The organism is Corynebacterium sp. LK2510, assembly GCF_040946405.1.
Taxonomy (GTDB): Bacteria; Actinomycetota; Actinomycetes; order Mycobacteriales; family Mycobacteriaceae; genus Corynebacterium.
Map to the genome: position 1 here is coordinate 1 of NZ_JAYWLR010000014.1, position 57,671 is coordinate 57,671.

Below are 57,671 nucleotides of genomic sequence, written 5' to 3' on the forward strand. Positions count from 1 at the left end.
GTGTGCGGCTTAGTGTGCGGCTTAGTGCCCGGCGCGCTCTGATAGCCTGGCCTGCGACCGACGACCGCTTTCTCACTACAGGCTTAGCCCTAGACAAGGACTCCGCTCATGCGCCGCATCCTCGCCACCGCCCTCGCCGTCAGCCTTTGCGCTTCCACCGCGCCCGCCACCGCTGTTGCCCAAGACATCTTCGATGGCGGCCGCCTCGCCGGCGCATCCTCCCAGCTGATCCCCGCGGGCTCATCCATGCCGGGCGGCGAACTTCGCGAGGACGGCGCAACCGTCGACCTGAACCGCTACGCGGGCACCTGGTACCAGGTGGCGGCCGTGCCGCAGCCGTACACGCTGCAGTGCGTGCGCGACACCACCGCCGAATACGCCGTGGTCGACCCGAGCACCATCTCCGTGGTGAACTCCTGCGGCTCCATCGCGGGCGGGCGCTCCCAGATCGAGGGCACCGCGACCGTGCGCTCCGACGCCTCCCTGCGCGTGAACTTCCCAGGCGTTCCCTTCCAGGACCCGAACGGTCCCGTGAACTACCGCGTGACCTACCTTGCCGAGGACTACTCGCTCGCCATCGTGGGTGACCCCAACCGCCTCTCCGGCTTCGTGCTCTCGCGCACCCCGAACCTGACTGCGGAGCAGTGGAAGCAGGTCCGCGGCGTGGTGGAGAACCGCGGCTGGTGGTCGTGCGCGTTCATCACCCAGCCGATGGCTGGTGGGCGCCAGGACTACGCGCCGCTCTGCACGCTGTAGGGGGCGGGGTCGGCCCCGCACTCATCGCGGCAGACTTGAGCCCCCTGACCGATGGCGCTGTCGTCGTTACCGCGTCCACTATTGTTCCGACGCTGCTGGAAGCAGGCTTGATTCAAGGTGCTCAACTACTTGGCGTTCCTATCACCAAGTTTGTTTTTGGCGACGTAGCGAAAGCTACAGTTCCCGCGCTTGTAGTCACCGCGTTTGTTCACATGTGGTGGCAATGGCGCTGCGATAAGAAGGACGCGCAACGGGCCGAGTCGGATTCCCTCACCGATGCCTCCCTCACTACCAGCTCCGACGCGCGCATCGCGGATGCGATGCAGCGCGCCCACGGCCTTCCCAGCTTTTACGCTCTGCTACCGTGGCCGCCGCCACGACTGTCTCAGTCATCTGTGCCTTCCTTTTCATTTAGAAAGCACACACCCAGCTCAGTTAGAACCCTTATTTCAGGTACGCGCAGGCAGCCGCAACTAGAGCTTTTGCACCCGTCTCCAGGGTCGGCTGCACCACGGGGGCGAACTTCGAGCTGTGGTTCGGAATTTCCTTGCCTTCCGGTGCACCGCTGAACGCCCAGTAGCAGTAGGGCGTGCCGAATGCATCGGGGATGTAGGGAAAGTCCTCGGATCCCGTAGCCGGCCCTGGTGTGTGAACACGGTCTCCGCCGAAAGCATCGATGAAGGCGTCCTTGATCTTCGCCGTGACCTCCGCGTCATTGTCCACTAGCGGGTAGACACCGGAGAACTCAAAGTCAGGTTCGCGCGGGGATCCAGACGCGGCACACTCGCCTTCCACAATGCGCCTGATCGACTCGATAATCTTGTCGCGCACCGCCTCATCGTAAGCGCGCACGTTCAGACCCAAGTGCGCTGTTTCGGGGATGACGTTGGGACGCGAGCCGGCGCGAATGGTTCCCACGGTAACCACTCCGAACTCATGGGGGCTCAACTCGCGGGCAACAATGGTCTGAAGGCGCTGAACCACGCTTGACGCCAGAACGACTGGGTCGATGCTCAGGTGCGGCATGGAGCCGTGTGATCCCTGACCGTACAGCGTGATGGAAACGTTGACCGAGGTAGAGAAGGACTTACCGGGGATAACCGCGACATGTCCGGCTGGCGCTAGGCCACACATCACATGTTGTCCGAAGGCCACGTCGGGGCGGGGAATTGCGTCGACGATTCCGTCGTCAACCATGGCCTTCGCGCCCGCGGCGATCTCTTCGCCGGGTTGGAAGAGCAACTCGAGGGTGCCGGACCAGGAATCCTTGTTCGCCGCCATCATCTCGGCCATGGCGATAAGGGAGGCGACGTGGACGTCATGACCGCAGGCATGCATGACGGGGACCAAATCTCCGTTGGCATCGATAGCCGTGGCGGTGGAGGCGTAGTCCAGTCCGGTTTCCTCTTTGACGGGTAAACCATCGAAGTCGGCACGCAACATCACGGTCGGGCCGTCACCGTTTTCCAAAACGCCCACCACACCACCGCCAATTTCGACGACAGCGTAACCCGCACCAGCTAGCTTCTCGACGATCACCCCGCGAGTACGTTCCTCCTGCATGCTCAGCTCAGGGTGACGATGCAGCTCGTAATACAGCTGTTCTTGCGCATCTTTGACAGACTCGTAGGAGGAAAAGATGTGGTCGCGATTCGGCATTTTCTCGGCTTCCTATGCAACAGTTGAGGTGTACACCGCGCCAGCCTACAGCCGCGCGTGTTGCACGGTATTTCACGGAAAATGCAGATGAAGCACGCGAAAACCCGCTGTGCGTAAACCCTCACAAACTGGGTTCACGCGCAGCGGGCTCGTTGGAGGTCAGGAACTAGCCAACGATCTCCATCTCGACCGGGGCGAAGCTAAGCTTCTGGCGGTTTTCCACGACACCGTTGAACAGGTCGACGGTGACGAGCTCGCGGTTCTCAGCGTCGGTGACGTAGGCGATGCCCTCGTGGACCTTGAGGATCGGACCCGGCTCCTGCCACTCCTCCTTCTCCTCCCACGGCGCGATCACGGGGATGCGGTTGGTGATCTCGCCGGTGTTCTGGTCGATAACAGCCAGGTTGCCGTCGTAGGTCAGGACCAGGGCCTCACCGCGGGGACCGCGGCCCAGGGAGCGGAACCAGTAGGACGAACCGAGCTCGACGAAGCGGGTGGACTCGTTCTCGGTGTCGATGAGGATGACGGTGGTCGGGCGCTCGTGCTCGGCGTCCTCGTCAACCTTGTTGTCACCGAGGACGATCGGGGACTCCTCGTCGCCGACGAGGTTGCCGTTGCGCTGGTAGCCCTCGGAGGGGAGCTTGACGAACTCGCCGTTCTTGAAAATCACCGGGCCGTTGGTGCAGCCGAACACGAGCGCGCCGCCGGCAGCTGCTGCCTCGCCGTGGATGCCGGGGCAGTTGGTGGTCTCGGCCAGGGTCGTGCCCTCGGCGGAGGTGTGGCGGATGGTGTGGCGCTCGTCCTCGGTCCCGACGGTGTGGACCACGGAGCCGTCCTCAAGCGCGACGGCCACGCCGTGGTGCGCCTCGCCGGTGGAGAAGGTGGTGGTCTGTGCGTTCGGGTCGGCGATGTCTTCGGACTTGAGGATGGTCACCTCACCCGTGCCGTCGGAGAACAGCGCGGTCAGGCCATCGTGGGCGACGACGTGGCCTGCCTCGGGTGCCGTGTAGGTGGTGTCGAGCAGAGCCGGAGCCTGCTCGTAGTAGTGGTTGTGGTCGCCATGGCCGTCGGTGATGAGACCGGAGTCGAAGGTGCGGAACGCGTCGCCGTCGACAAGCATGACGTGACGGCCGTCGCCAGCGGAGCTCAGGCGCAGGAAGCCCTTGCGGGCGACCTCGTCGATGACCTCGCCGGTGGCGGGATCGATGGTGGTGAGGCCGCCCTCGCGCGCGAAGACGACGCGCGGGGACAGGCTCGAAACCTGGGTCTTCTCGCCCTCGTGGGCCTCAGCGGCCGTGGTGGTCTCGGTGGCGGAGGCCTGCACGGAGGTCTGGGACGTCTGGCCCGTCTCGGCGGGGGAACAGGCAGCGAGGGTGGCCGCGGCGAGCGGCAGCGCAATCAGGGCGCTTCGGTAACGGAAAGTCATGTTCAACAATATAAGTGGTAATGGTTTTCATGTTCAAAATGGGGGGCGACATGATCGCCGAACACCTGGGCGGTGTGCATCGCAATCCGCCGCGCCCATGTCCCGGCGTATTGCTAGCGTGAGTTCATGATCCGAACAACGGCAGTTGCGGACGTGTTGGCGATGATTCGACTTGCGGACTCCTCACCGGCATGGACAATGCTGCGCGCCCACAATGCTCCGGCTGTGCTATCTGTACTCAGCGCGGTATTCCATGACGATAACCGGCAAGTCCCTGGTACCGAGCTGGTGTTGGCGGTGGAATCGCTCCTGATTGATATTCGGGAGCAAGCGGGCATGGAACTACCCAAATCTGGCGTGGCGTACATCAACGATTGGGTAAAATCCGGTTATCTCATACGGCGCAGCCCGCAGGGCACGCGGGAAGAGTTGTATGAGCTGACCGCCGACGCCCACATCGCCATCGCCTACGTCCAGCAACTGATTAGCCCGCATCGTTCGGTGACGAAATCTCGCCTGGGAACCCTGTTTGCAAGTTTGCACAGCTTAGCCGCAGAAACCGACCCCGATGAGGCGACCGCAATTCGGCGTCTCGAGCAGCAGCGCGACCAGCTCCAGGAGCGTATCGACCGAATCCGGACGAACGGCGTGGGCGTCATTCCAGACGCCGAGGCGGTTGAGAAAGCTCGCGAAATCCTCACCTTAGTAAGCGACTTGCCAACCGACTTTTCCCGTGTTCGCGAGGAAATCGAGGAAGTGGATAGAGGTTTGAGAGGCTCGATCGTGGAAGACCAACTACACGCCGGGGACGTCTTGGATAACGTGTTTCGGGGCGTGGATCTGATCACCGAGTCCGAAGCGGGAAAGGCGTTCAACGGCTTCTACGAGGTGTTCCTCGACCCCGAACGGTCCAAGCAATTTGATGCAGCCGTGGAATCCGTCTTGTCGCGGGATTTCGTGACCGAGCTGGATCCGTTGGAGCGCACACAACTCGCGCAACTGGCGGAAACTTTGGACACCTCGTCGGGCCAGGTTCACGATTCGATGACGGGATTATCGCGTTCGCTGAGAAGATTCGTCCAGTCCCGCGAGGCGGAGTCGCAGCAAGCGTTGACCAAGGCGATCAATACGGCACAGCAATGTGCGCTCCAGCTCGCGCAGCACGGCATCAAGCCTTACGAATCCATCGGCTACGACATGGAATTGACCACCCGCCAACCGACCTCGCTCTCGAGTTGGCAGCTGTACAACCCAATGGAGTACCGGATCGAACCTGACATGGAGGTCCACCAACCAGGGGAGATCGATTACGAGGCCATGCGCCGCAGGATTCGCGAGTCAGAGATTGACTGGGAGGAACTGCGCCAGGCGATCGATGATGTGGTGGAGAAAGAGGGGAGGGCGTCGATAAGCGATGTTCTTTCGGCGCACCCCGCAACCCAGGGTTTGGCCAGCATCGTCGGGCTCATCAAACTCGCGCACGATCACGGTGAGCGAGCCGACGGCACTGAGCTTCTGCAGTGGCAGCGCCCAGGCGGAAAGCGTTTCCAGGCGCGATACCAACGCTTTGAATTCGGCGAAAAGATCGGACGGGCATAGATGGACACCAAACTTCATGAAACAGACACCGGCACCCTGACCGGTATGCAGCGCCGCGCATTAGCGGAGCTCATCCGAGGTCCGTTCGTGTCGAGCACTAAGGCACCGGAGGTATTCCAGACGGTATCCGGCTCGCGTGAGGTGCTGGCGCAACAGTTGGACAACCTCTTTCTCACCCTTGTTGTCGACGACAATGCAGGCGTGGCCTACACCAAGGCATGGGATGCGGATACACCGGATAAGCGTGCGCTGTTGCGCAAACAATCGCTTACGTTCATGGATACCGTCGTGATTCTGCATCTGCGCCGAGAGCTCGTCACCACCAACCCCAATGAGCGCACGATCGTGGACGAGGACGAGGTGTTCGAATCAACTCTGCCGTACCAGGGCCATGCAGGTACGGATAAGACTACTCAGCGCAAACGGTTCACCGCCTCGTGGAACAAGATGAAGAATTACTCCATCATCGACAAGACACCCACCGAAGGCCGGTTCGAAGTCTCCCCCATTCTTCGCATTATCTTCTCCGGCGAGGAGATCGCCGCAGTCACCGAAGCATTCCGTGCACTACTCGAGGACGAGCAATGAGCGTTATCCCCGGCCAGTTCCGGCTTTCCCAGATCCAGGTGTACAACTGGGGCACCTTTGACAACCTGCACAGTGTGGATGTGGCGCGCGAGGGCTTCCTCATTACGGGGCCCTCGGGTTCGGGCAAGTCCACGCTTATCGACGCCCTCTCAACCATCCTCGTGCCGCCGGGCAAAGTGCGATTCAATGCGGCGGCGGACAATCACACCCAATCCGGCCGCAACCTTGTCACGTACTGCCGTGGCGCCTGGCGCCGCGAACACTCCCTCGAAGCAGATGAGCTGACTCAGTCCTACCTCCGCCAAGGGGCTACTTGGTCCGGGGTAGCGCTGCGCTACGACAACGGCATTGGCGGTGTGGTGACCGCCATCCGTCTCATGTTTCTTTCGGCGAAAGCTCATTCGCGGCAGGAGATTACCGATCTCTACATGCTTTTTGCCCGCAAGGCGGATCTGGCTGAATTCGAACCCCTCGCGCTGAAGAGCCTCCCCGTAACGGAAGCAAAGAAGCAATACAGCACTGCACTCCACGTCAGCCGCAGCCACCCCCAGTTCATTGCGGCTCTGCGCCGGACTGTCGGGATTGCCGACGAGGGGGCCCTGGATCTTCTGCACCGCACACAATCTGCAAAGACGTTGGGCGATCTCAACTTCCTCATGCGTTCGTTCATGCTGCCAGAACCGGAGACATTCGCTATCGCGGACCAAGCCGTGGCAAACTTCACCGATCTGCACACCGCGTACGCCTCCGTGGTGGACACCCGCGAGCAGATCGAGCACCTGCTCCCCGTTCGTGTTGCTTCCGAGAAGCGCTCCGACGTTGCCTCCGCCCTTCTCGGGGTGAACGAGGAACGCGAAAACCTGGAATTGTTTGTCAACGTGTGGAGGCAACGCTTCGCGCAAAAACAGCGCGAACAACTATCTTCCGACATTGCCGCGATCGATGACACCATCTCGGCCGAAACCGCCCGGCGGGACAAAGCAGCCGCTGAGCTGGACCACCTGCGCACCCTCATCCACGGTGCACAAGATTCTGGATTGGTTGCAGCAGAATCCCGTCGTGATAGCGCGCGGGAGCAACTCACGCGAGTAGAGCAGGCGGAGCTCGGCTATTCAGAGAGGCTGGCAGTCCTCGGTGCGGCGCTGCCGAGCACCGTCACCGAGTTCACCAACCTCCGGCTGCAGTTGGTAGAAGAGTTGGATGATGTCCGCCGCAGGCTGGAGGACAACGACGCCAAACTAGACAAAGCCCAGGGGCGTGTTTACGCGCTCGTCGGCGCGAAGAAGAAGCGAACCGATGAGCTCCAGGCCCTGCGCGCTTCCGGCTCCACCATGGATAGTCGGTTGATCCATGCGCGCTCGCTCATCGCCGAGGTTGCCGGTGTGAAGGAGAAGGATCTCCCCTTCGTCGCTGACCTGATGAGCATGAAGGAGGGCGAGGAGAGGTGGCAGGGCGCCGCTGAACGTGTCCTCGGCGGTTTCGCCAGAACGCTCATTGTTCCCGAGGAGCTCTACCCTCATGTCTCCTCGGCGATCAACGTGACGCACCTCGGCGCGAAGGTCGCTTACACACGCTTGAGTCCCCAGCTTGAAAGCCAGCGGCCGTCCGCGTTCACGCGCGGCTCGCTGGGGCAGAAGATTGAGGTTGCACCTGGCCGGTTCCGCAACTGGATTGAATCGCAGCTCTGCGCCCGGTACGACCACATGTGCTGCGAGACCATGGAGGAGTTCCATGCCGCTCGGCGAGCCGTCACCGCCCAAGGCCAGGTCAAACGCAACCCGAACGACCACATCAAGGACGACCGCAGCCGAATCGACGACAAATCCCGGTGGGTGCTGTGGGGCAACCTCGACGACAAAATCGACCAGCTCCACGCGGCAATACGCTTGCTCAACGACCAACTCGGGGAGGAATCCCGCACCCGCGATCGGCTCAAGCAAGCACTTGACACGCAACGCCTCCACGTTTCAACTATCCAGCGGCTGCTGGAGATGAAGGATTTCGCGGAAATCGATGTCGCCGCCGCAGCCGTCCGGCTGGCCGAGGCTCAAAAGCTTGTCGACGACCTGACCGACGGCAACACCGAGCTAGCGGAGTTAAAGAAGCAGCTCGCGGCCAGCGAAGCAGCCAGGCGGGCAGCGGAGAATACCCTCGACGACCTCCGGGAAACCCGTGGTGGGCTGAACACCGAGCTCAAACAGGCGGAGGTCGCGTTCGAGTTAGCGCGGCAGCAGGTGGGGGAGCGTGAGGTGCCGGGGGATATCGACAAGCGGCTCGAAGAGCGGTGTCACACAATCGACCGGTCCATCCGCGCCGACAACATCGACCGTCTCGCTCACCGTCTTACCCGCGATGTTGAGGACCGCCTCGCGGAGTTAAGGCAGCGGTCAAGCAGGTACGACAGCCAGCTTCGCGACGCCATGAATCGCTACCTCATGCGCTGGCCGCAGCGCCAGGGCGACCTCACCGCCGACACCGCGTGGGAAAACGATTTTCTCAATGAGCTCGGGCGACTCGAGTCAGATGATCTTCCGCGCTTTGAGCAGCGTTTTCGCGACATGCTCCACGACCAGACCTATAAGCATCTGGGCAGGCTGCGCCGATTCATTCGCGACGCCGCGACAAAGACCCGCAACTCGATCCAGATGATCAATGACTCGCTGGCAGAAGTGGAGTTCTACCCGGGCACACATCTGACCATCGAGGTGCGCGAGGCTCAGCCGGCTGTCGCCCGCGAATTCGTAGAGCTTCTCGACGCCGCCATGGAGGGCATGATCAACGACGCAGACCAGGAACAAAGCGAGCAGCGCTTCCACAAGCTGCGGGCGGTGATCGACGCGGTGACGGTATCCGACACCACCACGCCGCGGCAGCGCCGAATGCGGCTCGACACCCGTGAGCATGTGAAATTCCTCGGCGTGGAATACGGCCAGGACGGCGTGCGCGGAGCGGTGTACGACTCAGCGGAAGGCCTATCCGGTGGCCAAGCTCAGAAGCTATCTTCCTTCTGCCTCGCTGCTGCGCTGCGTTATCGGTTGACCGGGATGGGGGCAACCCCCTCCCAGGCGCGTAACTCTGTCATACAGATCGACGGGGAGATCTACCCACGCTTCGGCACGATCATTCTCGACGAGGCTTTCGACCGCGCCGACACTGATTTCACCCGCGCCGCCATGGAGGCGTTTCGCAGTTTTGGCTTCCATATGATCCTGGCCACCCCGGAAAAGCTTTTGCAGACAGTGCAGGACTACATCGGGGGTGTGCTCATGGTGGAGTGCCCCGACCGAAAACGATCCCGAACGAGTTTGCTGACCATCGAAGAGTCCACCGATGAAGACGCCTAAAGAAGTGCGGGCCCGCGCCGCTACGTATTACAGGCGCAATCACCGCGCCTGGCTTGACGGCGGTTTCACTCCGCTCAACATCAACCTGCAGCCGCCGTCAGGAAAGGAAGCAGAGCGTGACGACGGCCTCACGGTGCGCTCCTGGATCGACGAGTGGAATCGCAGCGCCATACCCGCTGGGCGGGAAGACAAAAGGCTCAGCTACATGGGTACGTACTCGCTGCCCACACGTGTCGTACTGGACACTCCGGACCTAACTGCCCGCGTCGCGGGCACGTCAGAGCATTGGTGCAGGATCAACGCTGTCCTGGGCCGAATCTGCAGTGAGCTTGGTGCGGATGTACGCACCCCTTTGATCAGCTGCCTCGCGACGTGGGAGGAATGGGACGATGCCACTGTGGACCAGTTCATCGATGTGATCCGCTGGTTGCGCACGCACGACACGACCGACTTCTACATCCGTGAGTTGCCGATCTTCGGCGTTGGTTCAAAATGGCTGGAATCGCATCGCGCCGTAGTCGAGACAGTCGCGGGGCCACTGAAATTCCGGGCGAAACCTCAGCTGGTGGAGCTGCGCGTTCTTGGCCGTTCAAGTGGGGTGAGACACTGGGCGTGTCCCGTCACGGACATCGGAGCTCTGCCCTGTTCCACTGTGCTCATGGTGGAGAACCACCAAACCTTCCTTGCCCTTCCCGATCTTGACGGAACGGTGGCAGTGTTCGGCGGCGGCCTGCACGCCCACACTCTTTCTGCTCAGATCCCCGGGCTGGACCAGAAGGACGTTGTGTACTGGGGAGATCTCGACTCCCACGGTTTCTACATTCTCGATATCGTGCGCCGGCGACTCCCGCAGGCCCGGTCGGTTCTCATGGACGTTGACACCGCACGCGCCCACGAGGAGCTTGCGGTGGAGGAGCCCCAGCCCAACCGTTTCACTCCGCAACTGCTCACATCAGCGGAGACCCTTGCCCTCGAGTACCTACGCACACACTCGACTGGCGGGTGTCTGCGGATCGAGCAGGAAAGGATTGTTTTCAACTTCGCAGTGGAACGGTTGCGGGAGGCGGTAGGGCAGTAGTTCAGGGGCTCACGCCAATGGAATCATCGGTGTTTCACGTGAAACACTGTCACAGCGCTTGTCGACGCCCACCCCGAGCAGCAAACTCGTCCAACAGTGCCAAGACCTCGACCGCCCGCCATGCCCGAGTGCGTTTGTCCAGCATCGCGGAGGCTACAATTCCCGCCTCCTCGAGAGCGTCCAACGCGTTGCGCGCACTCACCGGCGACGTGTCGAGCGCCTCCGCAACGATCCTCGAGGTCACCACCGGGCGCTGCAGCAGCAGGGGAATGAGCCGCCACACCAGCGCGCCGCCGCGTGCGGTTACCTCTGCTTCCCACTGCTCCTGCAGGATCTTGAGTTCGGTTGCGAGCCACGTACCGCGCTCCACCGCCTCCATGGCCGCGTGGACGAACAGTTCGATAATCTCACGGGGGTTGCCCATCCGGTAGGCACCGAGTGCAGCGAAGTAGGCATCGAGATCAGACAACAGACCTGCGGATAGTGGCAGCGATGTGTCGCTCGTGAGACCGCGTTGACGCATGAGAACGTGAACCAAAGCGCGTCCAGTCCTACCGTTGCCGTCCGCAAACGGGTGGATCGTCTCAAACTGAGCATGTGCCAGGGCAGCATGAACCAGGACCGGCAGATCCTTACGCGCAGCGAACACCTCAAGGTCCTCCATCAGTGAGGGAAGGTGACTGTGGTGAGGTGGCACAAATAAGGCATCGCGCGGATACATGTCATGGCCGCCGATCCACACCGGCTGCTCGCGCAACTGTCCTGCGATCTGCGGGGCGGACTCCCGCAGCAGAACGTCATGCATCCTCAGCAGCACGTTTGTGGTCACCCCCTCCATCCCCACGGCCTCTTCCATCTGCCGCGTGTTTGCGACGATCAATTTGGCATTTGTTCCGGCAAGCTCAGTTAGCTCCGCCTCCAAGATCCGTCGAGCGGACGAGGTGAGCTGCTCGATTCGGCTGGAGGCAAAGGATTCGCTGCGCAACAAGAGCGGAGTGAATGGGACGATGCGGTGACTATGGCCCAGATCAAACCCTTTGACCGCAAGGGTCGCCTCTTCTATCTGTGAAGCGAAGTCCACATCAAGAACGACCTGTGCATCAGCGATGTGGGGCACAAGAGCGCTCTTGTACGTGGAGGGAGTATTTCGAGCGGCACGACGCGAGAGCCCTTCCGACGACGATTGCCAGGAAAGCTCCTCGTAATCAACTTTCGGCCAGGTCATGCACACATGATAGACGTTTAAGGTTTCGCATTAATTAAAACACGCAACTTTAGATACGTAACTTTTCTTATTCTCCAGAAAGCGAAAGCTAGCGCAAACCGAAAGTGGAATCGACCGCACCTCCCGCGTCCGCGGCCCCAGTTCAGATCTCGCATACCTTGCACGCTGGCATACTGGGGCACATGAAGGAATTTGCCCGGAAAATCATCCTCCCAGGTGGGACCGTAGTAGTGGCAACGATGGCGTCCCTATCCGCGTGCTCCGCCCCAGAGGAATCCGGGCAGACAATAACGGAAACGGTCGTGGTGGACGAGGAGGGCGTCGACAAGCAACCGCCCACGTCCCCAACCACTACCTCGGCTGCATCCCCCTCGGTGCTCACGGTAGATTTCGAGCAGTACCAGCAGGTCAACCTTGACCAGTACACATACAACGGCTCGATCTTCTTCTTCCACACGACCGGTGGCACGATCAGCGACTGCTTCGCCAGCGCTGGTGTGGTCACCTGCTTCGGCACTCCCGACGACTCAGTACCAGACGTGGAGGAACCGTTCCGCGGGCGCCCCGGTGCCGTTCAGGTGGGAGACGGAGGACTTGCGTACACCATCGCCGAGGGTGTTCCACCAGCACAGGCCGAACTCAAGCCTGGGCAGTGGATCGATTTCGGAGCCTCCAAATGCGCCAAGCCCGACGCCGCTTCCTTAATTTGCGCTTCGGATTCCGCGGCATTCGAACTGACGGGGGAGAAGCTCAACATTGCGACTGAAGGACCAGTCGTGACCTCCGCAGAGTTGATGGAACAGGCGGAGGCGCAACCGGTAGCCGACCCCCGAACCGGCGGCGCCCTCGTCCGCGGACCGATCATGTGCGGCGCGATGGAGGGCCCTCGCTTGGCAGAGGTCATGGAGGGAGAAATCACCTGCGCAGAGGCCATAGACGTGTTGAACCGTTACGAGTCCCGCAGGTTCCAAGAAGGCGGCGGAAACAGCCTCGCAATGGGATTCGACGGTTGGAGTTGCGCTTCGCCGACGTACGTACGCGCAATGGAGCTGCAGGCCTCGATCAGATGCATCAACCAGGAACGCGGCATCACCATTCATGATCCGGACATGAGGGGGTTTACGCAGTAGCGCCGAGGGGCTCTTCCGTCTCTTCCATTTGGCGTAGCCGGATCCATGTCGACCCAACCACCAGCCTTGATGGCCTAGAGTTTGCCCTTCTGTGCACCACCGTTGTTGTCGTCTTGACGGGCCCCGCTTGCTTCCATCACCCTGTGGCTCGACTACTCGAAGTAGTCTTCATCAAGCTCCACGATCTTGACCGTTCGCTTCCTCTGAATACCAACGCCGTGCCTGATCATCAACTTGGCCAGGAGTGCTCCATCGATAAGCACCACCCGCGACTGAACTGATTCCGCGTAGTTGATCGCCCCCGTGCTGAAGGAGGCTGTTGTGAAGAAAACGCCTTGCGAAGCCTGCGCTCCGTGGAGTGCCCCAACGAACGCCTGAACGTCCGGGCGGCCAATGGTCTTGGACATCTCGTAGCGCTTGGCCTGCACGTAAATGCGGGAAAGGCCCAGAGCATCTTGGTCGATGACTCCGTCGATGCCCCCATCGTTGGACAGTTGCGTTCGCGTCGCGCCACCGAACGATCCTCCGTACCCCATGGCCATGAGCAGATCGAGAACCGCTTGCTCGAAGAACGCGGGCTCCCGCTGGTGGAGGCGCTTAAGCAGGTCTTCGGCCACCATCGCCTCATTGCGCCGCTGCCCGTCTTCCACTTGCTCGAGAGGGGTCAGCTTGGTTTCGGTCTCTTGGAGTTCCGCGGCCACGGGCTCTCCAAGGGTTTTCGCGCCATGTGGCGAGCGGAAGTTCTGGTACGACTCTCCACCCTCTGCATGCAGCTGGTGTTCCGTCATGCCATCCGGAAACCTCTCAAGCAGACGACGCCCATTGTCAGTGATTCGCCACATGGCTCGCATCGGCGAGGTGATTGCTTCGGCCTTAACCAAATGCGTAATCGCCCAGCTGGCACGGTTCACATAACGAGGTTTACCGGAGGCGATTGTTACTTTGCGCTCCTCTTCGCTGATCCCCAATAAATCAGCGGCTGCTGCAACTACATCCCTCCGGCGACGAGTCTCCCCATCCGCGAGAGCTTTAAGGCACGGGACCAGATAATCGTCCCACGTTGGCGATGACATTAACTCTCCTTGTTCCGTAGCCCATCAACAATCCGGACCGTCTCCATCGCCACGCGGGTCACGCGCCCGATCAGATCCACGATGTAGCGCGGGTTACCAACTTCGTCGGCCCAGTCGTTGGGGTCGTTGACAATGCCCGATGCTTTGTCTTTCTTTACCTGATAACGGTCGATAATCCAGGCTAATGCACTGCGGGAACCAAGCATGTATTCGTCAGCCTCCGCGGGAATGCCGGCAATGGTGACCTTCGGGTTGTAGATCAGCTTGGTCACCTCGTTGACGTTCTTGCCGGTCTCCGGGTCCTTGCGCTTAGCCCACTTCATCTTGACTACGCGCCACGTCTCGCGATCCTTCTCATCACCTTTGACCTGCACGTCCAACGGCCACGATTCCACATCTTCGTACCCCACGTGCAGAGCCATCAACTCCGCTCCTGCAGCAGCGAACCTGTCGAACTCCTCGCGCGACGACGGCGTCTCGATGTGAGGCAGCATCTTCTTCAGATCCGCCGCATACTTCGTGCGGTAATCAGGGTCGTGCAGTTTGCCATAAACGAAGTGGAAAATGTCGTCACCCGTGATCCCCACGCCCAGCGCATCCCGATAGATCCCCTTGATTTCCTCGGTGATGTTGTCCGTGCGCACGTACGCATCGACGACTTCGCCAATCTCGCCGTAGGCACTCGTTTCGGAGCCTTGCTTGACGACGTCCACCCCCCCCCCGTCAAATAATCCTCCATCCTTCGTCTCTACCGGTGTCCAGGTGAAGCGGGGGAAGAATTGGGAAGTAGCAATCAAGTGAAGATCAGGGAGTTGATCCGTAGCAAGAACCGCTGGATCAACCGACTCTCCAGAGCTCACCGCGACGAAACCGATACTGCGGTGCGCCGGGGTCGGGAACATCGACGGGAGCTGGTACTGACGGTCGTTTAACGCTGGCTCGAAATATGCCTTTGCCCTCGTAAACGGCCGATACAAGGAGTTGTAAACTCGCTCATTACTCGCTTCGACAGAAGCACCCTTGGCCGCTAGATTTTTCAAGTTTGTGGTCCACGAAATCTTCGTCGTGTCCGCAAACTGTGGGTTGCGCTGCAAGAAAGCCGTGACGTCTGCTTCGCTCGGCTTCGTGATCTTCTCCTCAGCCAGCCACTGGTGAAGTGCGGCCGTTGCCTCGGTATAAGTATCCGTCAAACGTACGAGCTGTCCAAGAAGCTGGTCTTTCGTCTGTGCATACGCCCATGCATCGCGACCGGTCTTCAAACCAGCCGAGAAACTCTCAAAAAACCTCGTCGTCTTGCGTTTCTTCTCTCCAAGAACGGGCCACGTCTCAAACTCCTCGGAACGTTGATTGACCCAGTCGCCGTCCTTATTCGGGGTGATCACCTGCCAGTCGATGGTCTCAATGGACGAAGACTCGGTCATCTGGAGCTTCTGCTTGGCAGTGAGGTAGTCACCGATATCGCGGTAGTGCAGCTTGAAGCCAGAGCTGTGGGGGTCCTTAACTCCAACGGTTATGGTCACATTTGTCCTCGACCCAGAACCGAAGACATTTCCGCCTTCCAAGCGGCGTTGCTGTCCAGCAGTGCGCGCGTTGCCCCGCAAATTGAACACATAAAGGCCCGTGAAGTCCTCAGCCAGCGACAGCCGGACGCCGTCACCCGTGTTGCCGTCGATCCAACCACCGTTGGAGACGAAGGCGACAACTCCCTGGTCACCGATGCGATCAGTAGCCCACCGGAACGCACGCAGGTAGGAGTCATACAGAGAGTTCTTGTTCGTAGCGGCGGACTTCGCAGCATAGGTCTCTGCAATACGGGCGTCCAGACTCGGGTACTTGAGGTTCGCGTTGAGGTCATTGGCGGACTTCTGGCCCGCGGAGTAGGGCGGATTGCCGATCACCACGTTGATCGGCACATTCTTCTGACGCTCAATGGTGGCGTTGTTGTCCCGGAAGATCTCGAGGTCGGGAATGTCGCCATCCTCGTGGATCTGGAACGTATCGGCAAGGGCGATGTTGTTGAACGGGACGTACTCTGGTTCCGGTTCACCGTTACGCTGCGCCTCCTCGGCGCGCAGCGCGTTGTAGGTCGTCTCGATGTTGACCGCAGAGACATAATAGGCCAGCAGCATGATCTCTGTGGCAAAGATTTCGCTGGCATACTTGCGGGCCAAGTCCTCCGGCTTGATCAGGCCGGACTGTAGGAGGCGCACCGTGAACGTCGAGGTGCCGGCGAAGGGGTCGAGGATGCACACCCCTTCGTCAGTAAGCCCTTTGCCAAAGTGCTTGCGGGAAACGTCGTCGGCGGCGCGGAGGATAAAGTCAACAATCTCCACCGGGGTGTAGACGATGCCGAAAGACTCGGCCTGCTTCTTAAAGGCTTTGCGGAAGAACCGCTCGTACAGCTCCTTAATCACCTGCTGCTTGCCGGAGGCGCTGGAGACTTCCGAGGCCCGAACGCGCACCGAGTCGTAGAACTTCTCCAGCGACTCGGTCTCCGTGTCCAGCTTCGCCTTTTCCAGAGCGGTGGTCATGCGCTCCATCACCTGTGCGACGGGATTGTGCTCGGTGAAGGTGTGGCCTTCGAACAACGCGTCGAACACCGGCGCGGTAATCATGTGCTGCGAGAGCATGCTGATCGCTTCGTCGTCGGTGATCGAGTCGTTCAGGTTGCCGCGTAGGCCGTCGACGAAACGCTCGAATTCTTTCCGGAGGGTGGGGTTCGCGCCGTCGATAAGCGCCTTGATGCGCGTGATCTGCGACTGTGCAATCGTGGCGACGTCGTCCGCCCAATCCTCCCAGTAAGTGCGGGTGCCGACCTTGTCCACGAGCTTGGTGTAGATCGCCTCCTGCCACTGTTCCAGTGAAAACAGCGCCACCTGCTGGGCCATGTTCTGGCTGTCTTCCAGCGCTTCTGTCCGGTGGGAATCGATATCGTCGAGCTTGTCCTTTTCCGCTTTGACGTGGTCAGTCTCAATGGGCAAGTCGCTCACGTTGCCCTCGTTCAGTGCGATCGAGTTCACCTTCGCGTTGAAACGGTCGTCGTGAGCACGCAACGCGTTGAGGATCTGCCACACCACCTTGAAGCGGGCGTTGTCGTTGAGCGCCTGCGACGGGCTCACCCCCGGCGGCACAGCAACCGGCAGAATGATGTAGCCGTAGTCCTTGCCCTCCGCCTTGCGCATCACGCGTCCCACCGACTGGACAACGTCCACCATCGAGTTACGCGGGTTGAAGAAAATCACCGCGTCGAGACCAGGCACGTCCACGCCCTCAGACAGGCAACGGGCGTTAGTGAGCACGCGCGACTCTGTGACGGGGATGTCGGCCTCGAGCCAGGTGATCTTTCCGGAGCGCTCCAGTGCATTCATCGTGCCATCGACGTGCTGGGCAGCGATGGAGACGTCGATGTTGTGGAGGCTGACGTCGTTGAGCGCGGCGTGCTGGCGCAGCATCTCCTGGTGCGCGGCGACGAGGGATGGGAATGATTCCGCGATCTGCTTCGAGTGCTTGATGTCCTTGGCAAAGACGACGGTGCGTTGCATCGGAGTTGCACCGACGTCGAAGCCTTCCTTTTCTCCCTGGAGCTTCCCGGAACGCTTCGCCAATCCGTTCCAGGCACCGATGATCGCGGATGCGGTGGTGAGGTTTACAAGCTCGTTGGGGGAGTGGGCGAGCGCCTCGGCGGCGACGTCCTCGTCGACCGTCATGACCAGAACTTTGTAATCCGTCAACAGCCCGCGCTCCACGGCCTCGCCGAATCCGAGACGGTGGAACTCAGGGCCGTAGATCCCTTCATCGTCCATCGACGCCAGCTCAGCGGAGTGGTCGGCGGCCTTACCTTTGATGGCGTCGTCGAAAAGCCGCGGTGTCGCCGTCATGTACAGGCGTTTCGCGGCCTTGATGTAGTCCGCGTCGTGAATGCGCACAAAGTTGGAGGCGTCCTCACCGGCGAGGGTGACACCAGTCGTGCGGTGCGCCTCATCACAAATGATGAGGTCGAAGTCGTCCAACCCCGCCTGCTGCGCGTCATGAACTGCGGGAAGCGATTGGTAGGTGGAAAACACAACGTGGAGGCCCTTGGCCCGCTTGCCCGTGGCGAATGCCTCAGCGAGCTTGGCGCCGTTTGTCGATACCGGCACTTCAAGGTCATACGGGGCAATGTCCTCCGCCTGCTTGCCGGCCTTCGTATCCGAGCACACCGCAAAACTGCGCATCTCCATCGCGGACTGCGCCGTCCACTCACGCAACGTTTGCGAAAGCAACGCGATCGACGGGACGAGGAAGAGCACTCGCGCCTTGCCACCGTTATTCTTCGCAACCTGCTCTGCCAAGCGCAATGAGGTAAATGTTTTGCCGGTGCCGCAGGCCATGATGAGCTTGCCCCGGTCGCTGGTTTCGAAACCGCCAACGACATTGTCGATTGCCTCAACCTGGTGTTTGTGCGGCTTGTACGCCTCCTTCCGGGTTAGGTTGATCTGCATCTCGGAGCCGGGGAACACCACGTCCCAGTTCACCGGGGCCGAGGCAATATCAGCCATGCCGATTCGGCTGGTTTCAATAACCTGGTTGGCAAGGGCCAACTCCGCGTTCCTCGACCACCTATCTGTCGTCGAGATGATGTAGCGGTGGGAAAAGTGCTCGCGGCCCTTCTCGGTTTCAAACGACTGGCCGGAAGCCTGGAAAAAGGAATCAATGTGCGATTTTTGGATGCTCGTAGTCGGCTTGTAGAACTTCGCCTGGATCGCGACCCAGCTGTCATCGTCCTTGCGGTGAGCGACAAGATCGATACCCGTGTCTGGGAGCCCAGCGTTGTAGCGCCAATCCACCCACCGATAGACCTCATCGAACTGTTCGGCAAGAGAGGGTGCGGTCTTGAAGAAGTTGACCATCAATTTCTCGAACGCGATACCGTACTTTGCCTGCGGCTGGTTCTCGCGGAGCTGATTCAGAGCTTCTTCAAACGATGACATGGAATTGATTATGTCGTAGACACGCGGCAGGAGTGAACGCTCCGCCTCCGTCGGGGTCTGCGTGTCAGCCTCCCGTGAACAGCATCTATTCGCTGCTGAGGATGGCGCGTCAGATTCGCTGATGCGCTGATTCGGAGACCCGAAGCGTGGGAACCCGGCGAAGTTACAACAACCCCGGCCTACAGGCCGGGGTTGTGAAATAGTGTGCGCTGATCTGCATCAACGCCGCTATATGCAGAGTACATTCCGCGTTGTGAAATGTTAAGACGAACTGGGTGTGAGGAAGTCGGCGCGCCTCACATCCAGAGTCCGCGAGTTCACCCCACCGCATCGTGTCCGTTGAGCCGTTTGGGGGAGCAGTCACCCGCCACCCCACACCCAGCCCATGTTTCACGTGAAACATCCCCTAGAATCGCCACGACGGCACCAAAGCCCTAAAACATCCACCGATGGGCACCGAGCACGCCAAACCGACGTGCCCCACACCCCGATCCCCACAATCCGACCGCCCAGCACTACACCTCGCGGATCGCCTCGCCCTTCTCCGCGTTGATCGACACGTTTTCCAAGTCCACGCCGTTACCGCTGAGGTACACGCCGTCGGATCCCGCACCGGCGGCTTCGATCCCGCCGTCGATAGCAATGGCCCCGATGGTGCCGGCGACCTCGAGGGTCGCGACATTGTCGCCGGTGGTGCGCAGCTTTCCGCCGATGTGCAGCGTGTCCACCGCGCCGGTGTCCTTCACGCTGAGCGCGATGGCCTTGAGCGTGGTCTGGACTCCACGCACGAGGCTGGTGCCTTCGCCGCCGGTGGTGGTGACGTCACCAAGCACTTCAAGGTGGGGGAGCGGCTTGGATACTTGGATGCCGAGGGAGCCGTCGCCGGTTGTGGCGATGCTGTGGAAGACGGCTTTGTTGAGGCTGCCGTCGTAAAGGTTAAAGCCGCGGGCGCCTCCGCCGGTGGTGGTGATGGGCGCGGTGACTTCGAGTTCGTCGATGTCGCCGAAGTTGACAAAGCCGATGCCGCTCGCGCCCTTGGATGTGACGTCCGCCGACGCCGTCCAGGTTTTCACTGCGCCCCAGTTGTCCAGCACCATGTCGTTTTGCCCGTAGGTGGTGACCGGACCGGCATTGTCCACGACCTCGACATCCGCGCCCGAGATGACGAACACGCCGCCGGAGATCAGGTCGGCCGCGCCTGCGGAGATGCCTCCGTCGGTGTGGATCTCCCCGGTGCGCAGCCGTGTCACAGCAATGGTGCCACCGTCGCGCTGGCCCTCCCAGTCGCCGTGGCCGCCGACGAACACGCCGGAACCGCGCACGGGTTCGGAGGCACTACCTGCAGAAATGTCGAGCAGGTCAGCGGTCAGGCGCACCGCCGGATCGGTCTGGCGGTTCCACAGGGTAAACGCGCCCTGCAACGCGTCAACGCCGAAGCCGTGGGGACGGTGGTAGCGCCCGCGCGTATCAGCGGCTTCCACGTGGAGGTTGTCCACCCGGATGTGCCCGGCACGAACCTGGTCCTCCGCAATGAGCGCGACCTGGCCGCGCGTCGTCACGTCTTTCAAGGTAATGGTGCCAAGGTCCTCGACGGTGGTGTCGAGCAGGATCGCGGTCTCGGTCTCCGGCACGGTAATGGTGACGCCGTCGAGCGTCGTGTCCTTGCCCAGTCGCACACCGCGGGCGCCGAACTTCAGAGTGCCGCCGCGCAGGGTCGTTCCTTCCGGGAGAGTAATCATCGGGGAACCGGATATCTCACCGTCGATACTGATTACCGCGGCTTTGTCGGCAATGGCCTGTGCAAGTTCTTGGGCTGTGGTGACATGTGTTTCTTTGCTCATGCGCCCATTATTGCCCCGTTTCGCCCCGCCCGTCCGGTGGCGGTCAACCTCCCAGGGAACGACGCACGCTTATCGACGCCCCCGTGCCCCTCACCCCACCGCCAACACCGCTTTGAGCTGGGCGAACGTTTCAGGGCGCACGGTGTGGACCGCGCTGCGACCGTCCTGGTGGCGGGCCAGGAAACCCGCCTCCGTCAATTTCTTCAGGTGGTGCGACACCGTCGGCTGGCTCAGCCCGAGTGCGTCCGTGAGCGCGCCGACTGTCGCCGGGGCGCAGCCGTCGGCAGCGATGAGCGAGATGATGCGCAGCCGCACCGGGTCCGCGAGAGCCTTGAACGCCTCGGCGTAGCGCGCCGCCTCCTCGGTACCGAGGGCTTCGCTGGTCAGGGGGCAGCAGGGGGAGGTGCTGTGCGGCACGTCGGGAGACATGGCGCTATTATATCGACGTTCATCAATATAAGGAGTACCGCCCCATGTCTCTGCTCGACCGCTTCATCCCGGTGTGGCTCTTGCTCGCAATGCTCGCGGGCATCGCGCTCGGCCGCCTCGCCCCGGGGCTCGCACCAATGCTTGATTCCCTCTCGGTTGGCGGGATCTCGCTGCCCATCGCGCTCGGCCTGCTGATCATGATGTATCCGCCACTAGCGAAAGTGCGCTACGACAAGACCCGCGACGTCGCCGCGGACACGCGCCTGATGTCGGTGTCGCTGTTCCTCAACTGGGTGGTCGGCCCTGCGGTCATGTTCGCCCTGGCCTGGCTGTTCTTGCCGGACCAGCCGGAGCTGCGCACGGGCCTGATCATCGTAGGCCTGGCGCGCTGCATCGCCATGGTCCTCGTTTGGACGGACATGGCGTGCGCCGACCGCGAGGTCACCGCGGTGCTGGTGGCGGTCAACTCCGTGTTCCAGGTCCTCATGTTCGGGGTGATGGGTTGGTTCTACCTGCAGGTTCTTCCCACCTGGCTAGGCTTGTCGACGACCGCCGCAGACTTCTCCTTCACCGACATCGTCACCTCCGTCCTCGTGTTCTTGGGCATTCCTCTCCTGGCTGGCGCGCTCTCGCGCGTGGTGGGGGAGCGGGTGCGCGGGCGCGACTGGTACGAGTCCACGTTCCTGCCGGCCATTTCGCCCCTGGCGCTCATCGGACTGCTTTACACAGTGGTGCTGCTGTTCGCCCTCCAAGGCGATCAGATCACGTCCAACCCGCTGTCCGTCGCCAGCGTGGCCCTACCACTCTTGTGCTACTTCGCGGGCATGTTCTTCCTGGCCCTGGCGGTGAGCAAGCTCATCGGCCTGAACTACGAGCAGTCCGCGGCGGTGTCCTTCACGGCCGCCGGCAACAACTTCGAGCTGGCCATCGCCGTGGCCATCGGCACCTTCGGCGCGACCTCGGGCCAGGCCCTCGCCGGCGCCGTCGGCCCGATGGTGGAGATTCCCGTGCTGGTCGGTCTGGTGTACGTGATGCGGAGCTTGCGCCCTCGTTGGAACCCTGGCCGGAACCCCGGCCAGAACCGCTTCAGTCCAAGAACTCAAGGCTAAGAATCCAGCGCACCGACCCCGAAAAGGCGGTTTCTTAGCCTTGTGTTCTTAACCGGAACGCTCACCGACCCCACCGAAAGGACCCACACCCCATGCCTTCTGTGTTGTTCATCTGCGTCGGCAACGGCGGCAAGTCCCAAATGGCCGAAGCCCTGGCGGCGCACTACAGCGACACCCTGGAAATCCACTCCGCGGGCACCTCGCCGGGTACAGCGCTCAACGCCGAGTCCGTTGCCGCCATCGCGGAGGTCGGCGCCGACATGTCACACGGCCGCCCAAAGCCAATCGACCCTGATCTGCTTCGTCGCGTCGACCGCGTCATCATCCTCGGCGCGGATGCCCAAGTGGACATGCCCGCCGACGCCCGCGGAACCCTGGAGCGCTGGATCACGGACGAGCCGTCCGCCCGCGGCGTCGAAGGCATGGAGCGCATGCGGCTAGTGCGCGACGACATCGCGGCGCGCGTTCGCGCACTCGTCAGCGACCTCGAGCAGAAAGAACCCCCAGGCGCCTAGTAGCCGCCGGACCCGCCGGCGCCGGAGAACCCGGAGCTGTAGGACGTGTTCGTGCCGGAGCTGGCCTGCGCCTGCTGCTCGGCTTGCACATTGGAGGAGTGCCAGCTGCTCAGCGCGATAAAGGGGACATAGTTGGGGTAGGTGTAGGTGGCGTCGTAGATGCGCGGGCGTTCCAGTGCGTTGTGTTCCTTCACGTCGCTGAACTGGCGGTCCTTGACGGCCTGCATGATGACCCGGTGGTCGTCGAGAAGCCGGACGAAGTCGTCGAGGAACCCCGGTGCGCCCGGGTTGCGGTCGAGGGTGTCCACGCGGGCCTCGAGGTCGCTCAGACGCGCGCGCAGCTGCGGGTCTTCGACGTCGAGCACGGCGCGTGTGATGTCCCGGCGCAGCTCCGTCAGTTCGGAGCGGCGGGTCGCCGCGTCGCCGTTTTCTACCGCGAACAGGCGGTTGATGTTGTCCTCGGCGTTGCTGACCTGTGTCGTGACGCGCGAGGCGGACTCCAGCATGTCCCGGTGGTCATACAGCTGGGTGTCGTTGCTCGGGTCGATGCTGCCCACTCCGCCCGGGCCGGAGACCGTCTCGTGCAGAGCGAGGAAGCGCCCGCGCACTTCCGCCCAGTCGCGGCGCATCTCGTTATCGGCGAACGCGGAGGTCAGGGAGTTGGCGCGGATGTCGATGCTGTCCAGGCGCCCACTTAACTCGGTGTACTCGCGGGTGATCAGCTCGTACTGGTTGCGGGCTTTCTCGATCGCTGCTTTGCGGCGGTTGCGTGCCGCCACCCACAGCCCACCGCCGGCCAGCACTGCACCACCCGAGCCCGCGCCCGCCCCCAGTGCTGCGGCGAGGCGGTCGCCGCGCGCGCTGTCGAGCAGATAGGTGTCCACAACCTCGGGGTTGGTAGCTTCCCGCAGCCCCGCGATGAGCCCACCGGGGATGTTGTTGTCGCGCATTCCGGGGCGCATTGCCTCGAGGATGGTGTCAACGCGGTCGCGCAGCTTGATCTGCGCATCGACGTCCTCGCCGCCGTAAGCCCCGATCTCGCGCGCGTTGGGGTCCACGGCGAAAATCAGCACACCGTCGGAGTAGACATCGGTGTCGACCTCGTCCGGGTAGTTGTCCTGCAGGTACTCCAGGACCGTGTCGTTGAAGTTGTCGCGGGAGGTGTCGAAGACGAGGAAGTGGAGCGTCTCCACGGTATCCGGGTAGGTGAACTGGGCGGCGTCGCGCTCGAGGCGGTCGCGGTCGGCGGCGGTGAGTTGGTTGCCGGGGTCGTCGATAAGCATGCGCGGCGCCTGGTCGCTGTACTGGATGGCGACCTGCTCGGCACTGGGTACCTCGAGCGTGGCGGCGACGGTTCCCCCCACCCCGAGGGCCACCAACGTTGCCGCGCCTACGACTGCACCAAAACCCTTCATCGCACTCATGGCCCAATACTAGAACGGTTCCGCAATGGCGCGAGCAATGACGACGACCTCCGGACCGAACTGCTCGGCGATACGATCCTCCACCTCGCCCAGGGTGTCCGGGGTAAGCAGCCAGCCGGACCACGCGTCCTTGCCGGGGGAGAAGAAGCCGTCGCCGCGGCCGATGAGGTTCAAGGTGGCGTCGCGCATCCACAGGGGTCCGACGAGGTCGGGGTTGTCCACGGCGTCCACCAGTCCGATCTCCGGCTCGTAGGCGACGGCGTGGCAGTTGAGAACAAGCTGGTCGAACAGCTCCTGGATGCGCTCTTCCGCGCCCTCGGCCCCGAGGTAGACCACGGTGACCAGGGACAACGCGCGGTCATCGGGGACCGGGTCGCGCAGCACGAGCCCGGTTAAGCCGCCGACCTGCGAGGGGAAGCGGGAGGCATCGAATGGGTCGTCGAGAAAGAAGCTATCGATGACCGAGTCGCGGTCCGCGCCCGCCATCTCCACCAGCGCGTTCGCTTCGAACAGGTCCATGGCCTCCGGCGCGGCGAGGTTCGCATACGCCGCCTGCGTGCGCAGGTCCCACAGGTTGTAGGCGTCGCTGACGGGCTGCGGCCGCGGGGAGACCGCATACACCAGGGCGGGGCTCTCGAGCACTCGCCGCCGGTAGAGCTCGTACGCCTCATCCACCTCCCCGGGGTGGGCGAGAAACAAGGTGGTGACGATCTCCGCGCTCATACCCGACAGCATACGGCGTGCTTATCGACGCCCACCCGCCAACGTTTCACGTGAAACATCGCACGCCGCGGGGCCTATGCTGGACGCAACCCTGCACAACGGATCGTTCGGCACGTACCTGCCGATGGAGGAGACAACATGGCAACAGTGACCTTTGACAAGGCGACGCGGGTGTATCCCGGGGCAGATGCGCCGAGCGTCGATAAGCTTGACCTGCGTATCGAGGACGGCGAGTTCCTCGTCCTCGTCGGGCCATCCGGCTCGGGCAAATCGACCGCCCTGCGCATGCTCGCCGGCCTGGAGGAGACGAACGAGGGCCGCATCCTCATTGGCGACCGCGACGTGACCACAGCGGAGCCCAAGGAGCGCGACATCGCCATGGTGTTCCAAAACTACGCGCTCTACCCGCACATGTCCGTGCGCGAAAACATGGGCTTCGCCCTGAAGCTCGCCGGCATGGACAAGGCCGCCATCAACGAGCGCGTGGAAGAGGCGGCGCGCACCCTCGACCTCACCGAGTTCCTCGACCGCAAACCGAAGGCCCTGTCCGGCGGCCAGCGCCAGCGCGTGGCCATGGGCCGCGCCATCGTGCGCGAACCCCAGGTCTTCCTCATGGACGAGCCGCTGAGCAACCTCGACGCGAAGCTGCGCGTGCAGACCCGCACCCAGATCGCCCATCTGCAGCGCCGCATGGGTGTGACCACCCTCTACGTCACCCACGACCAGACCGAAGCGCTGACCATGGGTGACCGCATCGCCGTGCTCAACTACGGCGTCCTCCAGCAGGTAGGCACCCCGCGCGAGCTCTACGACCACCCAGACAACGTCTTCGTCGCCGGCTTCATTGGCTCGCCCGCGATGAACCTGGCCACCTTCAACGTTTTGGGCGGCGTTGCGCGACTCGGTGCCGCCTCAGTGCCGGTCACGCTTCCCGACGGCGACGTCATCCTCGGCTTCCGCCCCGAGGCACTCCAGATCGTCGAGGAGAGCACCGGGATCCCAGTCGAAGTCGAGTTCATCGAGGAGCTTGGCTCGGATGCCTACCTCTACGGCAACCTCGCCGGTGGCGGTTGGGTCTCCGAGGGCGTCGGCTCCGAATCCACAGGCCACATCGTCGTGCGCACCGGACCGCGCTCGGGCATTACGCCTGGCGACGTCATCAATGCCCAGGTCGCCGAGGGCGGACTGCACGCCTTCGACGCGCAGACGGGGCAGCGATTGTAGCTCGGGGTGCACTGCGTGTGGGGCAGCACCACCTCACCCTGCGCCTGGACGACCGCGACGCACCGCGCACACACCCGACCTGGGCATTTGCACGGCCCCACACAACGCGGTCGTCCAGCACCCCGGAACCAAACAAAAAACCGCCCCGCCTCCCTGGCAACAGGGGAGCGGGGCGGCTGCGGTACCGACGTTAGACCGTGTCGGGTCCACGCACGGTGCCGGAGGCTGTACCCGGCGCCGGGGTGGCGTCGGTGGTGGTGCGCACAGCCGGGGTCTCAACCACGGTGCGCTCCTCCACGACAACCTCGCCCTCGGCGTCGTCCTCGAGCTTGTAGCCCTCGATGTTGCCGGCGGCGAAGCGGTTGACGATCATCGCGATCGCACCATCGCCGGTGACGTTGGCGGCGGTGCCGAAGGAGTCGACGACGATGTAGGCCGCGATCATCAGGGAGATCATGGACTCGTCGAAGCCCAGGTTGGCCTGCAGGAGGCCGACGGCCGCCATGATGGCGCCGCCGGGAACGCCCGGAGCAGCGACCATCATGATGCCGAGGAGCAGGATGAAGCCAATCACGTGGCCGGCGGTTATCGGCATGGCTGCCATGTGGACGATGGCCAACGCGTAGAGCGTGATCTTCATCATCGAGCCGGACAGGTGGATCGTCGCGCACAGCGGAATGACAAAGCCGGCGACGTTCTCGTCGACGCGGTTCTTCAGCGTGGAGGCGTAGGTCACCGGAATGGTCGCGGCAGACGAGGAGGTACCCAGCGCGGTGAAGTATGCGGGGAGCATGTTCTTCATTGCCGTGAACGGGTTGTGGCCGGCGATCGCACCAGCGACGATGAACTGCAGGATGATGAGCACGATCGTCATTGCAACGGACAGCAGCAGCACGCGGCCGAAGGCGGACATGGTCGAGCCCAGGCTGTCGTTCATGCCGAGGTTGAGGAAGGTGCCGAAGATGAAGATCGGCAGCAGGGGGATGACGAAGACCTTCACGACCTTCATCACAACGCTCTCGAGCTCGGTAGCTCCCTTGTAAAGGGTGTCCGACTTCACGGCGGTCATGCCGAGGCCCACGACGAACGCGAGCAGCAGGGCAGACATGACCTCGAAAGGCGCGGGCATTTCTACGGCGAAGTAGGGGGCGATGCCGCCTTCATCGGGGTTGGCCACGTTGGTGTTGAGTGTCAGCCCCTCGAGCATGGTCGGGTACAGCATCACGGACAGTGTCCAGGCGATGAGGCCGGAGATGATGGTGGAGCCGTAGGCGAGGCCAGCGGTCATGCCGAGCCACTTGCCGGCGCCGCGGCCGAGGCCTGCGATTGCCGGTGCGATCAGCGCGAAGATGAGCACGGGCACGAAGAAGCCCAGGAAATTGGAGAACAACCCGTTGAAGGTGACAAAGACGCGGGCCAGCCAGACGGGGAAGAACATGCTGCAGAGGACGCCGAGGATAATTGCTACGACAATCCAAAACAGCAATGAGTTCAGTACTTTGGATCTCATATTCAGCCTTTTTTGAACGACCCGCTGTTCGGGTCACTGAGTGTAGGGACAGTGCCCGAAGACACCCTAATAACATATACGGCGCGTCGTGCCAGCAGAAACGTCGCCTCCCCTCGGTTCAGGCGCGTGGGCCTGCGGGATTATGCTGGGCGACATGAGTGCAGTGAATCTTGTCGTCGGTGTCATTTTTTTCGTCCTCGCCGTGGCACTTGTCGTCGCCGGCGCTTTGGCCATCGCGCGCCGTTTCCCGGGCAACTCCGCTTTCGGTCTTCGCGTGCCGGAGGTTCGCGCAGATAAGGCCGTCTGGGAGCAGGCCCACGTGGTTGCTGGCCCGTTTTGGGTGTTCGCCGGAGTCGCTCTCGCGTTTGGTGGTGCCTTTGCGCTGCGCGCGTCGGGGTGGATGTGGGTCTTGCCGGTGATCATGTTCCTTGCCGCGGTCGTGGCCATTTCGGTGGCAGGTAACTTCGGGGCGCGCGCCGCAGCGCTTGTCGACGCCTCCCGCAACGAGCAAGACGAGGACCTCCCCGAAGGCGCCGTATCCCTTCCGCTGGTGGATCTTGACGCTGTTCGCCGGGCAGCGGGCCGCGCGGACGACGCCCGATAGTCACCCCATCGTGAGCGCAATGTTTCACGTGAAGCATTGCCTTCGGCGTAGTTGCGCGGGCGTTGCGGCCGCGCTAATCTTTTCGCTGTGACTTCTCTAGCTCTCACCGCCGCCATGCGGCCGCTCAGCGGCCGTACCCAGTGGTGGTGGCGCGCGTAAACGGCGTGCCACCTAGCTAGTCGCATTTTCGGCCCGCCGGCTTGGATCAACCAAGCACCGCGGGTCTTTTTGTTCCCAGTACCCTCGGTGCCACGACACACGAAGGACGTACGAATGAGGAACCTGCACCCCACCACCGCGCGCAGAGAGGTGGTGTATCACGCCGACGCTTCCGCGCTGTTTGACTTTGTGGGTGGAGCTACTGCCCGCGACGCGGTTCTGCTCGAATCCGCAGACATCACCACGCGCTCGGGCCTGCAGTCGGTCGCTGTGCTCGACGCCTCGCTGCGCGTCACGTGCAACGGACAGCGCGTCACCGTTGAGCCCCTCACACCGTCGGGGGAGGTCTTGGCCGAGCGCCTGGCCGAACAGCTCGTCGACTTCGCCGCAGCCGACGGTGTCTACGAGTTTGCCGCGCCGGACGCGGCCACTGCTACCGACGAACGCGAACGCCTCACCGCGCCCTCGAGCGCCGAGGTTCTGCGCGCTCTGACCACTGGCGCGGGCTACCACGAGGGTGACTTCCCGTTCCTCGCTGGCGGAATCGCCTTTGATTACCTGGCTACCTTCGAGACACTCCCCGAGGTCCGCGAGGGAGCGAACACATACCCCGATTACCAGTTCGTCCTCGCCGAGACGCTGCTGCACATCGATCACAAAAACCAGACCGCTCACGTCGCCGGCATCCGCTTCGATGGAACCGAGCCGGAGCTCGACGAGCTCGTCAGCACCATTAACTCCGCCGACCCCACCGAACGCCCCGTGGCAACTGGGGATGGCACGCTCACCGTGGATGCCTCGATTGGGGACGAGGCGTTCCGGGTGGACGTCGATAAGCTCAAGGCCAACATCTACAACGGCGACATCTACCAGGTCGTGCCCGCACGGAGCTTCACCACTTCGTGCCCGGACGCGTTCGCCGCCTACCAGCAGTTGCGTGCGTCCAACCCCTCGCCGTACATGTTCTACCTGCGCGGCGTCGACCGCGCGGGCCAGCCCTACGAGCTGTTCGGAGCCTCGCCGGAGTCGAACCTGAAGTTCAACGCGGAGACGCGCCAGGTGGAGCTCTACCCGATCGCGGGCACGCGGCCGCGCGGACTTAACCCCGATGGCAGCGTCAACCACGAGCTCGATACCCGCATGGAGCTGCAGCTGCGCACCGATGCCAAGGAAGTTGCCGAGCACACGATGCTCGTCGATCTCGCCCGCAACGACATGGCGCGAGTGGCCGAGCCCGGTACGCGACGGGTCGCCGAGCTGCTGCAGGTTGACCACTATTCGCGCGTTATGCACCTGGTTTCCCGCGTCACCGCCCGTCTTGCCGAGGACCTTGATGCCCTCGACGCCTACCGCGCCTGCATGAACATGGGCACCCTCACCGGAGCGCCGAAGCTTCGGGCCACCGAGCTCATTCGTGAGCTTGAAGGACAGCGCCGCGGGTCCTATGGCGGTGCCGTCGGATACCTGACCGGCACCGGCGACATGGACACCTGCATTGTTATTCGCTCCGCTTTCGTCACCGCCGGCACAGCGGCGGTGCAGGCCGGTGCGGGAGTTGTGCGTGACTCCGACCCCCAGGCCGAGGCAGACGAGACGTTCCACAAGGCACACGCCGTTTTGGCCGCCATCGCCGCAGCCGCCGGCGCAACCTTGGAGGTGAACAAGTGATTGTCTTGCTCGATAACCAAGATTCCTTTGTCTACAACCTTGTCGACGCCTTCAGCGGGCACGAAACGGTGGTCTACCGCAACACGGTGCCCGCCCGCGAGATCATGGCGCTTGAACCCGACCTCATTGTGCTCTCCCCGGGGCCGGGCTACCCGCGCGATGCCGGCAGCATGATGGAACTTATCGACGAAGCCCAGGGGAAGGTGCCGATGCTCGGCATCTGCCTCGGGTTCCAAGCGCTCATCGAGCACCACGGGGGCCGAGTTGCGCCGTGTGGTCCGGTCCATGGGGCGTCGATAAGCATGCGTCTTGAGGGCCCCGGCCTGGATTCGCCGCTGTTCGCCGGGCTCGGCCCCGACGTACCGGTTGCGCGCTACCACTCGCTCGGCGCGCTCGATGTGCCCGCGGGCATGCATTCTTTGGCGCGCACGCCGACGCAGATCGGCGAGGTCATCATGGCCGCCGCTACTGACGACGCCATGTCGATCGGACTGCAGTTCCACCCCGAGTCCATTTTGTCGCCGGCCGGGCCGCTCATCCTTGAGCGCGCAGTCGAGCTTCTCACCACCCCGAACACCACCCCAAGCACCACCCCGAACACAGCAGAAAGGCGTATCAACGATGGCAAGTGACCAGGCCCTGGATATCCTCCGCCCCTTCCTGGACAATCCCGCACCGACCCTCGAGGAGGCCCTCGAGGCGTTTACCCCGCTGACGGTGGGCGACTACGACGACGTGCACATCGCCGCCCTGCTTGCCACGGTGCGCACCCGCGGCGAGACCTTCGCCGACATCGCTGGCGCTGCCCAGGCCTTCCTGCGCGCTGGCCGGCCGTTCCCGGTGACGGGGGAGGGGATCATGGACTCCGCTGGTACGGGTGGCGATGGCGCGAACACCATCAACATCACCACGGCGTCCTCCTTGACTGCAGCCGCCGGTGGGGTGAAAATGGTCAAATGCGGTAACCGCTCGGTGTCCTCGAAGTCCGGATCCGCGGACGTGCTCGAGGCTCTAAACATCCCGCTGGACCTCGACCCAGAGCGGGCCGTGCGCCAGTTCGAGTCGTCGAACTTCACGTTCCTCTTCGCGCCGGCTTACAACCCGGCCGTGGCCCACGTTCAGCCGGTGCGGCGTTCGCTTGGCGTTCCGACCCTGTTCAATACGCTCGGCCCACTGTTGAGTCCGGGACGACCGGAGTACCAAATCATGGGCATTGCAAATCCTGGGCTAGGCCAATTAATTGCTGAAACCATGCGCGAGCTGGGACGAGGCCGCGCTCTCGTGGTCCATGGTGCCGGTACCGACGAGATCGCTCTCCACGGCGAGACGCAGATCTGGGAGCTGCAGCGCGACGGCACGATCGAGCACTACACCATTACCCCGGAGGACCTGGGCCTGCCGCGCTACGACCTGTCCGAGCTCACCGGAGGAGATGCGGCAGAAAACGCGGCCGCAATCCGCGCCATCTTCGCGGGGAAGGCCCCGGACGCGCACCGCGACGCTGTCGCCGCCACCGCCGGTGTCATGTTCTACCTGTACGGCAAGGCCGCCTCGATGCGCGAGGGAGTGGAGCAGGCGCTGGAACTGCTCGCGGACGGGAGCGTCGAAAAGTGGCTCCGAACCCACGAGGAGGCGAACTATGGCGGGTAATTTGCCGACAGTTCTTGAGGGTATTGTCCAGTCTCGTTTTCGTCACATTGACGAAATAAAGGCGCGTATCTCCCACGTCGATCCGTCGGAGTTGCCGCGCTCCGAGCGCTCTCTCTATGACAACTTGGCCCGCCCCGGCGCCCAGTTCATCATGGAGTGCAAGTCCTCCTCGCCCTCGCTCGGTCTGATCCGCGCGCATTACGAACCGGGGGAGATCGCGAGTGTCTACTCGCGCTACGCCGCTGGCATCTCCGTTCTGTGCGAGCCGGAAAGGTTCGGCGGGGACTACGACCACCTCGCTACCGTCGCCGCCATCACGCACCTTCCCGTGCTGTGTAAAGACTTCATCGTCGACGAGGCGCAGATTCACGCCGCGCGCTATTTCGGCGCCGACGCAGTGCTGCTTATGCTGAGCGTGCTTGACGACGCCACCTATACCCACCTCTCCGCCGAAGCTGAACGTTTGGGTATGGACGTGCTCACGGAGGTTATCGACGAAGAGGAAGCCCAGCGCGCTGGTCGCCTCGGCGCGCGCATCTTTGGCGTAAACCACCGCAATCTCCACGACCTATCCATCGACCTGAGCCGCTCGAAGCACCTCGCGCCACTTGCGCCCGAAGGGGCAGTAGTCGTCTCCGAGTCGGGGATTCGCGACGCTGAGACCGTGCGCCGCCTCGGCGGGCACTCGGATGGTTTCCTCGTGGGGTCCCAGCTCACCGGGCAGCCGGACATTGACGCCGCAGCCCGTGAGCTCGTCTACGGGCCGAACAAGGTGTGCGGTCTGACCTCGTGGAGCACGGCTCAGGCGGCGCGGGCCGCGGGAGCGGTGTACGGCGGTCTCATCTTCGAGGAGGCCTCGCCGCGCAATGTTTCACGTGAAACATCGGCGGACATCATCTCCCACGAGCCGCACCTACGCTACGTCGCAGTGTCACGCCGCACCGAGGGCTACGCCGAGCTTCTCCAGCCCGGAATCGTCGCCGTCCAGGTCCACACCTCCTACCAGGGCTCCATCGAGGAAGAGATCTCGCTCGTCGAACGAGTCCGCAACCAGGTCGGCCCCGACATCGAAGTGTGGCGCGCAGTCGCCATGACCCTGCCCGAGGGCCCTCAGGTGGCCACGGCGTTGATGGGGAGCGTCGATAAGCTTGTGCTCGATGCCCATGACGGCGGCTCCGGAGCGACCTTCGACTGGGCCGAGGTGCCCGAAGAGATCAAAGCAATGTCGCTGCTCGCCGGCGGGATCGGACCCGATAACGTCGCCGCCGCGCTGGCGGTCGGGTGTTCGGGCGTGGACCTCAACTCCGGCGTCGAGTACCCACGCGACGCCGCGCAGTGGGCAGGCCACAAAGACGCCGGAGCACTCCAACGCACCTTCCGGACCATCAAGAGCTTCCACTACTAAGCGTCGAACCAGCTAACCAAAGGAACAAATATGACTGACTATTCGCACGGCGGACACACCCTCCTGCCGGCTTACTACGGGGACTTCGGTGGGCAGTTCGTTCCGGAATCTCTCCTGCCCGCACTCGACCAGCTGGAAAAGGCATTCGTTGAGGCCTGGGAGAACGAGGAATTCATGACCGAGTATCGCGCTCTGTTGCGCGATTACCTCGGCCGGCCGACGCCCGTGACCGAGTGCCGCAACCTCCCGCTAGGAGATTCGAAAGCGCGGATCTTCCTCAAGCGCGAGGACCTCGTCCACGGCGGTGCGCACAAGACCAACCAGGTGATCGGCCAGGCGCTTTTGGCCAAGCAGATGGGCAAGACCCGCATCATTGCGGAAACCGGCGCCGGCCAGCATGGCACCGCCACCGCGCTCGCATGTGCGCTGCTGGATCTCGACTGCGTCATCTACATGGGTGTGGAGGACATGGAGCGCCAGGAACCCAACGTCTACCGCATGCGCCTCATGGGCGCGAAGGTCGTCGGGGTCGATTCCGGTTCTGGCACCCTGAAGGACGCTGTCAACGAGGCTCTGCGGGATTGGACCGCCACGTTCCACGAGTCGCACTACCTGCTCGGTACCGCGGCGGGCCCGCACCCGTTCCCGAAAATTGTCAAGGAGTTTCACCGCGTCATCTCCACCGAGGCGCGCGCCCAGATGCTCGAGCGCACCGGGGCGCTGCCGGACGCCGTGGTCGCCTGCGTTGGCGGCGGCTCCAACGCAATCGGCATGTTCGCTGACTTCATCGACGACGAGGGCGTGGAACTCATCGGTGCCGAGCCCGGGGGAGAGGGCTTCGGTGTGGGCAAGCACGGCGCGGCCATTGCCGCAGGCACCATCGGCATCCTCCACGGCACCCGCACCTTCCTGATGCGCGATGCAGACGGCCAGGTCGAGGAGTCCTACTCCATCTCCGCCGGCCTGGACTACCCGGCCGTCGGTCCCGAGCACGCACACCTAGCGCAGACCGGTCGCGCCCAATACGTTCCCGTCTCAGACGAGGAGGCCCTGCGCGCCTTCCAGCTGCTGTCGAAGTACGAGGGCATCATCCCGGCGCTCGAATCCTCGCACGCGCTGGCGTACGCACTCAAGCGCGCCGCCGAGGCCACCGAGCCGGAGAACATTCTCGTTGCGCTGTCTGGCCGCGGCGACAAGGACGTCGCCCACGTGCGCGCGACGCTGGACAAGCACCCCGAGTGGGTCATCGACAAAACTCACGCGAACGACCGCACAAAGGAGAACTAACCATGTCGCGCTACGAAAAGACCTTCGCCGACCTCAAGGCTAAGGGCGAGGCCGCATTCGTCCCCTTCGTCATGCTGGGTGACCCGAACCCGAACGATGCGCTCGAGATCATCCGCACCATTGTCAACGCCGGCGCCGACGCCCTCGAACTCGGCGTGCCCTTCTCCGACCCGGTTGCCGACGGCCCCACCATCCAAAAGGCGCACATCCGCGCCCTCGATAGTGGCGCCACCGTCGATAAGGCCCTCGAGCAGCTCCGCACGATCCGCTCCGAGTTTCCCGACCTGCCGATTGGCATGCTCATCTACGCCAACGTCGGCTTCGTGCGCGGCATCGAGCGCTTCTACCGCGAGTTCGCCGAGGCGGGCGCCGACAGCATTTTGCTTCCCGACGTCCCCGTGCGCGAGGGCGAGCCGTTCAGCGCCGCAGCTATCGACGCCGGCATCGACCCCATCTACATCGCACCCGCCAAGGCCTCACCCCAGACCCTCGAGGGAGTGGCGGCCCAGTCGAAGGGCTACATTTACGCCATCTCCCGCGACGGCGTGACCGGCACCGAACGCGAGTCCTCCGTCGAGGGCCTGCGCGACGTGGTGGACAACGTGACCAGCTACGGCGGCGCCCCGGTGCTGCTCGGCTTCGGCATCTCCCAGCCGGACCACGTGCGCGCCGCGGTGGAGGCCGGCGCAGCCGGCGCGATCACCGGCTCTGCGATCACCTCGATCATCGAGCGCTACACCGACGGCGAGCACCCGAGCCCGGGACGCGTCACCGATATGGCGGCGCTGAAAGAGGCGCTCACCACATTCGTCTCTGACATGAAGGCGGCCACGCGCACAGGGTCTACACTCTAGCCATGACTTGCTCACGCCGCCTTTTCCTACTCGGTTCCGCAACCACGCTCGCCGGTGCGTTCCTCGTCGCCTGCGGCAAGCCTGCCCCGGAGGAGGTCGCCGCCACGGAGGTTCCCGTCGGCAGCGCCGTCATCCTGGACAAGGTCATCATTGCCCAGCCTGAGCCCGGCAAGTTCGTGGCCTACTCGGCAACGTGCCCTCATGAGTTCCAGAAGATCTCTGAGGTACACGACGAGGTCGTGCGCTGCCCGGCGCACGGTGCCACCTTCGCCGTCGCTGACGGTTCCGTCGTCAGTGGTCCGGTCGTGCGCGGCCTGCGCGAGATCGGGCTGACGCAGGAGGGCGATCGCCTCATCGCCACAGATACACAGGCTTAACGGCCTCGGCGCGCATCGCGGCTTCGTACACTAGCCGCATGCGCGTTCCTTCTTTTCTTAGAGATCCCCTCATTCAGGGCATCCTCGTCGCGACTGTTCTCGCGTTCGTCCTGCCCGCCCGCGGCGAATTCGCCGACGTGGTGGGCGTGGCCACGAAGATCGGCATCGCCCTGCTTTTCTTCCTCTATGGCGCTCGCTTATCCACGCGCGAGGCGCTCCGCGGCCTCACCCACTGGAGACTCCATCTGGTGATCCTCGGGTTCACCTTTGTCATCTACCCGCTCGTCGGCCTCGCGTTGCGCCCAGCGACACCCTTCATCTCCGAGCCGATGTACCAGGGCATCCTCTACGCCATGCTCGTGCCCTCGACGGTGCAGTCCTCCGTGGCGCTGACCGGCATCGCCCGCGGCAACATCTCCGGTTCGGTGGTAGCGGCGAGCCTGTCCAGCCTCGTCGGAGTGATCGCCACCCCGCTCCTGGTCATGCTGCTGATGGGCGCCGGCGGAGGAATCCACATCGACGGGGCAGTGTTTGGAAACGTCGCGCTGCAGCTACTCTTGCCGTTCCTGCTCGGCCAGATCGCCCACAACGCCGTCCCGCCTCTGCGCCGTGTCGCGGGTGCATCGGCGACCAAACACGTCGACCGCGGATCCATCTGGCTGGTCGTCTATTCCGCCTTCTCCCAGGGGATCGTCTCCGGAGTGTGGGCGCACGTGAGCCTGTGGGAGATCGTCTTCCTCGTCGTGTTGTCGGTCCTCCTCGTCTACGCCATGCTGTGGGTCACCAAGGCCATCTCACGGACCCTGCGGTTCTCCTACAAGGACCGGGTGGCCATCCAGATGTGTGGCACGCAGAAGTCGCTCGCTGCGGGCCTGCCCATGGCCAGTGTCATCTTCGGCGGGGCGGCCCTGGGCATCCTCATCGTGCCGTTGATGATTTACCACCTTATCCAGCTGATGATCTGCTCTGCAGTGGCGGCGCGCTACGCTCGTGAAGCAGAAAATACGAGTGAGTAAGGGGACGTTTCACGTGAAACATTTCGTTCAGATCCACTACGAAGTGCCCGACCTCGGGGGACAGCTGCTCAACATCGCAGAGCTGAAGGAGATCTCACCGACCCAGTGCACGATGGTTCGCATGATTGAGCTCGATCCGGCGGGCACCATCACGGGCGCCTACGCCAACGGCCGTGTCGTGGGCCAAGCGAACGAACCGACCGAGGTTGTCCCGCACCCCGACCAGTACGCGCAGTTCGAGGGCATCACCGCCACCATCCTCAGCGCCGAGGAGTTCAATGGTCTGTGGAGCGAGGCCCGCGTCAAGTTCCCCGAGCTCTAAAAGCACCTCACGCACAGGTACCGCCCCGCTCCACGTAGGAGACGGGGCGATTGCTGTATGCAAGCCGTAGCGCAGGCCTAGAAGGGGAGCTGAACCAGGCCCTGGTGCACAGCGATTCCGCCGCCGAGAATGGCGATGGCGAAAGCGGCGAGGACCATGTCGAGCGTGGCACCCACCTTGTACCCCTTCTGGGCGTCATTGCAGAACGAAGACAAGGCTGTCATGGCCGACATTTCCGCGAAGGTCTCAGTGATTTCGGAATCCGTGGGAATGCGATTCAGCACTTTAAAGGAGGAGGTGACCGAATCCTCGCCGGCCTGGTCGCGATCGCGTGCCTGTTCGATGTAGTCGGGTAGAAACGGGTCGGACAGAGAGTAGCAATTGCCACCCTTGGCTTCGCCCTCCTGCTGAATGGACGAATCGGTGGTCGAGCTTTGTGCCATGGCTGGCGCAGCGACGAGGGAGATGGCGGTGGTGGCTGCAACAGCAGCGGTGGCGAAGTGGCGCATGGAAACTCCTTGGGAAATCGAACTACGTAAGCAAAACTACAGCTAGGTTCAATAGACCGGCTCCGGGCCCGAACCAGGGCTAACGGGGTCGCGAATGACATTTGGGCAAACTCGACCCGTCGGAAAGCGCCCCGCGCCCCGAGGGGAGACGAGGCGCTGAAGGCGTTTGTGCCGAAGCTCTACCTTAGAACGTTAGAACGGAAGCTGGATCAGGCCCTGGTACACAGCGAAGCCGCCGCCGCCGAGAATAGCGAGAGCGATCGCAGCGAGGATCATGTCGAAGGTGGTGCCGCGCTTATATCCCTCGTTCGCATCGTTACGGTAGGAGGACTTCAATGCCTCATTCAGATCGGCGCTGTCCTTAGCGGTCCCCGAGCTGAGCTCGCCGGATGAGGTCATCGTGTCTTCGCCCCCGACCGCTTTAAATATGCGGGTAGTCAGAATGTAGTCGTCAAACTCAGCATCGGTCACATCGGAAGAGTTGTCGTGCTCATAACCATCCCAGATTTTGACAGAGCTTTGCGCCGTGGCAGGTACAGCGGCGAGGGACAGGGCGGTGGTGGCTGCAATAGCAGCGGTTGCGATACGACGCATGGAAACTCCTAAGAAAGATGGAAGATATAGACAAAAGTGGATCTAGCCTTAGTAAACCACTTTCAATCCTGCGAAACTGGGCTTTTGAAGTCCACTTTTTCCTAGGGAAGCGCCCCAGACAGCACAAAGCGCCCCACTCCACGAAGGAGACGGGGCGCTGAAGGCGTTAGTGCCGAAGCTCTACCTTAGAAGGGGAGCTGGACCAGGCCCTGCTGCACGGCGATGCCGCCGCCGATGACGGCGAGGGCGATGGTGGCGAGGATGATGTCGAGGGTGGTGCCCATTGCGTAGCCCTTCTCAGCGTCGTTCATGAAGGAGCTCAGCGCAGCGGCGGAAAGCTTGGCCTGGTCCGCCTCAGAAGAGTACTTGCTGGAGAGCTCGGTAGCGATCTTCACAGAGGAGGTCGGCTCCTTCGTCTCGGTCTGCGCCATAGCCGGTGCAGCGACGAGGGACAGGGCGGTGGTGGCTGCAACAGCAGCGGTAGCGATACGACGCATGAATACTCCTTGAGTAGATGAAAGATATGCACCAAACGTGTGGTGATGATCTAATTAAAACAGTTTGATACGTGAAATACCAGAAATGGGGTTCGCCTTTACCCAATCTTTATGCAGCGGGTGCACCGTCTTTACTCAGTTCGTTCTAAGCCGTAGTTCACTGCCTGTTAAAACGCGAGGTTGACCAACACCATGTAAAAGGCGGTGCCAGCAAGGATGGACAGGCCGGCGGAGCGTCGCCAAGCGTGCAATGCGAGCGTGAACGCGGCCGCAATAGCGCCCGCGGCGAGGCCCCCTGGTGCGCCCTGCGAATTCAATAAGGCGTAGACGACGAGCACCGTCATCACACCAACGGGCATGTGCCAGCCGAGGAACTCGATAAAGGGGCTGCCCTTAAGCACGCGGACAAAGGAGAAGGGCAGTGCGCGCAGGAGAACCGTCACCACACCGATCGGCAACAGCACCGCGGCGACGTGGGCGAGCTCCACTCCCTCCGGCAGGCACACCTACTTCACCTCCCAGCGCAGCGCGGCGTCGAGGCGCGGGCGGTGGTAGCGGGCGAGCATCACCCCGAAGTAGGCAAGTAGGGCAACCATGAGCATGTTGCCCGGGACGATGATGGTGGCCACGACGGCGAGCACCGCCGCCAGAATGACAGCAGAGGCGTCACGGGCGGACGCCAGCGCCTCGTAGGCCAGCACGATGAACAGGGCGGTGAGCGCGAACTCGACCCCCTGGATCGAATCCGGTACGGCGTGGCCGAGCAGCGCCCCCGCGATGCCCGGCAGCACCCACAGCGCCTGGCAGGCGGCCAAGATGGTCAGCACGCGGGCCCCGGAGCGTGGCCGGGTGGTCGAGGCGATGGCATAGCCTTCGTCGGTAAGCGAGTACGTCGCGTAGGCGCGGCCCAGCTTCGAGGAAATGAGGTCCCGGGGAAAGGTCAGGCCGTAGAAAATGTGCCGGAAGTTAACCATCAACCCGGTCACCGCCGCGGACAGCGGCCCCGTTGCGGAGAGCACCAAGCCAATGGCGAGGAACTCCATCGAGCCGGCGTAGATGATGAAGGAAAAGATCGGCGTCCACCACCACGCGAACCCGGCCTGCGTCATCAGCAGTCCAAACGCCATACCTAAGGGGATAAGGCCGAGGCCAACCACCCAGGTATCGCGCACACCGGCACGGATCTCCTCACGCGTGGAGCTCGCCATCAGTTGGCCTCGACATCGCGGGGAAAGGTGGCGAATAGTGGCAACGGCATGGGTTGGCGGCGCATGACATCACCCCACAGGTCGGCCGCGGCGGGGGCGACGACGTCGGAAGGCAGGGCGGGGGCGACAAACCAATCGCCGCGCGAGATTTCGTCGTCAAGCTGGCCCGCGTCCCACTGAGAGGTGCCCACGAAGATGCGCACGCCCTCGAGATGCTCGGCGATCTCGCTGGGGTTGGCGTTGAGGTCGAGGTGGACGAGGCGGTTGGCCAGGCGCGTGAACTGCGGGTGTTCGTCAATAACGACGCCGTTGGCGGTAACGCCAACAGCGACGCCGGCCTCGGGGCGAACAGGACCGCCCAGGTAAAACGCCTGCGGCGCGGCGACAAGCGGCGCCCACTCCGGCAACACGTTCTGCACAGCAGCCTCACTGCGGCGGTTGAGCACAATGCCGAAGGTGCCCTCGGAGGAGTGCTCGAGGACCAGCACGACCGTGCGGGCGAACTCCTCAGAAAGCATTCCCGGGGCGGCAACGAGCAGCGAGCCGGCCTCGGGCTCGGCACGCTCGAGGGCGTTGAACAGCCGGTCGGCGTAGAAATACTCAGGCATTTTCTTCCTCCCACCACTTCTTCAGCTCGGAGATAGCCTCCTCACGATCCAGCTCGCCGCGCTCTAAGCGCAACTCCTTCATGTACGACCACGCCTTGCCCACCTCGGGGCCGGGCGACAGGCCAAGGATCTGCATGATCTCGTTGCCGTCGAGATCCGGGCGCACGCGCGCCAAGTCTTCCTTTGCGGCGAGCTCCGCGATGCGCTCCTCCAAGTGGTCGTAGGTGCGCTGCAGGCGGCGGGCCTTCTTGGGGTTTCGGGTGGTGCAGTCGGCGCGCACCAACTTGTTCAGGCGCGGCAAAAGCTCGCCGGCATCGTTGACGTAGCGGCGCACCGCCGAGTCCGTCCACTGGCCCTCGCCGAAGCCGTGGAAGCGCATGTGCAGGTAGACGAGCTGGCCTACGTCCTCGATGACGTGCTTCGGGTACTTCAGCTTGCGCAGGCGCTTGCGAGTTAGTTTCGCGCCCACAACCTCGTGGTGGTGGAAGCTCACACCGCCGCCGTCTTTCACCGCGCGGGTGTCGGGCTTGCCGATGTCGTGCATCAGCGCCGCCCACCGCAGCTTCAGGTCGGGCCCGTCATCTTCTAACTCCGTGGCCTGGCGCAGCACCGTCAGGGAGTGACGGTAGACGTCCTTGTGCTGCATGTGTTCATCGGTTTCCAGCTGCAGGGCGGGCACCTCCGGCAGCACCACGGCGGCCAGGCCAGTGTTGACGAGGACAGCCATGCCCTCCCACGGGCGGGCGCCAAGCATGAGCTTGTCCAGTTCCGCCTGGACGCGCTCGACCGTAATGCGCTCGAGCTCGCCGGCCATGTCGCACATGGCGTCGAAGACACGATCCGCAAGCGAAAAGCCCAACTGGGAAACGAATCGCGCGGCGCGCAGCATGCGCAGCGGGTCGTCGCGGAAGGACACCTCCGGTGCCTGCGGGGTATCCAGGCGGCGGTTAAGGATGTCGTCCAGGCCGCCGACGGGGTCGTGGAAGCGGGGGGCGAGGGTGTCGTCGACAAGCGAAAGCTCAATAGCCATCGCATTGCAGGCAAAGTCGCGGCGCACGAGGTCGCCCTCGAGGGTGTCGCCGAACGTGACCTCGGGGTTGCGGGTCACGCCGTCGTAGATGTCAGAGCGGAAAGTGGTGATCTCAACCTGCTGGCCCTGGCGCACCGCAGAGACCGTGCCGAACTCGATGCCGGTGTCCCACGTCTTCTCGCCCCACTGGCCAAGGAGCTCCTGAATCACAGCCGGACGCGCCGACGTGGTGAAGTCGAGATCGTGGCCCAACTTACCCAGCATCGCGTCACGTACCGGGCCACCCACCAAGTACAGGGACTCACCCCTCTCCGCGAACAGCCGCGCGAGCGGAGTAAGAAGGCCAGAAAGCTTATCGACGCCTCCTTGCGCGCGCGCCAACAGCGCCTCCCGCGCGAGCGGGTCGGAGGGGTCCGGCACATCGAACAGCGGCTCGTAAATCTCAGGAGTTGTCACCCGACCCACGATACCCGCCGCGACATGGCGCTCCGGACGGTGCCGATAAGTACCACAATGCCGCGGCTGGAAGATACGATGATGCGGATGACTGACAACACTCGGCCCAGCTCGGGCGACTCCCAGGGGGCGCAGCACGACGGCCGCAGCCGGCGCCGCCGGCGCCGCCGTGGGTCACGCGCGAGCGGGAAGCCTGGTGCAACCCAGCCGAAGGCCGAGAACGGCAGCTCCTCCGACTCCGCAAGTGGTGCGGAGGGATCCGGAAAAAGCGCTGGTAAAGGTTCTGGTAAAGGCGCTGGAAAAGGCTCGCCCCGCGGGCGCCGTCGCGGCCGGGGCAGGGAGGGACGCGACGGACGGGATAACCGCGACAATCGCGACGCGCGCGACAGTAGAGATAATAAGGACAAGCCGAAGGGCTCTAGCGGCCGAGGACGTGGCCGGCCAGGGCGCGGGCGCCCCAACGCAAAGGGCGGTAACCGCCAGGCCACGCGCCACCGCCAGAACCCGCGCAACCCGCGGCACTCCGCGTACGCGGATTCGACGATGGAGACGCGCGACGAGACGTCGGCAGGCGGGCTCGTCGTCTCCGGCATGGCGGAAGCCGTCAACGACAACGGGCGCGTGGACCTGTCCCAGATCTACGTCGCGCTGATCGGTCGCCTCGATCGCCGCGGCCGACTGCTGTGGTCGATGCCGAAGGGCCACGTCGAGCCCGGTGAGCACCAGTGGCGCACCGCGGAGCGCGAGGTGTGGGAGGAAACCGGCATCCACGGCGAGGCCTTCGACACCCTCGGCGTGATCGACTACTGGTTCGTCTCCGACGGCGTGCGCATCCACAAGACCGTGCACCACAACCTGCTTCGCTTTGTCGACGGCATCCTCAACGACGACGACCCCGAAGTCACTGAGGTGACCTGGGTGCCCATGAGCGAGCTCATCGAGCGACTCGCCTACGCGGACGAGCGCAAACTGGCGCGCATCGCGTTTGACCGCATGCCCGAGCTGGCCAGAAAGGAAGCCGCCGCCGGAAGGTTCACACCGCGATGACCCGCGCCGTCGACAGGCTGCGGCGGGTAGGCAGGCGTGCCCTTTCCGCGGCCGCCGCTGTCGGTGTTGTCGGCACCGTAGGGGCCGTTGCGGGCGTTGGGGCTCCGGCTGCTCGGGCCCTGCCGATTCCGGTCAGCCCGACTGATCCTTCCGTCGCCCAACAATGGGCCAACCCCGCCATCCGTCAGGGGGAGGGCCAGCGCGCCCTGATCGAGCTGGTCAACGCGCCGTCCACCATCGCCGCACACGAACCGTTCACGGCCACGGTGCGCATCACCAACCGCTCCGACGAGCCACTCGAGGGTTTGAGCGTGACACCAAGGCGCGGGCCCGCGACTGGCTCGACATGGGACCAGCGCGCCGCCACGGTTGCCGATATCAGCGAATACGCAACACTCGGGCGCAACCGCGACGTAGAGCAACGCCTCGATCCCGGCGAGTCCGTCGAGGTCATGCTCCAGATCTCCGAAGACGAGATCCCCCTGCCCGGGTTGGCGACCTACCCGCTGATGTTCGTGCTCAGCGGCGACGGCACCGTGTACGACACCGAGCGCTTCCACCTCAGCATCCGCGGGGTCAGCGGCGGCCCGCGCCCCGGCCTCAGCGCGCTGTACCCGGTTACCGCGCCGATCGACATCGTGCCCGGAGAGACCGGCGCCGCGCCGCATACAGCGCCGCTGATCCTGACCTCGGAAAATCTCGCCGACCAGCTCGCCCCCGGCGGGCGGCTTGAATCCCTGGCGCGCATCTACGCCGAGGCCACCGCCGCCGACCCCAGTGTGGCCGCGGCGACCTGCCTCGCGCTCGATCCCGCGCTCGTGGACACCGTCGAGCGGATGGCCGGCGGATACACCGTCTCCTCCACACAGCCCGCGGTCGTGGAGGAGCCCAAACGTCTGCGCGACAGTTGGGGCTCGGCTAACGACGTCCACCTGGGCACCCCGGGGCGCGGCAGCGCCGACGCGCGCGCCTGGCTTGAGACCATCTCCCAGATCGCGGCCACCCAGTGCATCGTCGCGCTGCCCTGGGCAAACAGCGACGTCAACGCGGTAGCGCGCACGGGTGACCCGTGGCTGATGCGCGAAGCCGTCGAGCGCGGCCCCTTCACTCTCGAGCGGGTCCTGGGCACGACCGGCGTGCTCAACACAGTCATTCCCAGCACCGGATACATCGAGCCTGGCACGGCCCCGGCGCTGGGCTGGGCGGATCACAGCCGCTCCACCGTGAGGGAGCGGGGTATGCAAACCGCCTGGGACGAGGCGCACTCCGCCGTTCCCGCAGCAGGCGGGGGCCGCGTCGCGGGCACCGAGACCGCCACGCTGGACACGGCAATCGTCCCCGACAGCGCCACGGCGGCTGCGCCGGCGCCCGCCGTGCCGGTGCGCGCGCTAGTCGCCTCTTCCACGGTGCAGCACGACCCTGCAACCGGGCGCTTCTCCTGGATCGCCCCCGGCGTGATGGCCGTGCAGTACCAGGACTCGCTGACGTCCACGCTCGCCGCTGTCGGCCCGCACCCAGAGACGACCGGGCATTCGGCCGAGGCACAGCGCTACGTCGCGACCCGCGACTCCGCGCGGGCGCGCGCGATCAACGCCGCCTCCGCGATTCACCTCGCCGTGGGAACCGCGCGCGACGATGCGGTGGCAGACAATCCTGTGGCGAACGATGGGTTGTGGGACGATGCGGGGGAGGGGACCGGCATTCCGGCCGTCGAGCCGCAACCCGTGCTCGTCACCCCGCCCGCCTCATGGGACGCCGACTCCGCGGCCACGATCATGGAGGCGGTGCGCACCGAACTGCGCGACACCGCCCGACCGATGCCGCTTGAGGAGTACCTCACCGTCCCGGCAGCGGGGGAGGAGCCGGATGTTTCACGTGAAACATTGCCCGCCGCCCAGTCCACCGGGACGCTCGAGAACGACCCTTCCCGCTTCACCGACTCCGAGATCCTCACCGCATCGCAGCAGGCGCGCTTTGCCAACGACCTCACGGCGCTTCTGACGCCGGACCCCGCCATTGCACTGTCTCCCTACGGCTTCACCCTGCCCCTGCGCCGCGACCTCCTCATTGCGCTGAGCGCTACCCAGCGCCGCGCCATCGACTCCTACGACAACGCCGTCGGTGCGACCCGCGCGCGCCTCGCTGGAAGCCGCGACACCATGAACGACCTACGCGCCTCAATCGCGCTCATTCCGCCGGGCAACGTCTACACCCGCGCCTCGTCATCGTCGCCGCTGCTCATCGTGGCCAAGAATGGACTGCCGCTGCCCGTGGTGGCAAACATTCTCTACACCGGTCCCGATGGTGCGACCCTTCACTTGCCAACGAACCTGCGCATCCCCGCGCACGGCTCCGTCACCGCGCAGATGACTGCTGACCTGCCAGAGGACCGCCCTGCCGACCTCAAGCTTTTCCTCGCCTCCCGCCAGGGAGTCCCGATCTCGGAGCCGGTGGACATCTCCGTGCGCACCGTGGGAATGGCCACGCAGGGGCGCGTGATCCTGTCCTCCCTCGCCGCGGGGCTCGTTTTGCTGCTGTTATTCACCGCAGGCCGGCACCGCCGCGCGCGCTCGAAACCACCAGCTACAGCACCGCCGCCGGTACAGCCACCGACAAACCCACCGACAACCAAAGGTAGATGGAGACCCCACCGCAGTGACCTCTGACGAACAGCAACGCAGCTCCGCCGGACTCCGGCGGCGCATCGTCGAGCCCGCCCCGCCGGCCCCCGTGCCCGCACCGAGGGAAAAGAAGCCGACGCCGGAGGAGGCGGTTGGCCAGGACCGTTCCGCGCTAACGATCAGCCCCTCGGGTGAGGCACTAGCCACCGCGGCCGAGGCCGACTCCGCCGCCGTCGCAACGAGCAACGCGTCCGTCGTGCGCTCGACCGGGTCGATGGCGGTGGCGACGCTCATTTCACGCATCACCGGCTTCGTGCGCACGGTGCTCATCGGTGCCGCGCTCGGTGGCCCGGTGGCGTCTGCCTTCAACACTGCGAACACCCTGCCGAACCTGATTACCGAAATCGTGCTCGGCTCCGTGCTCACCGCCCTGGTGGTGCCGGTACTCGTCCGCGCAGAGAAGGAAGACGCCGACCACGGCGCGGCTTTCATCCGCCGCCTGTTCACTCTGACGCTGACGCTCATGACGGTGGTCACGCTTGTCGCCGTCGCCACCGCGCCGTGGTTGACGCGCCTCATGCTTGACGACGAAGGCCAGGTCAACCTCTTCCAATCAACCGCATTCGCCTACCTCCTGCTGCCACAGATCTTCTTCTACGGCATGTTCTCGCTGTTCATGGCGATTTTGAACACGAAGGAGCACTTCCGTCCGGGTGCGTGGGCGCCCGTGGCCAACAACATTGTCTCCATCGCGGTGCTTTTGGCCTACATGCTGGTTCCGGGCTCCCTCGACCCGGCAGCCCCAGAATCTGTAAACAACCCCCACGTCCTGCTGCTCGGACTGGGCACCACCCTCGGCGTGGTGGTGCAGTGCGCGATTATGATGCCGGCGCTGCGCAAGCTCGGCATTGACCTGCGCCCCCTGTGGGGCATCGACGACCGCCTCAAAGCCTTCGGCGGGATGGCGCTGGCGATCATCACCTACGTCGCGGTCAGCCAGCTCGGCTACATCGTCACCACCCGCATCGCCTCTTTGGCCGACAGCTCCGCGCCATTTATCTACCAGCAGCACTGGATGTTGCTGCAGGTGCCCTACGGCATCATCGGCGTGACCTTGTTGACGGCGATCATGCCGCGGCTGTCGCGCAATGCCGCCGACGGCGACCACCAAGCGGTCGTCCGTGACCTCACCATGGGCACCAAGCTGACGTTCATCGCCTTGATTCCGATGATCGTGTTCATGACTGCGCTCGGCCCCGACATCGGCCACGCGCTGTTCGCTTACGGCAACTTCGACCCCGAACTCGCCCGCACCCTCGGGTTGACGGTGAGCTTCTCGGCGTTCACGCTCATCCCGTACGCGCTTGTCATGCTCCACCTGCGCGTGTTCTATGCCCGCGAGGAAGCCTGGACCCCGACGTTCATCATCGCCGGCATCACCGCCACCAAGGTCGTCTTAAGCTACCTCGCTCCCTTCGTGGCAGACTCCACTCGTTCCGTGGTGGTTTTGCTGGGTGCCGCCAACGGCTTCGGTTTCATCGCCGGCGCGATAATCGGCATCTTCCTGCTCAAGCGCAAGCTGGGCACCCTCGAGGCGCGCTCAGTGCTGCGCACCTCCGCGTGGGCTCTCGCTGCCTCGTTCGTCGGCGTGGCCGTGACCTTCGCGCTGCGATGGTTGTTGCGCGACCTCCTCGGTATTGACCTCGCGGTCGGCGCCGGCCGGCTTTTGGGGCTGCCCTCTGTCGGATTCCTCATCGAGATCGCTGCGCTCGCTGTCCTCTTTCTCGCCGTCACCGGCCTCGTGCTGGGCCGCTCGCGCCTGCCGGAAGTCCAAAACCTCGGTCGTGCGCTGGCCCGTATCCCCGGCATGGGCAGGCTCATCCGCTACGACGAGGACAAGGCCATCGAGGTTGGCGAGGTCGACCCACGCGACCTGTCCCAGCAATTCCTTGCTGGTGACACGTTCAACGCCTCTCCCGTGCCGCCGCCGATGTCCGCCGGCGTGGTGCGCGGCCCGCGCCTCGTCCCGGGCGCCTCCGTCTCCGACGGCCGCTTCCGCCTCATCCGCGACCACGGAGCGAGCTCCGCCGCGCGCTTCTGGCAGGCCCGCGAGGTCTCCACCGGCCGCATGGTTGCTCTAACGTTCGTCGACACCACCGGCTCCGCCCCCATGGCGCCGGCCACCCCGCGCGAAGCCGCAATCAAGGCCGCAGGCATCACCCGCCGCACCCGCAAGCTCGCCGACCTGAACCACCCGGCCGTCGCCGACAACATCCAGGTCCTGTCGTACCGCTCCGGCGCGCTCGTCGTGGCCGACTGGATCCCCGGCACCACGCTGAAAAACGTTGCCGAGTCCGGCCAGACCCTCCACGCCGAGGCCGTCGCGCACGCGCTCGCACCGCTTGCCGACGCCATCGGGGCCGCCCACAGCGCCAACCTCCAACTCGGCCTGGACAACCGCAACCGCCTGCGCGTCTCCACCGACGGCATCGTCCGCGTCGCCTTCCCCGCGGTGCTTCCGGACGCATCCGCCGCCGAGGACGCCGGCGCGCTGTCGTCCGCGCTGTCGCTGTTGACCACCGACGTCAGCTCGGACGCGCTCAGCAGCGTGGCCGAGCGCACCCGCAAACTCGCCGAGAACGACGACACCGCGGACCCTGAGGACTTCCGTGCCGTCTCCCGCAGCCTCGAGGCCATCGGGCGCGGGGGAGAGGAAGCTGTCGCGGACCAAGGTGATGGCGCTGCGGATGAGGGGGGCGTCGATAAGCGTGGTACCGACGAGGCCGAGGAAGCCATTCGCCGCGACCTCAGCGCCGCCGTCGCCGCGGGCCGACGCTCCCCGGAGCCCGACCCGGAGGAGCTGCGCGGTGGATTCGGGCGGCGGGAGTACCGCGCAACCTCCGTGCTGCTCATCCTCTCGCTTGTCATCGGCGCCGTCGTCCTCATCGCCGCGCTGACCGCCTACCTCATCGGAGTGCTCAGCGGCGACGAAAAGGGCGCACCCGTCACCACGGACTCCGTGGAGCAGGGTGCCGAAGCCATCGAGACGTCCGTCGCGACGGGACCCGCCGTCATCCTCAAACCGCTGACCGCCACCCAGTTCCGCGCCACCACCGATGGGGCGCAACGCGCAGCCGACGGCGACCGCGCCACCACATGGTCCACTGGCGGGCTCGCGGAGATGAACCTCAAGCGCGCGGGGGAGGAGCCGTTCGTCCTCGAGCAGGTGCGCATCGACACCGCGAGCGGCGAAGCCCCGTTTGTGCTCTACGGCATCCCCGCCGGGACCGCCCCCACCGAGGAACTGGTGGGCCTGCCCCAGTACGGCTCCGGCACGCTCACCGAGGGACGGCAGCGCATCGACATCCCAGCAGACGAGGAGCTCGCGGGAGTCGTCGTCCGGATCAACGGCCCTGCCGAGGTCCGCGAGGTCACCCTCATCGGCCACCCGGTGTCTTAACCCGTGCGCTAGCCAGGTTCCCTGGAAGGGGGTGCACCAAAGTGTGCACGTATGCGCTGCGCCGAGGCGCTGGGTGACGGCACACTACGAGGTGTCAGTTGTTCGGGGGAGCCTACTGGGAACGAAAACGGGGTAAGCACAATGTCGGGGGGACACTCATCACACGCGGCCGTGGCAACGCGGACCGCGGCTCAGCGGCCGGGGGAGTACGGCCGAACAGACACACGCGAGGACGACGCGGACCGCGCGCTCGTCGCGGCGTACATGAGCGGAGACCCGCGGGCCTTCGCGACGATCGTGCAGCGCCACAAGACGCGCCTGACGTTTGTCGCCCGGCGGTACTCGCGCAACGAAAACGACGTGGAGGACATTCTTCAGGAGGCCTTGTTTAAGGCGTCGCGAAGCATGCACACCTACCGCAGCGAGTCCACGCTGTCGACGTGGCTGCACCGGTTGGTCATGAACACCGGTTTCGACCACGCGAAGGCGGCGCGCAAACGCAGCCGCGACGTCAGCATCGACGACACCGAGCGCATCTCCGCGGACGCCAACCCGGCGCTCGCGCACGATCCCACAACCCACCTCGACAGGTCGATTGTCATGCGCCAAGCCATCGACGCCCTGCCCGAGGCGCAGCGCCGGGCGCTATTGCTTATCGACGTCGCCGGGATGAGCGTCGAGCACGCCGCCGCCGAAATGGGGGTGCAGCCCGGCACCATCAAATCGCGTCGCGCCCGCGCTCGCGTGGCACTCGCTCAGGTGATGTCGTCACGCGACGCAGCCGGCGAAGAAGCCTAGCCGTACACCGCGTCACCAGCGGAGACGGCGCAGGCAGGGGGTGCAACGTACACTAACGGGGACATTGCACGCTTGCTTCGCCTTTTGGAGAGATGTACTCAGCATGACCAATCCCGGCTTCAACTTCGTCGTGCCCAAGCAGGAGACCGACCAGGCTCCCGCCGCCGCAGCCACCACCGACTCCGGCGAGGTGCACGACCTCATCATTGTCGGATCCGGACCCTCCGGCTACACCGCGGCGCTCTACGCCGCCCGCGCCGAGCTGCGCCCCATCGTTTTCGAGGGCTACGAGTTCGGCGGCGAGCTGATGAACACCACCGAGGTGGAGAACTACCCCGGTTTCCAGAACGGCATCATGGGCCCAGAGCTCATGATGGAGATGCGCGCCCAGGCCGAGAAGTTCGGCGCCGACCTGCGCCCCGAGCTCGTCGACAGCGTCGACTTCAGCGGAAAGACCAAAAAGGTCATCGTCGGCGACACCGTCTACTCTGCGCGCGCGGTCATCCTCGCCACCGGCGCCGCCCCGCGCCACCTCGGCGTGCCCGGAGAGACGGAGCTAACCGGACGCGGTGTGTCCACCTGCGCGACCTGCGACGGTTTCTTCTTCAAGGACCACCACATCGCCGTCGTCGGCGGCGGCGACTCCGCCATGGAGGAGGCCATCTTCCTCACCAAGTTCGGCTCCAAGGTCTCGCTCATTCACCGCTCCGATAACTTCCGGGCGTCGAAAGTCATGCTCGAGCGCGCCCGCGCGAACGAGAAGATCGAATTCCTCACCCACACCATCGTCGAGGAAGTGCTTTCCGACGAAGCGAAGGTCTCCGGCCTGAAAATCCGCAACGTCGAGACCAACACCGAGTCCGTCCTCGACGCCACCGCAATGTTCGTCGCCATCGGCCACGACCCGCGCTCCGGCTTCCTCGCCGACCAGGTCGCCACCGACGAGGAGGGCTACGTCACCGTCGCCGACCCGTCCACCCGCACCTCCGTCGAGGGCGTCTTCGCCTGCGGCGACCTGGTGGACAAGACCTACCGCCAGGCGATTACCGCAGCCGGTTCCGGCTGCCGCGCCGCCCTCGACGCCACCCACTACCTCGAAGCCCTCGGCCGCTAACCGGCCGCAACCAGGAGAAGACACCCCATGAGTGCACCTATCGATGTCACCCAGGCGACCTTCAAGTCCGAGGTCATCGACTCCGCCACCCCCGTGATCGTTGACTTCTGGGCGCAGTGGTGCGGTCCCTGCACAAAACTCTCGCCGATCCTCGACGAGGTCAGCGCGGAGTTGGGCGAGCGCGTGAAGGTGGTGAAAGTCGACGTTGACGCCGAGCGCACCCTCGCCGCCATGTTCCAGATCATGTCGATTCCCACGGTCTTGATCTTCAAAGACGGCCAGATGGTGGACCAGTTTGCGGGCCTCCAGCCGAAGCAGGACATCATCGCTCGCGTGGAGAATCTCCTCTAACGATGTCGCGCGGGTACGATTAAGTGCCGTAACAGCCGAACATAATTCACGACTCCCCGTCCAGGAAGGTACCCAGTGACAGAGATTTTCCGCGTGGGTGACTCGAGCGCCCGCGTCGCCGAAGTGCGGTCGACGCTTGCCCGTTTGGGCCGCCTCGACGGGTTCCAGGGAGACCTCAGCGACTGGAAGGGCCGCCAGTTTTCCCAGGAAGACACGTTCTTCGACGAGGAACTGGCCGAGGCGCTCAAGGCGTTCCAGCAGTCCCGCGGCATCCTGCCGTCCGGGGAGATCAACACCAGCACGCTGCGCGAGCTGCGCGAGGCGTCCTACGAGCTCGGCGCACGCGTCCTGTCGTACGAACCCAACCAGCTGATGGTGGGAGACGACATCCGCCAGCTGCAGAGCCAGCTGCAAGAGCTCGGCTTCTACCCGCACCGCGTCGACGGCGTGTTCGGCCCGCGCAGCCACGAGGCACTCGCGGCCTACCAGCTCAACTACGGCCTCCAGGACGACGGCGTGTGCGGGCCCGATACCCTGCACGCTCTTAGCCTGCTCGGGCGTCGCATCACCGGCGGTTCCGCCCAGGCGATCCGCGAGCGCGAGGAGGTCCGCGAGGCCGGCCCGCAGCTGGCAGGCAAGCGCGTGGTCATTGACCCCAGCCTGGGCGACGGCGAGACCGGCATGACCGTTCAGGGCCCCTACGGCGCCGTGACGGAAGAGGAGCTCCTCTGGGACCTCGCCCAGCGCATCGAGGGCCGCATGATCGCAGCCGGCGTGGAGACCATCCTGTCGCGCCCCCGCGGGGACAACCCCGACAATCAGACACGTGCGGAACTCGCCAACAGCTTCGACGCGGACCTGCTGATCTCGCTGCACCTCGACCACTACGCCAACGAGAAGGCCAACGGCGTGGCCACCTTCTACTTCGGCTCGGAGTCAGGCGCGTCCTCCATGACGGGCGAGACGCTTTCCGGCTTCATCCAGCGCGAGATTGTCGCCCGCACCAACCTGCGCAACTGTTTCAGCCACGGCCGCACCTGGGAGCTGCTGCGCATGACCAAGATGCCCTCCGTCGAGGTCGTCGCCGGTTACTTGACCAACGCGGGCGACGTGGAGATCATCACGGATCCGCACCAGCGCGACGCCATCGCCGAGGCCATCGTCGTGGCTGTCAAGCGCCTCTACCTGCTGGAACAGGACGACAAGCCGACTGGCACGTACACGTTCAGTGAGCTGCTGCGCCAGGAGGGCGCGCGGTAGTTCTCGTGCGCGGCGGTTGCTGTGCCCGCGTCAGGCCAGCGGTACCCCGGCGAGCAGTGATTCGACTTCCCGCGCGCTGAGCAGCTCGTGTGCCGGTGGCAGCTCTAAGCGCAAGCGCGGAATGACGTCGTGGTCGCGTACCACCATAAATCCCGCGGATTCGAGCAAGCTCACCTCGACCAACCCAATCTGCGGCGCGCTGCGCCGCAACGACGCGGCCGAATCGGAAGAGGCCGTGCCGTCGGGGCGCACCCCGAAGACCTCCAAAGCGTCGGCATCAGCACCGGTGGCGGCCATGATGGCCGAGTCCAGCAGGACGGACTCCCAACCGCGGTTGCGCGCGACGGTGTCGATGTGCAGGCTCGTGACCAGCCATGCGCCCACAGACACGGGGGCGGTGGGCATCCGCACGGCGCCCGGGGCGTGCTTGGCGGGGCAATAAAGCACCGTGGCGAGCGCGCCCCGCGTTGAGGCTGCCTCGGCGATACTGAAACCGACGGTATCCTGCTCCTCGGCGCGGGCCGCCAGCCACGCGCCCTTGTCCATCTCCGAGACGGTGTCCTGGAACGACGCGTTGAGGGGATCGACCTCCCAGAACACGCTCTTGGCGGTCAGGGGGTGCAGTCGGGCGAGGGTGCGCGCGTGCAGCGGGACAACCTGCGCCTGAGGTCCTGGCCCCGCCATTGTCGCTTGCTACTCCTCGCCTTGAATGAGCGACATGATGCGCTCGAAGTCGTCGCGGTCGCCGAACTCCACGACGATCTTGCCCTTACGCTTGCCCATCGTGACCGAGACGCGGGTGTCGAAGGCGTCGGCGAGGCGCTCAGCCGCGCGGTTGAGGAACTCCGGCTGGGGCTGGGGCTCGCGCTTGGGGCGCTCAGCCTCGCCGCCGCTGCGGTTGAGCAGAGTGACGGCTTCCTCCGTGGCGCGCACGCTCATGCCTTCGGCGACGACGCGGTCGGCGAGGGTGGTCTGGGCGTTGGCGGTGGCGTCGCCAAGCTTGATGCCCAAGATGGCACGCGCATGGCCCGCGGAGAGCACACCGGCGGCGACGCGGCGCTGAACAGCAACCGGCAGGGCCAGCAGGCGGATCGCGTTGGTGATCACCGGGCGGGAGCGGCCCAGCTTGTCGGCCAGCTGCTCCTGGGTCACGCCAAACTCGTTGAGCAGCTGCTGGTACGCGGCCGCCTCCTCGAGCGGATTGAGCTGGACGCGGTGGATGTTCTCCAAGAGCGCGTCCCGAAGCATGTCTTCGTCGCTGGTCTCGCGGACGATCGCCGGGATCTGCTTCAGGCCCGCCTTCGAGGCCGCGCGCCAGCGGCGCTCGCCCATGATGAGCTCAAAGCCATCGGAGATCTCGCGTACGACGATCGGCTGGAGTAGACCGAACTCGCGCACGGAGTGGACGAGTTCCTGCAGGTCATCCTCGTCGAAGACCTGGCGCGGCTGCTTCAGGTTCGGCTGGATTTGGCCGATCGGCAGCTCCTGGTAGCGCGCACCCATCGGCACCGGCTGGACGACCTTATCGGTCGAGGGCACAACCGTGGGGGCGCCGGGGATGGAGGGGGCACCGGGCACGCGCTTCGGCGCCCCGGCGGGCTTCTTCTTCCCGCCGTTGTCCTTCGCCGGTGCGGCATCCGCCTGTGCGTCGCGCGCGCCCTTTGAGCCGCCGATAATCATGTCCGCGGCGCCCTCGCCGAGCCGACCGGTCTTGCCGGTGGTGTCGGTGGCCTCCGGGTTGGAGGGGATCAGCGCCGCGAGCCCGCGGCCGAGGCCGCCTCTACGTTCCTGTGCCATAACTACTTCGTCTCCTCCTGCTGGGCGATGTCGGGCGCGTCTGCCGCGTCCGCAATGTCGCTGCCGTCGAGCTGGCGGGCGACCTCGGGGCTGACACCAATCGGGCCGGTCGTCTCATGCGGCTGGTAATCGCCGCGGGTGGCCAACTCCCGCGCGGCGTCGACGTAGGCAAGCGCACCGCGCGAGCCCGGGTCGTAGTCGATCACCGTCTGGCCGTAGCCCGGGGCTTCAGAGACCTTCACCGAACGCGGAATGACGTTGCGCAGCACGACCTGGCCGAACTGGTTGCGCACCTCGGAGGCGACCTCCTCGGACAACCGCGTGCGGGCATCGAACATGGTCAGCAGGATCGCCGAGATGTGCAGGTTGTGGTTCAGGTGCTCGCGGATCATGCCGATGTTGCCCAGCAGCTGCCCCACGCCCTCCAGCGCGTAGTACTCGCACTGGATGGGGATGAGGACCTCGTCCACAGCCGTCATCGCATTGATGGTCAACAGGCCCAGCGAGGGCGGGCAGTCGATGAAAACGTAGTCGAAACCGTGGCGCTCGAGGAAACCGCGGCGCAGCGCGTCGTGCAGGCGGTACTCGCGGCGCACCAGGCTGACCAGCTCGATCTCGGCGCCGGCCAGGTCGATTGTGGCCGGGATGCAGAACAGGTTCTCGTTGCCCGCGGCGGGCTGCATGGCGTCGATAGCCTCGGCCTCGCCGATGAGCACCTCGTAGCTCGAAATCGTGCCCGCGCGGTGCTCCGCGCCGAGCGCCGTGGAGGCGTTGCCCTGCGGGTCGAGGTCGACCACGAGGACCTTCATGCCCAGGCGCGACAAGGCGGCAGCCATGTTGACCGACGTGGTGGTCTTGCCCACCCCGCCCTTCTGGTTGGCGACGGTAATAACGCGCGCCACGTCCGGTTTCGGCAGTGGTTTCGCGCCGGCGCTCCACCGCGCGGCACGGTGCGCCGCCGCGGCGATCGGGGTCTCATTCCACTCGGAATTGTCGGCCACAAAGCCCTCCGTCATCTCGTTCATTGTCCGCATCACCCTGCCTTGTGCGGGACCTCACCAACTCTAGTGCCGGTCAGCGCTTGCGGGGAATCCTGATCACGGTCGTGGGCTCGGGAAGCAGCGCCGACCCGACCGTCAGGATCTCCGCCTTTCCGCCGCGGGCTTTCTTGATCTCGGCGGCGTCGCGCTCGAGCTCTTCACCCACGCTCGCCCCCTTCATGGCCACCATCGCGCCGCCGACCTTGACCAAAGGCAGCGACCAGCGGGCCAGCTTGCCCAACGGGGCGACGGCGCGGGAGGTCACGGCGTCGAACTGACCCTTCTTCTGCTCCTCGGCGCGCCCGCGCACAACCGTGACGTTGTCCAGCCCGAGCTCGGCGGTGACCTCGCCCAAGTACGTGGAGCGCTTCAGCAAAGGCTCAATCAGGGTGATCTCTAGGTCCGGGCGCGCAATCGCGAGCGGGATGCCCGGCAACCCGGCACCCGAGCCGATGTCCGCCAGGCGCAGGCCCTCGTCGAAGACCTCGGCGAGCACCGCGCAGTTAAGGATGTGGCGCGACCACAGCCGGTCGACCTCCTTCGGGCCGATGAACCCGCGAGTGAACGCGACCTCGGCCAGGGAGCTTTGGTAGGACTGAGCAAGCTCGAGGCGCTCGCCGAAAATCTCGGCGGCGGCCGCCGGGACCGGCTCGCGGGCCTCACCTGAGTCCTGTGGCAGGCCCTGTTTGATGTCCTGGGGTTCGTTAGACACGGCTGTGTGCTCCTTCGGAAACTTCTCGGTGCAGTTCGCGGTGCGGGCCGCACCTAGCGCCGCCCGTTCCATGTTTCCTCCGACTCTAGTAAACCCCTCGGACACGGCCCGAATGCCGGGACTTTGCGCAGCTAACCGGCCGTGAAACGCGAAAAACCGCGGCGGGGAATCGTTGTGATTCCCGGCCGCGGCCGTCGACAAGCAAGCTCTAAAAAGCCCTAGTTACCCTGCTTGCGCTGCTTCTTCGTGCGCTTGTCTACGCGACGGGCAGCGACCTGGGGTGCGCTCGCACGCTTAGCCTCGCGCTTGAGCTCCTCTTCGCGCTCCTCTTCCTCGTCCATTTTGTCGAAGACGATGCGGGTCTGGAAGAACGTCCACACGTTGTTGGCCAACATGTAGAACAGCAGGCCGACGTGCCACAGGGCGCCGGACGCCAAGATCATGACCGGGAAGACCCAGAGCATCATCTTGTTCATCATGGCCATCTGGGATTCCATCATCTGCGCGTTGTCACCCACCGGCGCGGAGACCTTGCCGGCGGCGCGGCGCGCGTTCTGGCGGTCGATGGACAGGCGCGCATTCAGGTGCGTGAACACGGCAGACACGACGACCAGCGGCAGACACACCGCGATGATGTTGGCGCGGGTGAAGTCGAGGCCCGTAAACGCGTTGAACGCATCTTCCGGCATGGACATGTACGCAGAAAGGGGAACGCCGAAGAAGTGGGCGTCCAGGAACGAGCGGACATCCTCCGGAGAGAAGATGTAGTTCGCGGTATTACGGTTTTCCTCCACCGTCATGCCGAGCTGGCCCGGGCCGGTGCCCGTGCGGTTGAAGGAGCGCAGCACGTGGAACAGGCCGAGGAACACCGGCATCTGCACAAGCGGAACGATGCACGAGGCCAGCGGGTTGGTGCCCGCCTCCTTGTACAACTTCTGGGTCTCCGCAGCCATCTTCTGCTGGTCGTTTTTGTACTTGGCGCGCAGCTCCTGAATCTTCGGCTGCATTTCCTGCATCCGGCGCATCGAGCGCATCTGGTTGACCATCGGCTTGACCAGCAGGACACGGATAGTAAACGTCAGGAAGACGATCGCGAGGATCCACGACAAACCGGAATCCGGCGAGAGGATATAACCGAAGACTTTGTGCCAGAACCACAGCACCGCCGAGATCGGCCAATAAACAAAATTCAGCACTTGGGGATCGTTGCTCCTAGTTGGTTACGGTTGGGCCGTTTCACAGCCACCGGCTTCGCCGCTTGTCGACGACGCCACACTTCCCGGGACAGGATCAAACCCACCCGGATGCCACGGCCCGCACTTACAGACCCGGGCAGTAGCGAGAAGACTGCCTTTCACCGCCCCGTGGCGCGCCACTGATTCGAGCGCATAGGCGCTGCACACAGGCATGAAACGGCACGTGCCTGCCATCTTAAAGGGTGAAAGATATTTTTGGTAAAGGCGCACCAGCCCGACCAGCGCTTTCGCCGCCGGCCCGCGGGCGGGCGGGATTTCCGCGCCGAGGACGTTGTAGTACGCCATTACTGCTCGCCGCGTGCGGCAGGCCGTGACTTCTTCTCTGCTTTCTCCCGCGCCTTATCCAGG

At 64.2% G+C, this 57,671-nt stretch carries 50 protein-coding genes and 1 pseudogene (1 of these 51 running past the window's edge); 27 read left to right on the plus strand and 24 right to left on the minus strand.

All coding sequences use genetic code 11. From position 1 onward, the window contains the following. Positions 1 to 108 precede the first annotated feature (108 nt). Positions 109 to 756, plus strand: a complete 648-nt coding sequence (locus tag VVR41_RS08045; RefSeq protein WP_368524319.1) for a lipocalin family protein — start codon at positions 109 to 111, stop codon at positions 754 to 756. Between the two features lie 14 nt (positions 757 to 770). Next, positions 771 to 1,005 (plus strand): annotated as a pseudogene (locus VVR41_RS10755) (transporter); the annotation flags it as partial. A 195-nt stretch (positions 1,006 to 1,200) separates the two neighbouring features. On the opposite strand, the gene VVR41_RS08050 reads toward VVR41_RS10755, so the two are convergent. Together VVR41_RS08050 and VVR41_RS08055 are read right to left on the minus strand one after the other, a co-directional pair. Beyond that, the gene (locus tag VVR41_RS08050) at positions 1,201 to 2,415 is read right to left on the minus strand and encodes an amidohydrolase (RefSeq protein WP_368524320.1); all 1,215 of its coding nucleotides are present in this window, start codon (positions 2,413 to 2,415) and stop codon (positions 1,201 to 1,203) included. Positions 2,416 to 2,581: 166 nt separating this feature from the next. Then, positions 2,582 to 3,841: a hypothetical protein gene (locus VVR41_RS08055; protein WP_368524321.1), complete on the minus strand. Its 1,260-nt coding sequence runs from the start codon at positions 3,839 to 3,841 to the stop codon at positions 2,582 to 2,584. 126 nt (positions 3,842 to 3,967) lie between these two features. On the opposite strand from VVR41_RS08055, the gene VVR41_RS08060 reads away from it, so the two are divergent. The 4 genes from VVR41_RS08060 to VVR41_RS08075 are packed head-to-tail and all read left to right on the plus strand — an operon-like array spanning position 3,968 to position 10,450. Then, a complete protein-coding gene (locus tag VVR41_RS08060; protein ID WP_368524322.1) occupies positions 3,968 to 5,440 on the plus strand; it encodes a DUF3375 domain-containing protein in 1,473 nt (490 codons plus the stop codon). Next, the gene (locus tag VVR41_RS08065) at positions 5,441 to 6,028 is read left to right on the plus strand and encodes a DUF4194 domain-containing protein (RefSeq protein ID WP_321101990.1); all 588 of its coding nucleotides are present in this window, start codon (positions 5,441 to 5,443) and stop codon (positions 6,026 to 6,028) included. It begins immediately after the preceding gene. Beyond that, positions 6,025 to 9,372 (plus strand): ATP-binding protein, encoded by a 3,348-nt coding sequence (locus tag VVR41_RS08070; RefSeq protein ID WP_368524323.1) that lies wholly within the window; start codon positions 6,025 to 6,027, stop codon positions 9,370 to 9,372. The genes VVR41_RS08065 and VVR41_RS08070 overlap by 4 nt, the downstream gene beginning before the upstream one ends. Further along, a complete protein-coding gene (locus VVR41_RS08075) occupies positions 9,359 to 10,450 on the plus strand; it encodes a Wadjet anti-phage system protein JetD domain-containing protein (protein ID WP_368524324.1) in 1,092 nt (363 codons plus the stop codon). Before VVR41_RS08070 ends, VVR41_RS08075 begins: the two co-directional genes overlap by 14 nt. Before the next feature lie 49 nt (positions 10,451 to 10,499). Here the strand turns inward: VVR41_RS08075 and VVR41_RS08080 are convergent, their stop codons facing one another. Next, positions 10,500 to 11,675 (minus strand): Fic family protein, encoded by a 1,176-nt coding sequence (locus VVR41_RS08080; protein ID WP_368524325.1) that lies wholly within the window; start codon positions 11,673 to 11,675, stop codon positions 10,500 to 10,502. Between the two features lie 182 nt (positions 11,676 to 11,857). Between VVR41_RS08080 and VVR41_RS08085 the strand changes: the two genes are divergently transcribed. Continuing rightward, positions 11,858 to 12,805: a hypothetical protein gene (locus VVR41_RS08085; RefSeq protein WP_368524326.1), complete on the plus strand. Its 948-nt coding sequence runs from the start codon at positions 11,858 to 11,860 to the stop codon at positions 12,803 to 12,805. 152 nt (positions 12,806 to 12,957) lie between these two features. Here VVR41_RS08085 and VVR41_RS08090 read toward each other — a convergent pair whose 3' ends face one another. The 4 genes from VVR41_RS08090 to VVR41_RS08105 all read right to left on the minus strand — a co-directional run bounded on the left by VVR41_RS08090 (position 12,958) and on the right by VVR41_RS08105 (position 21,118). Next, positions 12,958 to 13,878 carry a restriction endonuclease gene (locus VVR41_RS08090; protein ID WP_368524327.1) on the minus strand — a complete coding sequence of 307 codons (921 nt, stop codon included), beginning with the start codon at positions 13,876 to 13,878 and terminating at the stop codon, positions 12,958 to 12,960. Continuing rightward, positions 13,878 to 18,848 (minus strand): DEAD/DEAH box helicase, encoded by a 4,971-nt coding sequence (locus VVR41_RS08095; RefSeq protein WP_368524328.1) that lies wholly within the window; start codon positions 18,846 to 18,848, stop codon positions 13,878 to 13,880. The genes VVR41_RS08090 and VVR41_RS08095 overlap by 1 nt, the downstream gene beginning before the upstream one ends. Positions 18,849 to 19,363: 515 nt before the next feature. Continuing rightward, the gene (locus VVR41_RS08100) at positions 19,364 to 20,689 is read right to left on the minus strand and encodes a hypothetical protein (RefSeq protein WP_368524329.1); all 1,326 of its coding nucleotides are present in this window, start codon (positions 20,687 to 20,689) and stop codon (positions 19,364 to 19,366) included. A gap of 90 nt (positions 20,690 to 20,779) precedes the next feature. Next, positions 20,780 to 21,118, minus strand: a complete 339-nt coding sequence (locus VVR41_RS08105; protein ID WP_368524330.1) for an ArsR/SmtB family transcription factor — start codon at positions 21,116 to 21,118, stop codon at positions 20,780 to 20,782. 44 nt (positions 21,119 to 21,162) lie between these two features. On the opposite strand from VVR41_RS08105, the gene arsB reads away from it, so the two are divergent. Both arsB and VVR41_RS08115 read left to right on the plus strand, forming a co-directional pair. Next, complete coding sequence (gene arsB / locus VVR41_RS08110; RefSeq protein WP_368524331.1) at positions 21,163 to 22,227, plus strand: ACR3 family arsenite efflux transporter; 1,065 nt, start codon at positions 21,163 to 21,165, stop codon at positions 22,225 to 22,227. A gap of 92 nt (positions 22,228 to 22,319) precedes the next feature. Next, entirely contained in the window at positions 22,320 to 22,742 is a 423-nt protein-coding gene (locus tag VVR41_RS08115; protein WP_368524332.1) for a low molecular weight phosphatase family protein, read from the plus strand. Here VVR41_RS08115 and VVR41_RS08120 read toward each other — a convergent pair. Together VVR41_RS08120 and VVR41_RS08125 are read right to left on the minus strand one after the other, a co-directional pair. Continuing rightward, on the minus strand, positions 22,739 to 24,166 hold the full coding sequence (locus VVR41_RS08120; protein WP_368524333.1) for a DUF5129 domain-containing protein: 1,428 nt from the start codon (positions 24,164 to 24,166) through the stop codon (positions 22,739 to 22,741). The genes VVR41_RS08115 and VVR41_RS08120 overlap by 4 nt on opposite strands. Before the next feature lie 9 nt (positions 24,167 to 24,175). After that, positions 24,176 to 24,889, minus strand: a complete 714-nt coding sequence (locus VVR41_RS08125; RefSeq protein WP_368524334.1) for a hypothetical protein — start codon at positions 24,887 to 24,889, stop codon at positions 24,176 to 24,178. Positions 24,890 to 25,027: 138 nt separating this feature from the next. On the opposite strand from VVR41_RS08125, the gene VVR41_RS08130 reads away from it, so the two are divergent. After that, on the plus strand, positions 25,028 to 26,113 hold the full coding sequence (locus tag VVR41_RS08130; protein WP_368524335.1) for an ABC transporter ATP-binding protein: 1,086 nt from the start codon (positions 25,028 to 25,030) through the stop codon (positions 26,111 to 26,113). 190 nt (positions 26,114 to 26,303) lie between these two features. Here VVR41_RS08130 and VVR41_RS08135 read toward each other — a convergent pair whose 3' ends face one another. Continuing rightward, positions 26,304 to 27,623: a dicarboxylate/amino acid:cation symporter gene (locus VVR41_RS08135; protein WP_368524336.1), complete on the minus strand. Its 1,320-nt coding sequence runs from the start codon at positions 27,621 to 27,623 to the stop codon at positions 26,304 to 26,306. 154 nt (positions 27,624 to 27,777) lie between these two features. Here VVR41_RS08135 and VVR41_RS08140 point away from each other — a divergent pair, with 154 nt between their 5' ends. The 10 genes from VVR41_RS08140 to VVR41_RS08185 all read left to right on the plus strand — a co-directional run bounded on the left by VVR41_RS08140 (position 27,778) and on the right by VVR41_RS08185 (position 36,965). After that, entirely contained in the window at positions 27,778 to 28,227 is a 450-nt protein-coding gene (locus tag VVR41_RS08140) for an SdpI family protein (RefSeq protein ID WP_321102735.1), read from the plus strand. 273 nt (positions 28,228 to 28,500) lie between these two features. Further along, positions 28,501 to 30,054, plus strand: coding sequence for an anthranilate synthase component 1 (locus VVR41_RS08145; protein WP_368524337.1), 1,554 nt, complete (start codon positions 28,501 to 28,503; stop codon positions 30,052 to 30,054). Continuing rightward, positions 30,051 to 30,686 carry a glutamine amidotransferase-related protein gene (locus VVR41_RS08150; protein WP_368524338.1) on the plus strand — a complete coding sequence of 212 codons (636 nt, stop codon included), beginning with the start codon at positions 30,051 to 30,053 and terminating at the stop codon, positions 30,684 to 30,686. The genes VVR41_RS08145 and VVR41_RS08150 overlap by 4 nt, the downstream gene beginning before the upstream one ends. Then, a complete protein-coding gene (trpD, locus tag VVR41_RS08155; protein ID WP_368524339.1) occupies positions 30,676 to 31,704 on the plus strand; it encodes an anthranilate phosphoribosyltransferase in 1,029 nt (342 codons plus the stop codon). Before VVR41_RS08150 ends, trpD begins: the two co-directional genes overlap by 11 nt. Next, the gene (trpCF, locus tag VVR41_RS08160) at positions 31,694 to 33,109 is read left to right on the plus strand and encodes a bifunctional indole-3-glycerol-phosphate synthase TrpC/phosphoribosylanthranilate isomerase TrpF (protein ID WP_368524340.1); all 1,416 of its coding nucleotides are present in this window, start codon (positions 31,694 to 31,696) and stop codon (positions 33,107 to 33,109) included. Before trpD ends, trpCF begins: the two co-directional genes overlap by 11 nt. Before the next feature lie 30 nt (positions 33,110 to 33,139). Beyond that, positions 33,140 to 34,396: a tryptophan synthase subunit beta gene (gene trpB / locus VVR41_RS08165; RefSeq protein ID WP_368524341.1), complete on the plus strand. Its 1,257-nt coding sequence runs from the start codon at positions 33,140 to 33,142 to the stop codon at positions 34,394 to 34,396. Positions 34,397 to 34,398: 2 nt separating this feature from the next. Next, positions 34,399 to 35,250 (plus strand): tryptophan synthase subunit alpha, encoded by an 852-nt coding sequence (gene trpA / locus VVR41_RS08170; RefSeq protein WP_368524342.1) that lies wholly within the window; start codon positions 34,399 to 34,401, stop codon positions 35,248 to 35,250. Between the two features lie 2 nt (positions 35,251 to 35,252). Beyond that, the gene (locus VVR41_RS08175; RefSeq protein WP_321102722.1) at positions 35,253 to 35,627 is read left to right on the plus strand and encodes a Rieske (2Fe-2S) protein; all 375 of its coding nucleotides are present in this window, start codon (positions 35,253 to 35,255) and stop codon (positions 35,625 to 35,627) included. Between the two features lie 38 nt (positions 35,628 to 35,665). After that, positions 35,666 to 36,643: a bile acid:sodium symporter family protein gene (locus VVR41_RS08180; protein WP_368524343.1), complete on the plus strand. Its 978-nt coding sequence runs from the start codon at positions 35,666 to 35,668 to the stop codon at positions 36,641 to 36,643. Positions 36,644 to 36,656: 13 nt separating this feature from the next. Then, the gene (locus VVR41_RS08185) at positions 36,657 to 36,965 is read left to right on the plus strand and encodes a hypothetical protein (RefSeq protein WP_321102719.1); all 309 of its coding nucleotides are present in this window, start codon (positions 36,657 to 36,659) and stop codon (positions 36,963 to 36,965) included. 77 nt (positions 36,966 to 37,042) lie between these two features. Here the strand turns inward: VVR41_RS08185 and VVR41_RS08190 are convergent, their stop codons facing one another. From VVR41_RS08190 to VVR41_RS08220, 7 genes are all read right to left on the minus strand, one after another. Beyond that, on the minus strand, positions 37,043 to 37,474 hold the full coding sequence (locus tag VVR41_RS08190) for a hypothetical protein (protein ID WP_368524344.1): 432 nt from the start codon (positions 37,472 to 37,474) through the stop codon (positions 37,043 to 37,045). A gap of 192 nt (positions 37,475 to 37,666) precedes the next feature. Beyond that, on the minus strand, positions 37,667 to 38,068 hold the full coding sequence (locus tag VVR41_RS08195) for a hypothetical protein (RefSeq protein ID WP_368524345.1): 402 nt from the start codon (positions 38,066 to 38,068) through the stop codon (positions 37,667 to 37,669). Positions 38,069 to 38,253: 185 nt separating this feature from the next. Further along, on the minus strand, positions 38,254 to 38,565 hold the full coding sequence (locus VVR41_RS08200; protein WP_368524346.1) for a hypothetical protein: 312 nt from the start codon (positions 38,563 to 38,565) through the stop codon (positions 38,254 to 38,256). Positions 38,566 to 38,732: 167 nt separating this feature from the next. Continuing rightward, positions 38,733 to 39,071 carry a branched-chain amino acid transporter permease gene (locus VVR41_RS08205; protein ID WP_368524347.1) on the minus strand — a complete coding sequence of 113 codons (339 nt, stop codon included), beginning with the start codon at positions 39,069 to 39,071 and terminating at the stop codon, positions 38,733 to 38,735. Then, a complete protein-coding gene (locus tag VVR41_RS08210; protein WP_368524348.1) occupies positions 39,072 to 39,773 on the minus strand; it encodes an AzlC family ABC transporter permease in 702 nt (233 codons plus the stop codon). After that, a complete protein-coding gene (locus tag VVR41_RS08215) occupies positions 39,773 to 40,381 on the minus strand; it encodes a YqgE/AlgH family protein (protein WP_321102714.1) in 609 nt (202 codons plus the stop codon). The genes VVR41_RS08210 and VVR41_RS08215 overlap by 1 nt, the downstream gene beginning before the upstream one ends. After that, complete coding sequence (locus VVR41_RS08220; RefSeq protein WP_409338297.1) at positions 40,374 to 41,795, minus strand: CCA tRNA nucleotidyltransferase; 1,422 nt, start codon at positions 41,793 to 41,795, stop codon at positions 40,374 to 40,376. The genes VVR41_RS08215 and VVR41_RS08220 overlap by 8 nt, the downstream gene beginning before the upstream one ends. Positions 41,796 to 41,948: 153 nt before the next feature. Here VVR41_RS08220 and VVR41_RS08225 point away from each other — a divergent pair, with 153 nt between their 5' ends. The 7 genes from VVR41_RS08225 (at position 41,949) to VVR41_RS08255 (ending at position 52,518) form a co-directional block, all read left to right on the plus strand. After that, positions 41,949 to 42,914, plus strand: coding sequence for an NUDIX hydrolase (locus VVR41_RS08225; RefSeq protein WP_409338298.1), 966 nt, complete (start codon positions 41,949 to 41,951; stop codon positions 42,912 to 42,914). Then, a complete protein-coding gene (locus tag VVR41_RS08230) occupies positions 42,911 to 45,580 on the plus strand; it encodes a hypothetical protein (RefSeq protein WP_368524350.1) in 2,670 nt (889 codons plus the stop codon). The genes VVR41_RS08225 and VVR41_RS08230 overlap by 4 nt, the downstream gene beginning before the upstream one ends. Beyond that, a complete protein-coding gene (gene murJ / locus VVR41_RS08235; protein ID WP_368524351.1) occupies positions 45,570 to 48,995 on the plus strand; it encodes a murein biosynthesis integral membrane protein MurJ in 3,426 nt (1,141 codons plus the stop codon). Before VVR41_RS08230 ends, murJ begins: the two co-directional genes overlap by 11 nt. A gap of 171 nt (positions 48,996 to 49,166) precedes the next feature. Beyond that, on the plus strand, positions 49,167 to 49,793 hold the full coding sequence (locus VVR41_RS08240; protein WP_368524352.1) for a sigma-70 family RNA polymerase sigma factor: 627 nt from the start codon (positions 49,167 to 49,169) through the stop codon (positions 49,791 to 49,793). Between the two features lie 103 nt (positions 49,794 to 49,896). After that, entirely contained in the window at positions 49,897 to 50,907 is a 1,011-nt protein-coding gene (trxB, locus tag VVR41_RS08245; protein WP_368524353.1) for a thioredoxin-disulfide reductase, read from the plus strand. 27 nt (positions 50,908 to 50,934) lie between these two features. Further along, a complete protein-coding gene (trxA, locus tag VVR41_RS08250; protein WP_368524354.1) occupies positions 50,935 to 51,258 on the plus strand; it encodes a thioredoxin in 324 nt (107 codons plus the stop codon). Positions 51,259 to 51,333: 75 nt separating this feature from the next. Then, positions 51,334 to 52,518, plus strand: a complete 1,185-nt coding sequence (locus tag VVR41_RS08255) for an N-acetylmuramoyl-L-alanine amidase (protein WP_368524355.1) — start codon at positions 51,334 to 51,336, stop codon at positions 52,516 to 52,518. 30 nt (positions 52,519 to 52,548) lie between these two features. Here the strand turns inward: VVR41_RS08255 and VVR41_RS08260 are convergent, their stop codons facing one another. The 7 genes from VVR41_RS08260 to rnpA all read right to left on the minus strand — a co-directional run. Continuing rightward, entirely contained in the window at positions 52,549 to 53,202 is a 654-nt protein-coding gene (locus VVR41_RS08260) for a hypothetical protein (RefSeq protein WP_368524356.1), read from the minus strand. Between the two features lie 9 nt (positions 53,203 to 53,211). After that, the gene (locus tag VVR41_RS08265) at positions 53,212 to 54,315 is read right to left on the minus strand and encodes a ParB/RepB/Spo0J family partition protein (RefSeq protein ID WP_368524357.1); all 1,104 of its coding nucleotides are present in this window, start codon (positions 54,313 to 54,315) and stop codon (positions 53,212 to 53,214) included. 2 nt (positions 54,316 to 54,317) lie between these two features. Further along, on the minus strand, positions 54,318 to 55,331 hold the full coding sequence (locus tag VVR41_RS08270; protein ID WP_368524367.1) for a ParA family protein: 1,014 nt from the start codon (positions 55,329 to 55,331) through the stop codon (positions 54,318 to 54,320). A gap of 58 nt (positions 55,332 to 55,389) precedes the next feature. After that, positions 55,390 to 56,046 carry a 16S rRNA (guanine(527)-N(7))-methyltransferase RsmG gene (gene rsmG / locus VVR41_RS08275; protein WP_368524368.1) on the minus strand — a complete coding sequence of 219 codons (657 nt, stop codon included), beginning with the start codon at positions 56,044 to 56,046 and terminating at the stop codon, positions 55,390 to 55,392. A gap of 239 nt (positions 56,047 to 56,285) precedes the next feature. Next, entirely contained in the window at positions 56,286 to 57,263 is a 978-nt protein-coding gene (gene yidC, locus VVR41_RS08280) for a membrane protein insertase YidC (protein ID WP_368524358.1), read from the minus strand. A gap of 24 nt (positions 57,264 to 57,287) precedes the next feature. Then, positions 57,288 to 57,608: a membrane protein insertion efficiency factor YidD gene (gene yidD, locus VVR41_RS08285; protein WP_368524359.1), complete on the minus strand. Its 321-nt coding sequence runs from the start codon at positions 57,606 to 57,608 to the stop codon at positions 57,288 to 57,290. Continuing rightward, a protein-coding gene (gene rnpA, locus VVR41_RS08290) for a ribonuclease P protein component (RefSeq protein WP_321102693.1) crosses the window boundary here: on the minus strand, positions 57,608 to 57,671 show its end. Its footprint extends 326 nt past the window's final position; only the last 64 of its 390 coding nucleotides appear in the window; its start codon lies off the right edge, out of view; it ends in the stop codon at positions 57,608 to 57,610. The genes yidD and rnpA overlap by 1 nt, the downstream gene beginning before the upstream one ends.

Bases quoted from the DNA above. Each gene is read 5' to 3' on its own strand.
- VVR41_RS08045 (WP_368524319.1), top strand. From the start codon at position 109: ATGCGCCGCATCCTCGCCACCGCCCTCGCCGTCAGCCTTTGCGCTTCC.
- VVR41_RS08050 (WP_368524320.1), bottom strand. From the start codon at position 2,415: ATGCCGAATCGCGACCACATCTTTTCCTCCTACGAGTCTGTCAAAGAT.
- VVR41_RS08055 (WP_368524321.1), bottom strand. From the start codon at position 3,841: ATGACTTTCCGTTACCGAAGCGCCCTGATTGCGCTGCCGCTCGCCGCG.
- VVR41_RS08060 (WP_368524322.1), top strand. From the start codon at position 3,968: ATGATCCGAACAACGGCAGTTGCGGACGTGTTGGCGATGATTCGACTT.
- VVR41_RS08065 (WP_321101990.1), top strand. From the start codon at position 5,441: ATGGACACCAAACTTCATGAAACAGACACCGGCACCCTGACCGGTATG.
- VVR41_RS08070 (WP_368524323.1), top strand. From the start codon at position 6,025: ATGAGCGTTATCCCCGGCCAGTTCCGGCTTTCCCAGATCCAGGTGTAC.
- VVR41_RS08075 (WP_368524324.1), top strand. From the start codon at position 9,359: ATGAAGACGCCTAAAGAAGTGCGGGCCCGCGCCGCTACGTATTACAGG.
- VVR41_RS08080 (WP_368524325.1), bottom strand. From the start codon at position 11,675: ATGACCTGGCCGAAAGTTGATTACGAGGAGCTTTCCTGGCAATCGTCG.
- VVR41_RS08085 (WP_368524326.1), top strand. From the start codon at position 11,858: ATGAAGGAATTTGCCCGGAAAATCATCCTCCCAGGTGGGACCGTAGTA.
- VVR41_RS08090 (WP_368524327.1), bottom strand. From the start codon at position 13,878: ATGTCATCGCCAACGTGGGACGATTATCTGGTCCCGTGCCTTAAAGCT.
- VVR41_RS08095 (WP_368524328.1), bottom strand. From the start codon at position 18,848: ATGTCATCGTTTGAAGAAGCTCTGAATCAGCTCCGCGAGAACCAGCCG.
- VVR41_RS08100 (WP_368524329.1), bottom strand. From the start codon at position 20,689: ATGAGCAAAGAAACACATGTCACCACAGCCCAAGAACTTGCACAGGCC.
- VVR41_RS08105 (WP_368524330.1), bottom strand. From the start codon at position 21,118: ATGTCTCCCGACGTGCCGCACAGCACCTCCCCCTGCTGCCCCCTGACC.
- arsB (WP_368524331.1), top strand. From the start codon at position 21,163: ATGTCTCTGCTCGACCGCTTCATCCCGGTGTGGCTCTTGCTCGCAATG.
- VVR41_RS08115 (WP_368524332.1), top strand. From the start codon at position 22,320: ATGCCTTCTGTGTTGTTCATCTGCGTCGGCAACGGCGGCAAGTCCCAA.
- VVR41_RS08120 (WP_368524333.1), bottom strand. From the start codon at position 24,166: ATGAGTGCGATGAAGGGTTTTGGTGCAGTCGTAGGCGCGGCAACGTTG.
- VVR41_RS08125 (WP_368524334.1), bottom strand. From the start codon at position 24,889: ATGAGCGCGGAGATCGTCACCACCTTGTTTCTCGCCCACCCCGGGGAG.
- VVR41_RS08130 (WP_368524335.1), top strand. From the start codon at position 25,028: ATGGCAACAGTGACCTTTGACAAGGCGACGCGGGTGTATCCCGGGGCA.
- VVR41_RS08135 (WP_368524336.1), bottom strand. From the start codon at position 27,623: ATGAGATCCAAAGTACTGAACTCATTGCTGTTTTGGATTGTCGTAGCA.
- VVR41_RS08140 (WP_321102735.1), top strand. From the start codon at position 27,778: ATGAGTGCAGTGAATCTTGTCGTCGGTGTCATTTTTTTCGTCCTCGCC.
- VVR41_RS08145 (WP_368524337.1), top strand. From the start codon at position 28,501: ATGAGGAACCTGCACCCCACCACCGCGCGCAGAGAGGTGGTGTATCAC.
- trpD (WP_368524339.1), top strand. From the start codon at position 30,676: ATGGCAAGTGACCAGGCCCTGGATATCCTCCGCCCCTTCCTGGACAAT.
- trpCF (WP_368524340.1), top strand. From the start codon at position 31,694: ATGGCGGGTAATTTGCCGACAGTTCTTGAGGGTATTGTCCAGTCTCGT.
- trpB (WP_368524341.1), top strand. From the start codon at position 33,140: ATGACTGACTATTCGCACGGCGGACACACCCTCCTGCCGGCTTACTAC.
- trpA (WP_368524342.1), top strand. From the start codon at position 34,399: ATGTCGCGCTACGAAAAGACCTTCGCCGACCTCAAGGCTAAGGGCGAG.
- VVR41_RS08175 (WP_321102722.1), top strand. From the start codon at position 35,253: ATGACTTGCTCACGCCGCCTTTTCCTACTCGGTTCCGCAACCACGCTC.
- VVR41_RS08180 (WP_368524343.1), top strand. From the start codon at position 35,666: ATGCGCGTTCCTTCTTTTCTTAGAGATCCCCTCATTCAGGGCATCCTC.
- VVR41_RS08190 (WP_368524344.1), bottom strand. From the start codon at position 37,474: ATGCGCCACTTCGCCACCGCTGCTGTTGCAGCCACCACCGCCATCTCC.
- VVR41_RS08195 (WP_368524345.1), bottom strand. From the start codon at position 38,068: ATGCGTCGTATCGCAACCGCTGCTATTGCAGCCACCACCGCCCTGTCC.
- VVR41_RS08200 (WP_368524346.1), bottom strand. From the start codon at position 38,565: ATGCGTCGTATCGCTACCGCTGCTGTTGCAGCCACCACCGCCCTGTCC.
- VVR41_RS08210 (WP_368524348.1), bottom strand. From the start codon at position 39,773: ATGGCGAGCTCCACGCGTGAGGAGATCCGTGCCGGTGTGCGCGATACC.
- VVR41_RS08215 (WP_321102714.1), bottom strand. From the start codon at position 40,381: ATGCCTGAGTATTTCTACGCCGACCGGCTGTTCAACGCCCTCGAGCGT.
- VVR41_RS08225 (WP_409338298.1), top strand. From the start codon at position 41,949: ATGCGGATGACTGACAACACTCGGCCCAGCTCGGGCGACTCCCAGGGG.
- VVR41_RS08230 (WP_368524350.1), top strand. From the start codon at position 42,911: ATGACCCGCGCCGTCGACAGGCTGCGGCGGGTAGGCAGGCGTGCCCTT.
- trxB (WP_368524353.1), top strand. From the start codon at position 49,897: ATGACCAATCCCGGCTTCAACTTCGTCGTGCCCAAGCAGGAGACCGAC.
- trxA (WP_368524354.1), top strand. From the start codon at position 50,935: ATGAGTGCACCTATCGATGTCACCCAGGCGACCTTCAAGTCCGAGGTC.
- VVR41_RS08260 (WP_368524356.1), bottom strand. From the start codon at position 53,202: ATGGCGGGGCCAGGACCTCAGGCGCAGGTTGTCCCGCTGCACGCGCGC.
- VVR41_RS08265 (WP_368524357.1), bottom strand. From the start codon at position 54,315: ATGGCACAGGAACGTAGAGGCGGCCTCGGCCGCGGGCTCGCGGCGCTG.
- VVR41_RS08270 (WP_368524367.1), bottom strand. From the start codon at position 55,331: ATGACGGAGGGCTTTGTGGCCGACAATTCCGAGTGGAATGAGACCCCG.
- yidD (WP_368524359.1), bottom strand. From the start codon at position 57,608: ATGGCGTACTACAACGTCCTCGGCGCGGAAATCCCGCCCGCCCGCGGG.